This is a genomic window from Stappia stellulata (assembly GCF_020176715.1).
Lineage (GTDB): Bacteria > Pseudomonadota > Alphaproteobacteria > Rhizobiales > Stappiaceae > Stappia.
In genome coordinates, this window is sequence record NZ_JAIVMF010000004.1 from 57,041 (window position 1) to 113,580 (window position 56,540).

At 65.2% G+C, this 56,540-nt stretch carries 53 protein-coding genes (1 of these 53 cut by a window edge); 25 read left to right on the plus strand and 28 right to left on the minus strand.

Annotated features, from left to right (window positions below):
* Positions 1 to 230: 230 nt before the first annotated feature.
* Complete coding sequence (locus LC092_RS06670) at positions 231 to 686, plus strand: Dps family protein (RefSeq protein WP_224805671.1); 456 nt, start codon at positions 231 to 233, stop codon at positions 684 to 686.
* A gap of 154 nt (positions 687 to 840) precedes the next feature.
* Complete coding sequence (locus LC092_RS06675) at positions 841 to 1,056, plus strand: hypothetical protein (protein ID WP_224805672.1); 216 nt, start codon at positions 841 to 843, stop codon at positions 1,054 to 1,056.
* Positions 1,057 to 1,139: 83 nt separating this feature from the next.
* On the opposite strand, the gene LC092_RS06680 is transcribed toward LC092_RS06675, so the two are convergent.
* The gene (locus LC092_RS06680) at positions 1,140 to 2,942 is read right to left on the minus strand and encodes a sensor histidine kinase (protein ID WP_224805673.1); all 1,803 of its coding nucleotides are present in this window, start codon (positions 2,940 to 2,942) and stop codon (positions 1,140 to 1,142) included.
* Positions 2,943 to 3,123: 181 nt separating this feature from the next.
* Here LC092_RS06680 and LC092_RS06685 point away from each other — a divergent pair, with 181 nt between their 5' ends.
* The gene (locus LC092_RS06685; protein WP_224805674.1) at positions 3,124 to 3,321 is read left to right on the plus strand and encodes a CsbD family protein; all 198 of its coding nucleotides are present in this window, start codon (positions 3,124 to 3,126) and stop codon (positions 3,319 to 3,321) included.
* Between the two features lie 95 nt (positions 3,322 to 3,416).
* Here LC092_RS06685 and LC092_RS06690 read toward each other — a convergent pair whose 3' ends face one another.
* On the minus strand, positions 3,417 to 4,220 hold the full coding sequence (locus LC092_RS06690) for a response regulator (protein WP_224805928.1): 804 nt from the start codon (positions 4,218 to 4,220) through the stop codon (positions 3,417 to 3,419).
* Between the two features lie 177 nt (positions 4,221 to 4,397).
* Between LC092_RS06690 and LC092_RS06695 the strand changes: the two genes are divergently transcribed.
* From LC092_RS06695 to LC092_RS06705, 3 genes are read left to right on the plus strand one after another with little or no spacing between them, the layout of a single operon-like run.
* Positions 4,398 to 4,619 (plus strand): NepR family anti-sigma factor, encoded by a 222-nt coding sequence (locus LC092_RS06695; RefSeq protein WP_224805675.1) that lies wholly within the window; start codon positions 4,398 to 4,400, stop codon positions 4,617 to 4,619.
* Entirely contained in the window at positions 4,616 to 5,170 is a 555-nt protein-coding gene (locus tag LC092_RS06700; protein ID WP_224805676.1) for a sigma-70 family RNA polymerase sigma factor, read from the plus strand. The genes LC092_RS06695 and LC092_RS06700 overlap by 4 nt, the downstream gene beginning before the upstream one ends.
* A 55-nt stretch (positions 5,171 to 5,225) precedes the next feature.
* Positions 5,226 to 6,110 carry a formate/nitrite transporter family protein gene (locus LC092_RS06705; protein ID WP_224805677.1) on the plus strand — a complete coding sequence of 295 codons (885 nt, stop codon included), beginning with the start codon at positions 5,226 to 5,228 and terminating at the stop codon, positions 6,108 to 6,110.
* Between the two features lie 122 nt (positions 6,111 to 6,232).
* Here the strand turns inward: LC092_RS06705 and LC092_RS06710 are convergent, their stop codons facing one another.
* Entirely contained in the window at positions 6,233 to 6,403 is a 171-nt protein-coding gene (locus LC092_RS06710) for a DUF1328 domain-containing protein (RefSeq protein ID WP_224805678.1), read from the minus strand.
* Between the two features lie 174 nt (positions 6,404 to 6,577).
* On the opposite strand from LC092_RS06710, the gene LC092_RS06715 reads away from it, so the two are divergent.
* Complete coding sequence (locus tag LC092_RS06715; protein ID WP_224805679.1) at positions 6,578 to 6,763, plus strand: PLD nuclease N-terminal domain-containing protein; 186 nt, start codon at positions 6,578 to 6,580, stop codon at positions 6,761 to 6,763.
* Positions 6,764 to 7,178: 415 nt separating this feature from the next.
* Positions 7,179 to 8,018, plus strand: a complete 840-nt coding sequence (locus LC092_RS06720) for a PRC-barrel domain-containing protein (protein WP_224805680.1) — start codon at positions 7,179 to 7,181, stop codon at positions 8,016 to 8,018.
* Between the two features lie 823 nt (positions 8,019 to 8,841).
* Here LC092_RS06720 and LC092_RS06725 read toward each other — a convergent pair.
* From LC092_RS06725 to LC092_RS06760, 8 genes are all read right to left on the minus strand, one after another.
* Positions 8,842 to 9,333 carry a DUF992 domain-containing protein gene (locus LC092_RS06725; protein ID WP_224805681.1) on the minus strand — a complete coding sequence of 164 codons (492 nt, stop codon included), beginning with the start codon at positions 9,331 to 9,333 and terminating at the stop codon, positions 8,842 to 8,844.
* Positions 9,334 to 9,559: 226 nt separating this feature from the next.
* Positions 9,560 to 10,360: an aspartate/glutamate racemase family protein gene (locus tag LC092_RS06730; RefSeq protein ID WP_224805682.1), complete on the minus strand. Its 801-nt coding sequence runs from the start codon at positions 10,358 to 10,360 to the stop codon at positions 9,560 to 9,562.
* A gap of 16 nt (positions 10,361 to 10,376) precedes the next feature.
* Positions 10,377 to 11,897: a tripartite tricarboxylate transporter permease gene (locus LC092_RS06735; RefSeq protein WP_224805683.1), complete on the minus strand. Its 1,521-nt coding sequence runs from the start codon at positions 11,895 to 11,897 to the stop codon at positions 10,377 to 10,379.
* Between the two features lie 16 nt (positions 11,898 to 11,913).
* Entirely contained in the window at positions 11,914 to 12,372 is a 459-nt protein-coding gene (locus tag LC092_RS06740; protein ID WP_224805684.1) for a tripartite tricarboxylate transporter TctB family protein, read from the minus strand.
* Between the two features lie 71 nt (positions 12,373 to 12,443).
* Complete coding sequence (locus tag LC092_RS06745) at positions 12,444 to 13,415, minus strand: tripartite tricarboxylate transporter substrate binding protein (protein WP_224805685.1); 972 nt, start codon at positions 13,413 to 13,415, stop codon at positions 12,444 to 12,446.
* A gap of 209 nt (positions 13,416 to 13,624) precedes the next feature.
* The gene (locus LC092_RS06750; protein WP_224805686.1) at positions 13,625 to 15,631 is read right to left on the minus strand and encodes an NAD(P)-binding protein; all 2,007 of its coding nucleotides are present in this window, start codon (positions 15,629 to 15,631) and stop codon (positions 13,625 to 13,627) included.
* Positions 15,628 to 16,635, minus strand: coding sequence for a CobW family GTP-binding protein (locus LC092_RS06755; RefSeq protein ID WP_224805687.1), 1,008 nt, complete (start codon positions 16,633 to 16,635; stop codon positions 15,628 to 15,630). Before LC092_RS06755 ends, LC092_RS06750 begins: the two co-directional genes overlap by 4 nt.
* A gap of 41 nt (positions 16,636 to 16,676) precedes the next feature.
* Positions 16,677 to 18,035 carry a dihydroorotase gene (locus LC092_RS06760; RefSeq protein WP_224805688.1) on the minus strand — a complete coding sequence of 453 codons (1,359 nt, stop codon included), beginning with the start codon at positions 18,033 to 18,035 and terminating at the stop codon, positions 16,677 to 16,679.
* Between the two features lie 509 nt (positions 18,036 to 18,544).
* Between LC092_RS06760 and LC092_RS06765 the strand changes: the two genes are divergently transcribed.
* On the plus strand, positions 18,545 to 18,754 hold the full coding sequence (locus LC092_RS06765; protein ID WP_224805689.1) for a tautomerase family protein: 210 nt from the start codon (positions 18,545 to 18,547) through the stop codon (positions 18,752 to 18,754).
* Positions 18,755 to 18,999: 245 nt separating this feature from the next.
* Here the strand turns inward: LC092_RS06765 and LC092_RS06770 are convergent, their stop codons facing one another.
* From LC092_RS06770 to LC092_RS06785, 4 genes are all read right to left on the minus strand, one after another.
* Positions 19,000 to 19,722: an HAD family hydrolase gene (locus LC092_RS06770; RefSeq protein ID WP_224805690.1), complete on the minus strand. Its 723-nt coding sequence runs from the start codon at positions 19,720 to 19,722 to the stop codon at positions 19,000 to 19,002.
* 10 nt (positions 19,723 to 19,732) lie between these two features.
* Positions 19,733 to 21,427, minus strand: coding sequence for an ABC transporter permease subunit (locus tag LC092_RS06775; protein ID WP_224805691.1), 1,695 nt, complete (start codon positions 21,425 to 21,427; stop codon positions 19,733 to 19,735).
* Positions 21,424 to 22,458, minus strand: a complete 1,035-nt coding sequence (locus tag LC092_RS06780; protein WP_224805692.1) for an ABC transporter ATP-binding protein — start codon at positions 22,456 to 22,458, stop codon at positions 21,424 to 21,426. Before LC092_RS06780 ends, LC092_RS06775 begins: the two co-directional genes overlap by 4 nt.
* Before the next feature lie 181 nt (positions 22,459 to 22,639).
* Positions 22,640 to 23,641, minus strand: coding sequence for an ABC transporter substrate-binding protein (locus tag LC092_RS06785; RefSeq protein WP_224805693.1), 1,002 nt, complete (start codon positions 23,639 to 23,641; stop codon positions 22,640 to 22,642).
* Positions 23,642 to 23,843: 202 nt separating this feature from the next.
* Between LC092_RS06785 and LC092_RS06790 the strand changes: the two genes are divergently transcribed.
* Complete coding sequence (locus tag LC092_RS06790) at positions 23,844 to 24,617, plus strand: DeoR/GlpR family DNA-binding transcription regulator (protein WP_224805694.1); 774 nt, start codon at positions 23,844 to 23,846, stop codon at positions 24,615 to 24,617.
* 85 nt (positions 24,618 to 24,702) lie between these two features.
* Here the strand turns inward: LC092_RS06790 and hisD are convergent, their stop codons facing one another.
* Together hisD and LC092_RS21265 are read right to left on the minus strand one after the other, a co-directional pair.
* Positions 24,703 to 26,019: a histidinol dehydrogenase gene (hisD, locus tag LC092_RS06795; protein ID WP_224805695.1), complete on the minus strand. Its 1,317-nt coding sequence runs from the start codon at positions 26,017 to 26,019 to the stop codon at positions 24,703 to 24,705.
* A 164-nt stretch (positions 26,020 to 26,183) separates the two neighbouring features.
* Positions 26,184 to 26,729: a cupin domain-containing protein gene (locus LC092_RS21265; RefSeq protein WP_224805696.1), complete on the minus strand. Its 546-nt coding sequence runs from the start codon at positions 26,727 to 26,729 to the stop codon at positions 26,184 to 26,186.
* 349 nt (positions 26,730 to 27,078) lie between these two features.
* Here LC092_RS21265 and LC092_RS06805 point away from each other — a divergent pair, with 349 nt between their 5' ends.
* Positions 27,079 to 28,137 (plus strand): TRAP transporter substrate-binding protein, encoded by a 1,059-nt coding sequence (locus LC092_RS06805; RefSeq protein WP_224805697.1) that lies wholly within the window; start codon positions 27,079 to 27,081, stop codon positions 28,135 to 28,137.
* 218 nt (positions 28,138 to 28,355) lie between these two features.
* A complete protein-coding gene (locus LC092_RS06810) occupies positions 28,356 to 28,829 on the plus strand; it encodes a TRAP transporter small permease (RefSeq protein WP_224805698.1) in 474 nt (157 codons plus the stop codon).
* Here LC092_RS06810 and LC092_RS21345 read toward each other — a convergent pair.
* Positions 28,789 to 28,896 (minus strand): hypothetical protein, encoded by a 108-nt coding sequence (locus LC092_RS21345; RefSeq protein ID WP_412103533.1) that lies wholly within the window; start codon positions 28,894 to 28,896, stop codon positions 28,789 to 28,791. The two genes, LC092_RS06810 and LC092_RS21345, sit on opposite strands and share 41 nt — an antisense overlap.
* Here LC092_RS21345 and LC092_RS06815 point away from each other — a divergent pair.
* From LC092_RS06815 to hpaI, 9 genes are all read left to right on the plus strand, one after another.
* A complete protein-coding gene (locus tag LC092_RS06815) occupies positions 28,856 to 30,124 on the plus strand; it encodes a TRAP transporter large permease (protein WP_412103539.1) in 1,269 nt (422 codons plus the stop codon). The two genes, LC092_RS21345 and LC092_RS06815, sit on opposite strands and share 41 nt — an antisense overlap.
* A gap of 472 nt (positions 30,125 to 30,596) precedes the next feature.
* Complete coding sequence (prpB, locus tag LC092_RS06820) at positions 30,597 to 31,490, plus strand: methylisocitrate lyase (protein WP_224805700.1); 894 nt, start codon at positions 30,597 to 30,599, stop codon at positions 31,488 to 31,490.
* Between the two features lie 25 nt (positions 31,491 to 31,515).
* Complete coding sequence (locus LC092_RS06825; RefSeq protein WP_224805701.1) at positions 31,516 to 32,487, plus strand: Bug family tripartite tricarboxylate transporter substrate binding protein; 972 nt, start codon at positions 31,516 to 31,518, stop codon at positions 32,485 to 32,487.
* 68 nt (positions 32,488 to 32,555) lie between these two features.
* Positions 32,556 to 32,942, plus strand: coding sequence for a 5-carboxymethyl-2-hydroxymuconate Delta-isomerase (locus tag LC092_RS06830; protein ID WP_224805702.1), 387 nt, complete (start codon positions 32,556 to 32,558; stop codon positions 32,940 to 32,942).
* Between the two features lie 26 nt (positions 32,943 to 32,968).
* Positions 32,969 to 33,409 (plus strand): tripartite tricarboxylate transporter TctB family protein, encoded by a 441-nt coding sequence (locus LC092_RS06835; RefSeq protein WP_224805703.1) that lies wholly within the window; start codon positions 32,969 to 32,971, stop codon positions 33,407 to 33,409.
* Between the two features lie 2 nt (positions 33,410 to 33,411).
* Positions 33,412 to 34,902: a tripartite tricarboxylate transporter permease gene (locus tag LC092_RS06840; protein WP_224805704.1), complete on the plus strand. Its 1,491-nt coding sequence runs from the start codon at positions 33,412 to 33,414 to the stop codon at positions 34,900 to 34,902.
* Positions 34,903 to 34,984: 82 nt separating this feature from the next.
* Positions 34,985 to 35,860 (plus strand): fumarylacetoacetate hydrolase family protein, encoded by an 876-nt coding sequence (locus LC092_RS06845; RefSeq protein WP_224805705.1) that lies wholly within the window; start codon positions 34,985 to 34,987, stop codon positions 35,858 to 35,860.
* Positions 35,860 to 36,663, plus strand: coding sequence for a 2-oxo-hept-4-ene-1,7-dioate hydratase (gene hpaH / locus LC092_RS06850; protein WP_224805706.1), 804 nt, complete (start codon positions 35,860 to 35,862; stop codon positions 36,661 to 36,663). Before LC092_RS06845 ends, hpaH begins: the two co-directional genes overlap by 1 nt.
* A gap of 11 nt (positions 36,664 to 36,674) precedes the next feature.
* On the plus strand, positions 36,675 to 37,478 hold the full coding sequence (hpaI, locus tag LC092_RS06855) for a 4-hydroxy-2-oxoheptanedioate aldolase (protein WP_224805707.1): 804 nt from the start codon (positions 36,675 to 36,677) through the stop codon (positions 37,476 to 37,478).
* A 206-nt stretch (positions 37,479 to 37,684) separates the two neighbouring features.
* Here the strand turns inward: hpaI and LC092_RS06860 are convergent, their stop codons facing one another.
* Positions 37,685 to 38,458: an IclR family transcriptional regulator gene (locus LC092_RS06860; protein ID WP_224805708.1), complete on the minus strand. Its 774-nt coding sequence runs from the start codon at positions 38,456 to 38,458 to the stop codon at positions 37,685 to 37,687.
* A 326-nt stretch (positions 38,459 to 38,784) separates the two neighbouring features.
* Between LC092_RS06860 and LC092_RS06865 the strand changes: the two genes are divergently transcribed.
* Entirely contained in the window at positions 38,785 to 39,756 is a 972-nt protein-coding gene (locus LC092_RS06865; protein WP_318245909.1) for an NAD(P)H-binding protein, read from the plus strand.
* Positions 39,757 to 39,845: 89 nt separating this feature from the next.
* Here LC092_RS06865 and katG read toward each other — a convergent pair whose 3' ends face one another.
* The 6 genes from katG to LC092_RS06895 form a co-directional block, all read right to left on the minus strand.
* Positions 39,846 to 42,071, minus strand: a complete 2,226-nt coding sequence (gene katG, locus LC092_RS06870) for a catalase/peroxidase HPI (RefSeq protein WP_263627039.1) — start codon at positions 42,069 to 42,071, stop codon at positions 39,846 to 39,848.
* Positions 42,072 to 42,384: 313 nt separating this feature from the next.
* Positions 42,385 to 44,829: a GcvT family protein gene (locus tag LC092_RS06875; RefSeq protein WP_224805710.1), complete on the minus strand. Its 2,445-nt coding sequence runs from the start codon at positions 44,827 to 44,829 to the stop codon at positions 42,385 to 42,387.
* Positions 44,830 to 44,833: 4 nt separating this feature from the next.
* Positions 44,834 to 45,748: a choline/ethanolamine kinase family protein gene (locus LC092_RS06880; RefSeq protein WP_224805711.1), complete on the minus strand. Its 915-nt coding sequence runs from the start codon at positions 45,746 to 45,748 to the stop codon at positions 44,834 to 44,836.
* Positions 45,748 to 47,829 (minus strand): ABC transporter permease, encoded by a 2,082-nt coding sequence (locus LC092_RS06885; protein ID WP_224805712.1) that lies wholly within the window; start codon positions 47,827 to 47,829, stop codon positions 45,748 to 45,750. Before LC092_RS06885 ends, LC092_RS06880 begins: the two co-directional genes overlap by 1 nt.
* A gap of 2 nt (positions 47,830 to 47,831) precedes the next feature.
* Complete coding sequence (locus LC092_RS06890; protein ID WP_224805713.1) at positions 47,832 to 48,818, minus strand: quaternary amine ABC transporter ATP-binding protein; 987 nt, start codon at positions 48,816 to 48,818, stop codon at positions 47,832 to 47,834.
* Between the two features lie 210 nt (positions 48,819 to 49,028).
* Positions 49,029 to 49,991 (minus strand): ABC transporter substrate-binding protein, encoded by a 963-nt coding sequence (locus LC092_RS06895; protein WP_224805714.1) that lies wholly within the window; start codon positions 49,989 to 49,991, stop codon positions 49,029 to 49,031.
* A 240-nt stretch (positions 49,992 to 50,231) separates the two neighbouring features.
* Between LC092_RS06895 and LC092_RS06900 the strand changes: the two genes are divergently transcribed.
* Together LC092_RS06900 and LC092_RS06905 are read left to right on the plus strand one after the other, a co-directional pair.
* Entirely contained in the window at positions 50,232 to 51,005 is a 774-nt protein-coding gene (locus LC092_RS06900) for a DeoR/GlpR family DNA-binding transcription regulator (RefSeq protein WP_224805715.1), read from the plus strand.
* Positions 51,006 to 51,146: 141 nt separating this feature from the next.
* The gene (locus LC092_RS06905; protein WP_224805716.1) at positions 51,147 to 51,950 is read left to right on the plus strand and encodes an IclR family transcriptional regulator; all 804 of its coding nucleotides are present in this window, start codon (positions 51,147 to 51,149) and stop codon (positions 51,948 to 51,950) included.
* On the opposite strand, the gene LC092_RS06910 is transcribed toward LC092_RS06905, so the two are convergent.
* The 3 genes from LC092_RS06910 to LC092_RS06920 are packed head-to-tail and all read right to left on the minus strand — an operon-like array spanning position 51,904 to position 55,346.
* Entirely contained in the window at positions 51,904 to 52,866 is a 963-nt protein-coding gene (locus LC092_RS06910; RefSeq protein ID WP_224805717.1) for a DMT family transporter, read from the minus strand. The two genes, LC092_RS06905 and LC092_RS06910, sit on opposite strands and share 47 nt — an antisense overlap.
* Positions 52,863 to 54,563 carry an FAD-dependent oxidoreductase gene (locus LC092_RS06915; RefSeq protein WP_224805718.1) on the minus strand — a complete coding sequence of 567 codons (1,701 nt, stop codon included), beginning with the start codon at positions 54,561 to 54,563 and terminating at the stop codon, positions 52,863 to 52,865. The genes LC092_RS06910 and LC092_RS06915 overlap by 4 nt, the downstream gene beginning before the upstream one ends.
* Positions 54,564 to 54,593: 30 nt before the next feature.
* A complete protein-coding gene (locus LC092_RS06920) occupies positions 54,594 to 55,346 on the minus strand; it encodes an SDR family NAD(P)-dependent oxidoreductase (RefSeq protein ID WP_224805719.1) in 753 nt (250 codons plus the stop codon).
* A gap of 189 nt (positions 55,347 to 55,535) precedes the next feature.
* Between LC092_RS06920 and LC092_RS06925 the strand changes: the two genes are divergently transcribed.
* Positions 55,536 to 56,540 carry the 5' portion of a TRAP transporter substrate-binding protein gene (locus LC092_RS06925; protein WP_224805720.1) on the plus strand. Its footprint extends 27 nt past the window's final position, so 1,005 of the gene's 1,032 nt are visible here — the first part of the coding sequence; the start codon lies at positions 55,536 to 55,538; the stop codon falls past the right edge of the window.

Here is a 56,540-nt window from a genome sequence, read left to right on the forward strand (position 1 = left end):
TCGTCTTGCAAAGGATTTTCGTCGCTTTCGGCGGATGCGACCGGGCAGCGATAGCCGCGGATGTCCGGCCTGTGCTGGACACCCCGCTCGTCCGACCGGCCCGGTCCCGTCGCGCGATGCGAGACGTGATCCGGCAGGACGTTTCATTTTCAACGGATTTGCGATAGGGAGACACGATGTCTGGCGTTTTGAATATCGAACCCCCGAAGGCGGAACGGATCAGCACGGGCATGGCGAACGACGTCCGCGAACAGCTCGCGAAGCATTTGTCCGTCTTTCTGGCGGACACCTACCGGCTGACGGTCAAGTCCCATCTTTATCACTGGAATGTGGTCGGGCCGCTGTTCAAGTCGATCCACGATCTGACGGAACGGCATTACGAAAACCTGTTCGCCGCGACGGACGACCTTGCGGAGCGCATTCGCGCCCTCGGGCACCTGGCGCCGGTCAATCTTCACGACGGAAAGCTCGACCTCACGGTGGAGTTGCCCGGCGACGGGGTGCCCGATGCGCATGCGATGATCGCGGACCTGGTGACGCAGCACGAGGCGATGTCGGCGAGGATGCGCGACATGGCGACATACGCCGGCGACAATGGCGATGTCGTCACCGAGGATCTGTTGACGGAGCGGATCACTTTCCACGAAAAGGCCGCCTGGATGCTTCGCGCACTCATCACGGAGTGAGTGAGCAGGATCCGGGACACGGGATGCCTGCTGCATCCCGTGTCTTCGCCACCGAGCGCAAACCGGCTGCCTCTCGCCGTCAGCGATCTGCAGCCCGTTTGCACTCTTGTATCAACCCCGAGCTAGTCCTTCTCACACCAACCGAAGTGACGAGATGACCAATGTGCCACGGAAATATGCGGGATTCAGATCTGCCTTCAGCGTTTTGGAAGATCAATCCCTGACGGAGGCCCAAAAGCGCACCGCCTTGCTGTCCTGGCGGTCGGCAATGGAGCGGGCGATCGTGTCCTCGGCCGATGGCCGCAAGCGGCGCGACACTGTGCTGCAAGATATTGACGCCGCGCTGGCGATCCTGGACGGCGAGACCTGAGCCGTCGTCCGCACGGGCGGCGGCAAGCGGACCGTCAACGGTGCTGAGGGCGACTGTCGGCGGGCTCCGGGCCGATCCGACCGTCAACCCAGAAGATGCCGCGTCGGGAACTCGATCACGCAGCGAACGCCTGTGCTGGCGAATTCAATCTCCACGTGGCCGTCGAGCGCCGGCCCGACCAGACGTTCCAGCAAGATGCGACCGAAGCCGTCTCGCTTGGGCGCAACCACCGTCGGGCCTCCGGTTTCCGTCCATGTCAGGCGCACCTGCGAGCCCTCGATTTTCCAGGCGACGGTCAGTTTGCCATCCAGAACCGACAAGGCGCCGTATTTGGCCGCATTCGTCGTCAGTTCATGCAAGGCGAGACCGAGGTTCTGCGCCGCATCGGCGGAGATCGAGCGGGTCGGCCCGGTGACCTCGATCTGTGGGCTGCTCGGATCGATCGACTGGCCAAGATGCGCAATCACCAGGGCGTGCAGGTCGGCGCCATACCAGGACTGGGACACCAGCAGGTCGTGGCTCGCGGCCATGGCCTGGAGCCGTGCGGAAAAACTCTCGACGAAATCTTCCGTGGTGTCCGAGCGGGCCGCCGTCTGGCGCGCCATGGCCTGAATGACGGCCAGCAGGTTTTTCGACCGGTGCGTGAGTTCGCGCATCACCAGATGCATCTGCCGCTCGTTCTCGCGCTTGTGGGTCAGGTCGACGGCGGTCCCGATCACTCCGGTGATCGTGCCGTCGCGATGGCGCGCGGGATCGAGGGAAATGTTGTAGCTTTTCTGTCCGCCCTCCCAGTCCAGATCGACTTCCAGAACCGTGCTCTCGCCGGTCTCGATGACCCGTCGCTTTGCCGGGATGAGTTTCAGCCGGTCCTCCTCGGAAAACAGCGCGTCATCGTCTTTTCCAAGGAAAAAGTCTGCGGTTTTGCCGGCGGGCGGGTTGACGACATGGATGTAGGTCAGATTGCGGTCTTGTTCGAAGACGGTGATCAGCGAGCCGTCGAGCGCCTTCTCGAACCGCTCGTTGGCCTCGGCCAGCTTGCCGGCGAGCGAGGTCAGCCGGATTTCGTAGAGGTTCTTTTCCGTGGTGTCGATCGCGGTGCACAGCACGCCGTCGATCTCTCCGTCTGCATTGCGCGTCGGGTGGACCACGAGATCGAAATAGACTGTTCCGGCGTCCTCGCTTTCGAAGGCGATATCGGTCGATGCGGCCTCGCCGCTCTCGATCACCTGCTTTTTCAGGGGGATCAAATCATCCGCCACCTCGGGCGAGAAGGCATCCCGGTCCGTCTTGCCGATCAGGCGCGCGGGCTCGAGCCCGAAGCGCGGATTGTGGATCCACGTGTAGCGAAGATCCGTGTCCTGGGTGAAGACGGAGATGTTGGAACCGGTCAACGCCATCTCGAAGCGATCGTTGATCCGCTTGAGTTTCCTGCGGCTCTTGCCGACCTGGGTGTTCAGTTGCTGGTTTTCTTCCTGAAGGTGTTCGTTGGCGCGCTCCAGGGCCTGCAGCGGCGGAAGCGCCAGCAATTTCGGAAGCACCATCCATGTGGTCAGGGCCGCGATGATCGAGATCCCCGCCGTGCCGGCCTTGATCAGCCCCTGAGCCCCATAGGCGGGCCACCACAGGGTTGCGAGCGCGGCGAGATGTGTGAGGGCACAGGCCAGGATGAAGGTCACGAAGAGGTAGCCGATCCGGCGGGTGTTTCCCTGGATGTCCGGCCGCTTCCTCATAAAGACCAGCATGGCGATGGGGATCGTCACATAGGCGAGCGCGATCGCGGCATCGGAGATGGCGTGAAGCGCGACGAGATCCGGGCGCCACAGGAGACAGTAGCCATGCGGCATGAAGGACGCCGCGCCAAAGAGATACTGAAGAATGTCCGCCATCGGCGTCGGCTCCGTTTTCATCGCGAGGCAAGCATCCGCCGCACCCGCGATCTATTGCGTCGTTCAGAACATGCGGGCGCGGCCGCCAGGGGACATCGCATCGCCTCCCGGGCGGTTTTGCAGGAACCTTCCCCCGTCCCGAACGTTTGCCTCGTGACGACACCACAAGGAGGTATGTTCGATGAACTGGGACCAGATCGAAGGCAACTGGAAAGAATTCAAGGGCAAGGCGCAGGCCCAGTGGGGCAAGCTCACCGACGACGAGCTTGACCGGGTCGACGGACGGCGAACCGAACTCGTCGGGCTTCTGCAACAGAAATACGGGCAGACGCGCGAAGAGGTGGAACGCGACATCGACGCCTGGCTTTCCCGCAACTGAGACCCGGTTGTCACTCGTGACGAACGACCGACAAAGGCGGGGTTTTCCCGCCTTTGTCCGTTTCGGGGCAGGGCGCGGGGAAGCCCGGCCAAGGCTTACGCCGCCACGGCGTTCGATCCCTTGAAGAAGAGAGCCTGGCTGATACCTGCCTTTACCGTGTTGGGATTGAACGGCTTGGTGATCAGGAACGTGGGCTCCGGGCGTTCCCCGGTCAAAAGGCGTTCCGGGAAAGAGGTGATGAAAATCACCGGAACCGACATGTTGGCGAGGATGTCCTTCACCGCGTCGATCCCGGAGGATCCGTCGGCAAGTTGAATGTCCGCCAGCACCAGTCCGGGCGTATGCGACTTGGCCGCCGCAATGGCTTCGCTCGCGGTGCGCGCAACCTGCGTGACCGAATGGCCGAGGGATTCCACGATCTGCGTCAGATCCATCGAAATCAGCGGCTCGTCCTCGATGATAAGCACGTCGGTCTTGGTCTGCCGGTCGATCTCCTCGATCGCCTGCTTGATCAGCTTGCTGACCTCATCGGGGCTTTTGTCGATGATCCGGGCGGTTTCGGCAATGGAGAACCCCTCGAGCGTCGACAACAGCAGCGTCTGGCGGCTTTCCGGCGCCATCGTGGACAGCCGTTCCTGCGCGGTCTGCTCGAAAATCGACGCGGATCCGTCCGCATCGGCGGGCGGAATGACCGTGGCGTTCCAAAGCACGTGAAACAGGCGGTAAAGGCCGATTTTGACGCCACCGTCCCTGTCGATGATGGTGTGATCGCCTACCAGGGCCTGAAGACAGGCGCGCACATAAGCATCGCCACTTTTCTGGCTCCCAGCCAAGGCCCTCGCATACCTGCGCAGATACGGCAGAAGAGGAGCGATATCTTGGGAAAGGCTAGTCGACATGTAACGTATCCTCAGTGTGGCATCGGATGAGGCGGCGTTGACAACGCATCGCGATCCCGCCCCTTGAGTTGAAAATGTCGTGATCGAAAAAAAGTTCCACGCGCCCGGAACTTTTTTTCGCTCGCCGCGTTTGCGCCATAGATCGACCACAAAGCAACAAGAGTTCAGGAATTGGCAATGGCAGGAAAAACCCGCCCTGATCGGCTGGATCCCGACTTCGGCATCATCAAACCGGCGGCCGGGGCCCGACGGAAAGAAGACTGGATCGGCAACCAGCTCCGGAAGGTGTACGATGAAGCCCTGTCTGAAGAGATCCCCGCGGACATGATGGAACTGCTCGCCGCGCTCGATGACAGTGACGCGGAAAAGCCGGCCGCCGACGAGGAGGCCGCGGAATGAGTGCCGCGCAGTTCAAGAAGGACATCGTGGAGGCCATTCCGCGATTGCGTGCCTTTGCAAGGTCCATTAGCGGCGACCGGGATCGCGCCGACGATCTCGTTCAGGAAACGCTGTCGAAAGCGATCGCGAACCGGGACAAGTTCACCGAGGGCACCAATCTGACGGCCTGGCTGATCACCATCCTGCGCAACCATTTCTACTCCGTCGGCCGGAAGATGCAGCGCGAGGTCTCCGATTCCGACGGCGAGCATGCGGCGACGCTGGAATCGAAACCCCAGCAGACAGGTCATCTGGAACTCAAGGATTTCCTGAGCGCCTTGCAGGTTTTGCCGGATGACCAGCGTGAAGCGCTGATCCTGATCGGCGCCAGCGGGTTCTCCTATGAGGAGGCGGCCGAGATTCTCGGTGTGAAGGTGGGAACCGTGAAGAGCCGGGTCTCGCGCGCACGCCTGCGGCTGGAAGACCTGATGAACGGCAGGGAGGGGTTCGAGCGCTCCGAGGTCGCCGTGGCACAATCCTCCGCGATGCTCCAGGACGCCCTGTCCGTTTGAACTGCGTCGGAAACCGGACACCGCGTCGTGCGCGGTCTCCTGACAGGAGGGCAGCTTGCGCGAGACCCCGAACAAGCCCTCCGGCGCCAGGCCGGAAAACGAAAGCCATATCACCGAAGAGCGGCTCGAGCGCGAAGGCACGCGGCTCAGCGCCGATGACCTGTCGGAGGTCGGCGACAAGTTGCGGCTGCGTGCCGCGGTCGTTTACGAGATCATCCGTCAGGAAGGCGAGGAGGAACTGGCGCGTGCGCCGCGGAACCTGTGGTGGTCGGGCATCGCGGCCGGTCTGTCGATCGGGTTTTCCGTGCTGGGAGAGGCGGTGTTGCGCGCCTATCTTCCCGATCTCGGTTGGCGCCATCTGGTCGAAAACCTTGGCTACGGCCTGGGATTTGTCATCGTCATTCTCGCCCGGCAGCAGCTTTTTACCGAAAACACGCTGACCGCGGTCCTGCCGGCGATCAGCGCCGGCAAACGGCGGACCTATTGGCGGGTGCTGCGGTTGTGGGGGATCGTGCTGCTTGCGAATGTCGTCGGAACGGTCCTGTTCGGCAGTGCCCTTGCATCGGGACTGTTCCTCACGGACCCGGTGTTCGGCGCCGTGGAAGCGCTGTCGGCGCATCTGATGGAGATCGCGCCGCTTCAGATGTTTCTTCGCGGGATTGTCGCCGGCTGGATCGTCGCGACGCTGGTCTGGCTGCTGCCGAGCGCCGAGCAGTCGAAACTGGCGATCATCGTGCTCATGGCCTGGCTGATCGCGGTCCTCGACCTGACGCATGTCGTTGCCGGATCGGTCGAGGCGGTGTTTGCCTTCTGGACCGGCCATGCCGGCCTTGCCGATGTGGTCGGCGGCTTCTTCCTGCCGACGCTTGCGGGCAACATCATTGGCGGATCGGCACTGTTTGCATTGATCGCCTATGCGCAGGTAAGCGAGGAAATCTGAGCGACGGCCGGCTGCGGCCAGTGCCGGGCAAGCGATGCAGGCACTTATTCGCCAAATGCTGCAGATACAAAAAAGGGCGCTCCCGGCGCCCTTTTTCTGATTGTTCCGGTCCCGCTCGCGGCTCAGACGCCGCGTCCGCGGATAGCCTGTGCGACGGCGGAAATCAGGAACAGCGCGATCGCGACAAAGAAAACGATCTTGGCGAGTGACACGGCCGTTCCGGCAATTCCGCCGAACCCCAGAACCGCCGCGATCAGTGCGACGACCAGGAAGAAAATTGCCCAAGAAAACATGACGTCCTCCGATGTAATGAACACCTTTGATCAACATCCGAAACGCAAACTGGTTCCAGCTTCCCGAAAATAAAAATCCGAGAGACCAGAAAATAAGTTTTTGAGCGGTCGCGGCTTTTGGAACTTTTTGCTGCTTGATGCGTTTTCTTCATATCTGCCAAATGGAGATGCGACATGGAATATGGGATACTGGGTCTGATTGTTCTCATCTTGGATATCTATGCCGTGATCAAGATCCTGGGGAGCGGAGCGTCGACCGGCGCCAAGGTCCTCTGGACGCTGGGCATTCTGATTTTCCCGGTGATCGGGTTCATCGTCTGGTTCTTCGCGGGACCGCGCGGAAGCGGTCGAGCAATCTGACCCCTGAAATAGATATGCGCCAGGGGCGCAATTTGAGATTGATGACAGGCTTACCGAATTCCGCCTCCCGGACGCAGCGTGAGTTGCGGTCCGGGATTGGGGAGGTACGGCCTCGCGGCGGGCAACTCATTAAAAGGGCAAGGGTTTTGGCTCTCCGATGCCGGGTCGCGCTTGCGCTTGCCCGGTTTGACGCGGGAGGGCGCCGGCCGATCATCATCAGTCTGGATATGCGGCGGTTGGCGCATATTTTTCGGGAACCAAACTTATCCGGTTTTGTTTACAGAACGTAGTCACAGGTCGTGACGATTTTTCTCAAAGGAGGGCAGTAATGCTCCGTAATATTCTTGCTTCCACTGCGGTTGTTGCTTTGATTTCGACCGGCGCGATCGCAGAGACAGCCACCCCCAAGCCGAATATGTCCGGCCAGGAAACCAATGCATCGGGCATCTTCGAGTTGGAGACGAACACGCTTGCCCAGGAAGCTGCGAAGGGCTTTTTGGCCTCCAACATGATCGGCGAAGCCGTGATGACCGGTGAAGGCGAGAACGCCGAGGAAATCGGCGACATCAACGACATTCTGGTCGATCGCGACGGGTCGGTGAAGGTCGTGATCATCGGTGTGGGCGGCTTCATCGGGCTTGGCGAAAAGGAAGTTGCCGTCGAGTTCGACCGTCTGTCTTTCGTCTCCACCCAGGACGATCAGCTCAGGGTCGTGAGCGACGTGTCCAAGCAGGAGCTGGAAGCAGCACCCGGCTATGAGCGTCCGGACTACATTCCGAACTGGATGTCGACCTCGGCCGTTCGCGACGGCATGAATCAGGCGAAGGAGTCCGCCAAGGGAGCCTATGAAACCGTTCAGGACGAGGCGATCAAGCCTGTCCGCGAACAGATGGACAAGATGGCCAATTCCGACTGGACGGCGGAAAAGACCCAGATCGACGCCGCCACTGTCTCGACCGATGTTTTGATCGGGGCGACTGTCTACACCTCGGCCGATACCGACATCGGTGAAGTGTCCGAGGTTCTGCTCGGCAAGGACGGGACGGCAGAAGCCGTCGTGATCGATGTCGGCGGCTTCCTGGGCTTTGGCGAAAAGCCGGTTGCCGTGTCCTACGACAGCCTGAAGATGTATGAGAACGAGAACGGCAGCCTGCTGATCACCGCGACCTTCACCGATGAGCAGCTCAAGAATGCCAAGGCCTACACGCCGGCGGACTACAAGACCGATCCGGAAAGCGTTCTCCTGAAGAGCTAACCGCAAGGCCGACGTTCAAGAAAACGGACCCGCCCGTGGTCCGTTGACCTTCAGAAAACCCCTGGCACCCGCCGGGGGTTTTTCTGTGCGTGCCCCTTCATTGACACCCGCCACGACCCAGTTCCCTGTTTGCCAGGACGCGCGGCGCGCATCTCGCCGCGCCCATGCTGTATCACGGGCTCACCGGGACACATGGGCTGATGAGGCACGGGCCTCGCGCGGGGTTGGTGTCGCGTGGTCAGCCGCTCACCGGCTCGGCCCCGCAGTTGGTGCCTGTCCGCGAAGAGGGAGCCCCGTCGAAACAGGTCGGCCCGGGTTCCCGCGCGAGCCCGTGATACAGCATGGGCGAAGGGCCCGTTCGGTCCGGCGGGCTTCACTGCGAACCGTTGCGTTTCGACCGCTACGGCCCTGTCCGTGCGGGCGCGCGACAACAGGTTTTTGGGTATCCCTTGCGGGCAAGAATAGCGGCGCGAACCCGGCTCAAGGCGCATGTGAGCAGACGGACGGAAAGCTCGCACGCATCCGTCGCGACCGGTCCGCTCGCGGCGCCCGCTGCGGTCGGCGGGCAATGCGCACGGAAGTTTCCGGGGCAGTTTGCGGGATGCATGGGGCCAGATGGCCTGCAGGCACCGGCACGTCTCTCCGCGCCGCGGCCTCCGCTGTTGCACCGCTTGATCGCAGGCAGCAGGCGAGCGACGGGAGCGGCTGCTTGCCCGGCCGTGCAGTGTTGCACTGTCGGTGCCGAACGCAGAAAACCCCGCCGATAGATCGACGGGGTTTGTCTGCAGTGTGAAGGCCGGCGGACGCCGGCGAGTTTGCGCTATCAGTTGGTGGAGGACAGCGTCAGCTGGGTGACACCCAGGGTGATATTGGCGCCCGTCTGGCTTTCCAGGCTCAGCGGGTTCAGCGCGATGGACTTGTCGAAGCCGCCGACAAGGGCATTGGCCTTGACGCCGGCCCCCAGCGTCGCGCCGGCCGTGACGCCGCCGTAGGTCCCTTCCAGCACGCCTTTTTCCATGTCCGCGCTCGGCGCCAGGACACCCCAGACCAGCGTCGCATTGGAGGTGCTGCCGATGTCCAGGCCGTAGTCGTTGATCGTTCCGCTGTAGGTGGCGGCCTCGCCGGAGCCGGCCGGATCGAAGATGCAGCTCAGGGTCGCGCTCGAGCCGACGACAAAACTGGTTTCCTCGCCGACGGAGCAGGTCAGGGTGCCGATCTTGACGCCGGCGTTGGCGTTGGTGTCCTGCGCGATCGCGGAGGTCGCCAGAACTGCGGCGCCGGTCATGGCAAGAGCGTGTGTTGCAAGGCGTTTCATCAGTTGCTCCTCGGTTGACTTGGGAAAGGCTCTGGCGCTTCGGCCATGCCCTCGGTCGTCCGGTCCGCCGTCATCGCGGATGACGCGGGCGCGGTCTTGTCTCAACGGTTCAACCCGGCGGGAGTTCCGAAAAACATCGGCGAGCGGACCGGCTGCAGCACATGCCGTTCCGGACAGGGCGGGCGCCTGCGCTCTTTTTCATTCGCACCAGGGCAACCGGACGATGTCAGGGCGTCCAGTGCGGAAAAATGTCGGGACCGTAGAGCTCGTCGATCCGCGTGCGTTCCTGCGGGTCGGGGCGGGCATGGGAGAGGTGGCGGCTGGTGAATGTGCCGCCCTGGAGCCGGGCGAGGCCGACCGAGGCCTCGGCCATGGCGACCAGCCCGGCGATGCCGTTGAGGACGGGAGCGCCATTGCCGAAGCGGGTGACGCCGGCCTTGTCCATCAGCGCCATCACGACGCCGCCGGCCGGGACGACGACTTCCGCCGCACCCAGGTCGCGTTCCACCGCCTGCTCGATGGCCTGAAGCAGACGGGCGCGCGCATCGGCGTCGTCGAAGGCGTCGCCCATCGCGGTCAGGCGCGGCATGTCGAGCACGGCGATCCCGGCCAGCCGGGCGTCGAGCCGGTCGGCGCGCAGGCGTTTCTCCAGACGGGCCGCGTATTTCGCGTTCGGACAGATCAGGCCGTAGGACTGCCCCATGAAATGACTGAGGGATATGCTGGTCTCGCCAAGGCCGAGCACCGGGAAGGGGGCGATCTCGCGCGCCTCCTCCAGGCCGATATCGAAGAAATTGCCGATCACGAAGGCGTCCGCTCCTTCTGCGACCGCGCGGCGCAGGGTGTGCAGCACGTCGCCCTTGGCTTCATGGGCAAGGGCTGCGTGATATTCGGCGATGCCGCGCTTGGTCCCGTTGACGACGATCTCGGTCGCCGCCGACCGGGCGCGCTCGATCATGGCGCCAAGGTGCGCCGGATAGCCGCCCCAGGCGTCGAGCCGGCCGAGACTTTGATACCAGATGCGCATGAGTGTCTGTGCCCGCTCAGTCGGTTTCGCCGGGGGAGACCGGCGTCGAGGCGCGTTTCAGCCGTCGCCGCACGCCGGACATGAGCGGAAGCAGGAGAAACACGACCGCCAGCGTCAGGAAGCCGGCGGTGATCGGACGCTGGAGGAAGATCGTGAAATCGCCCTGCGACATTTCCAGCGACCGCCGCAGCCCGCCCTCCATCATCGGCCCCAGGATCAGCGTCATGATGATCGGGACGAGGGGGAAGTCGAGCTTGCGCATGATGTAGCCGATCAGGCCGAACACGGCGATCAGGCCGAGGTCGAACTGGCTGTTTGCCAGACTGTAGGCGCCGACAATCGTGAACCCGAGGATGACCGGGAACAGGAAGCTGTAGGGAATGCGCAGGATCGAGACCCACATCGGAATGAACGGCAGGTTCAGGACGAGAAGAATGACGTTGCCGACATACATCGATGCAATCAGCGTCCAGACGAGATCGCTTTGTTCCTCGAACATCAGCGGGCCGGGAACGATGCCGTTCATCATCAGCGCGCCCATCAGGATCGCGACAACGCCGGAGCCGGGAATGCCCAGGGTCAGCAGCGGGAGCAGGGCGCCGTTTGCGGCCGCATTGTTGGCGCTTTCGGGTCCGGCCACGCCCTCGATCATCCCTGTGCCGAAGCGCTCCGGCGTGCGCGACAGGCGTTTTTCGGTGACATAGGACATGAAGGCGGCCGGGATCGTTCCCATGCCGGGGATGATGCCGATCAGGAAGCCGAGCACTGTGCCGCGCGCGATGGCCGGTGCGGAGCGGCGGGCATCGTCGCGGGTAATCCGCAGCTTGCTGACCACGGCCTCGCGGAAGCTGTTCGTCGGGTCCTCGAGGTTCTTGAGGATCTCGCCGACGCCGAAAAGCCCGATGATCACCGGAATGAAGGCGACGCCGTCGAGCAGGTGCATCTGCCCGAAGGTCAGCCGCGGCAGACCCATGACCGGGTCCGTCCCCACCATCGCCAGGATGAGGCCGAAGACGGTGGTGATCAGGCCGCGGAGGATCGAGCTGCTCCCGAGGGTGACGACGAGGACGAGACTGAGCACGATCAGCGCGAAGAACTCCGGAGGTCCGAAGTTCAGGGCAAGCGAGGTGAGGGGAAGGGCGATCATGGCCAACAGGCCCACGGTGACCGTTCCGCCGACGAAGGAGGCGATCGCGGCGATCGCCAGCGCCGTGCCGGCCCGGCCCTGCTTGGCCATCATGTGGCCTTCGACCGCCGTCATCGCCGCGCCGCCGGTGCCGGGGGTGTTGAACAGCACCGCGGTGATCGTGTCGCCGTACTGGCAGCCGTAGTAGATCGCCGCCAGCATCACGATCGCGGCCGTCGGGTCCATTGCCGCGGTGATCGGCAAGAGGATCGCGATCGCCGCCGACGGGCCAAGCCCGGGCAACATGCCGACCAGCGTTCCCAGAAAGCAGCCGGCAAACGCGAAAACGAGGTTTTCCAGCCGAAGGGCATTGCCGAACCCGGACAGGAGCAGACTGAGGTTTTCCGACATTGTGGAGGGGTGTCCGTCACAGGCCGAAGGCGCCGGATGGAAGCGGCACGTTCAGCAGGCCCTTGAAGAAGAAGTGGTAGGCGAAGGTCAGCATGAGCGCGAGCGCGGCGCTCAGCAACAGCCGGTGCCGGCCCAGCACGGCGAACATCACGAAGAAGAAGAGCGCCATCATGGGCCGGAAGCCCAGGTCCTCGATGAACACGGCGATCGCCATCAGCGCGACCAGAACGGTGCCGATGCGGGCATAGGCGAGCGGATCGGCGACGAAGCCGATTTCCGGCAGGGTGTCGGCCTTGAAGATCGCCTGATAGAGCAGGCCCAGCGAAAGAAGCGCCAGGATCGCGGCCAGGATGGCGGGAAAAAATCCCGCCCCCGGACCCAGCACCGTATAGAACCGCATGCTCACGGCCTGCTGGCCGACGACCCCGGCGACCAGCAGGAGCACAATCGCCGTGATCGTGTATGTGGGATGCATGTGCCGCATTGGTGTCCCCCCGAAGCCGGCCCTGTGCGTTGAGCGTGTCAGCGGTCCCGGGACCGCTCGCGTCATTGCTGCGCGCTGCGGGCGAGTTCGATGAGCCGCGCCTGACGCTTTTCGAAGGCGGCCCAATAGGCCTCGAGTTCATCCGCGGCCATGAAGTTCGATTCCAGCGACAGGGCGGTCAGCCGGTCCTGGAACTCCGGCTTGGCAATCACCGTCTTGATGGCGTTCGAGAGGATCTCGACCGTCTCCGCTTTCATTCCAGCCGGGCCGATGACCGCGAAGGACGAGGGCGCGGCGACGTCGATCTGCTGGTCGCGCAGGGTCGGCAGGTCGGGAAGAAAGGCGGTGCGGCGCTCGCCGAAGAAGCCGATGGCGCGCATCTTGCCGGCCTTGATGTGGGGGATAGTGGTCTGTGTGCCGTTGATTGCCACATCCACGTCGCCCGCGAGGAGGGCGGCAACCAGCGGCGCCGCGCCATTGAAGTGGACGAAAGCGAATTGCACGCCGGCGATGTCTTCCAGCGCGATGCCGGGCAGATGCCCGTTGCTCATCAGGCCGACCGTGCCCATCCGGATCGTGCGCGGCTTCTTGCGGGCCGCCTCGACGAGGTCGTTGACGCTCTTGTACGGGCTGTCCGCCTGCACCGCGAGAAGGTTGGCGCCGGAGATATAGTGGGCGATCGGGGTGAAGCTGGAGCGGTCATAGGGGGCCTGCCGTGCCTCGTCCACATAGGTCATCACCAGCGAGGGCAACGAGGCGAGCGACAATGTATGGCCGTCGGGCTCGGCCTGCGACAGCGCCGTGCTGCCGATCTGGGTGGTGGCGCCGGGCCGGTTGACGACCTCGAAGGAAACGCCGAGTTCCGGCTCCAGGAATTCCGCGAGGGTGCGGGCGCTGACGTCGGTGGTGCCGCCCGGCGAGAACGGCACGATGATCGTGATCGGCTTGTCGGCGTCCGGAAAGGCTGCGGCCGTCGCCGGCGCGAAGGACCACAGAGCCGCCGCAAGTGCGAGCCCCTTGAAAAAATTGCGCATGGTGTCTCCTCCCAAATGCGTGACGACGAAGTCGGTTATGACAAGTGTCCGCAGGGCCAAGTGTGACAAAGTGTCGACACTAGAGTCAACCAATTTGAATTATCAGCAAAATAAATTCGTTTTTCGCGAAATATACGCGAATTTTCGAGGGTTATTCGTCAAGAATTTGAAATTCTGTCGACACTTTTGATGGAGGCGATGGCGAGCGACTAGAGCGCCATGCCGGTTGCGTGTCCGTCGCCGGTGGCCGACAGAAGGTCGCCGGGCGTCCTGCAGTCTCCAACAAGATGGAGCTCTATTCCCGCTTGCCGCAGCGGCCCTGCCAGGGCGTCGTTCGGCGCTTTCGGTGTGGCATAGGCCAGAAACGCGATGTCCTCGATGACGCCGGTGCGCCCGGAATAGACATTCGCATACTCCAGCCGGGCGTCCTCGATCGCATCGCTCCACAGCGGTTCGGCAAGCGTCACGATGTCGATCGGCTTGTGCGCCAGGCGCCTCAGGATTCCCTGCCGGGCCACGATCCAGAGCTCCGAGGCGACCGCGTCGCGCGGGGTGACCAGGACGACCCGGTCGAAAATCTCCGCCAGCGCTTCCACTGCGGCATAGACGCCGTCGGACTGGTCCATGTCGTGGATCACGGCGGTGCCCGGTTGCCGGCCCGGATGCCGCAGGACGTCTTCCATGGCGCGGTGGAGATCCGGCACCAGCTCCTCCGCTCGCATCTGCGGCGGGATCCAGTCGGGCGCGATGGCGGTGGCGCCGGTGGCGAGAACGACGGCGTGCGGGTCAAGGGCGAGGATATCGCCGGCATTGGCGGCAACGCCGAGTTCGATCCTTGCGCCCGCGCGCAGGGCGGCGGTGTGCTGATAGTCATAGATGCTGGTGATGGTGTCGCCGCCTGGAAGCCGCGCCCGCAACCTGGCTTTCCCGCCGACCTCCGCGCCCGATCCAAAGACCGTGACGTCATGTCCGCGCGCGGCCGCGAGCCATGCGGCCTCCATGCCGGCAATGCCCGCGCCGACCACCACGACGCGCTTGCTTCGTGGCGCCGGCTTCGGCCTGAAGTCCACCTCGTCGGGCGCGGCGACGCGCGGATTGTTCACACAGCTCAAGGCGCGCTGGAGCAGCGTGCCATAGCCCCAGCAGGTGTTGCAGGACAGGCAGTAGCGGATTTCCTCCGTGCGCCCGGCGGCCGCCTTGTCGAGCCATGCGGGATCGGCCAGAAGCGCCCGGCCGACGGCAACCAGGTCGGCCTCTCCGGCGGCGAGCAGGCCCTCGGCTTCCGCGGGATCGGTGACACGGCCAAGCGCCATGGTCGGCACACCCTTGCAGCTCTTGCCCAGTTGGCGGTGCAATTCGCGATAGGGCACCGGCGGTCCGTAGCGGTCGGGCAGGTGCATTTCCAGCGAGCGCGCGTGCGAGCCTTGCGTGAAGCACATGTAGCTTGCAAGGCCCGTGGCGCCCAGCCAACCGGCGATGGCGGCGGCCTCCTGCATGCCGATGCTGCCCGCGACGCCGTCGTCGCCCGGCAGTTTCAGGCCGAGGATGAAATCCGCGCCGCAGGCCGTGCGAATGGCTGTCATCAGCTCGCTCAAGAGCCGCGTGCGTCCCTCCAGGTCTCCGCCATAACCGTCCTCGCGCCGGTTCGAGTGCGGCGACAGGAACTGGTGGAACAGATGGCCGTGCCCGGCCGAGATCTCGACGCCGGCGAAACCGTAGTCCTGCAGCCGTGCCGCGCCTTGCGCGAAATCGTCAATCATCGCGCCGATTTCCGAGGCGCTCAGCGCATGCGGAACGCTCCAGCTCAGGTCGTCCGGCAGGACGGAGGGCCCGATCGGTTGCCCGATGCGGGCGCGCACGTGGCGTCCGCGCCCGGGATGCTGCACCTGCGCCAGCAGAAGACTGTCATGCGCCGTGATTGCATCCACCCAGCGGCGAAATCCGTCGGCATTTGCCGGATCGCCGACCTGCACCTTGGGCTGGTCCGCTTGCGAGGGCAGCATGGCCAGCGGTTCCGAAACGATCATCGCCGCGCCGCCAGCGGCCCGGTTCGCATAATAGCGGATCAGCCGGTCGGTGATCAGGCCCTTCGCCTGCATCCGGGTTGTCATCGAGGCGTGAACAAGCCGGTTGCGCAGCGTTTTCCCGGCGAGTTGAAACGGGCTTTGCAGGATCGGATAGGCGATCCCGTCGTGGGATCCGGTCACGTCGCTCATGGGGTGTCTCCGGTCAGCAGGGCCACGCTGTCGGCGAGAGCCGCCCGGTCGGCGTTGCGTGCGATCAGCACCATCGTGTCGACGAGGGCCGGATCGACGGGCCAGGTGACGGGGCGGGGCGGATCGAACAGCAGGCGCACGCCCTGGATGGTGCGGATGCCGCCGTCGTCGAAGGTCACGAACCCCTTGGTGCGCAGCAGTTGCTCGTTGAACCGCGTTTGCAGATGCGACACCCAGGACGCATAGCCCGGCCAGCTCACGGGGGCGGGAACGGGCACGGCGCAGGCGACATAGCCATGTGCCTGAACGTGGGCATGAAGATGCGCGGCCGGATCGTGATCGGCGGACCTACATCCGGTGGCGGCCATCGGCAGCGCCTGCGGGCCGGCCAGCCCTGCTGTCAGCACGCAGCTTGCCTCGATTGCGCCGGAGACGGCCGTCAGCCGGTCGCAGCGCGGATTGATCGCTTGTGCGGCTGCCAGTGTCTGTGCCAGCGCCTCCGGCGCTGCGATGTCGCTCTTGGTCACGATCACCCGGTCGGCCATGGCGATCTGCAGCCTGGCTTCCTCGAACTCCGCCAGCTGGGCGGCGCCGTGAAGGCCGTCGAGCGTGGTCAGGATGGCGGCGAGATGGACGAAGCGGGAGACGAAAGTTCCGCCGGCAAGGGCGGTTGCGATCGGCCCCGGATCGGCAAGGCCCGTGGTCTCGACGACGACGCGGGCAAAGCGCGGGATCTCTCCGCGCTCGGCCTTGTAGTAAAGCGCCTCGAGCGTCTCCTCCAGCGATGTCGTCAACGTGCAGCAGATGCAGCCTGAATCGAGCAGGACCGTATTGCCTTCGTCTCCCTGGCTGACCAGGGCATGGTCCAGTCCGACCTCGCCGAACTCGTTGACGATAACGGCGGTGTCGGCAAAGCCCGGATGGCGGATCAGGCGCGACAGCAGCGTCGACTTGCCGCTGCCCAGAAAGCCGGTGAGAATAAACAGGGGAATGGATGTCGTCATCGTCCGCGTTTTCTCCTGGCTTGGCTGGGGGAGGACCGGTTTCAACCGCGGGCGAGGTATCGGCCCGACGGGGTGTCCCGCACGTCTTCGGCGATGGAGCCGTCGCGGGCGATCAGGCGGCCGCGCAGGAAGGTCATGACCGGCCACCCTCTCAGGGTGCGGCCCTCGAAGGGGGAGTAGTCGGCAAAGCTTTCCAGCCTGGCCGGGTCGACCTGCCGCTCCAGGTCGGGGTCGACCACCACCAGGTCCGCGTCCCGGCCGACGGCGATCTGCCCCTTGGCGGACAGGCCGTAGAGGCGCGCCGGATTGGCCGAGGTCAGGGCGGCGATCCGCTCGATCGGGACGCCGCGCGCATGGTGGCCCTCGTGGATCAGCAGCGGCAACAAGGTGGCGACGCCGGGCAGGCCCATGGTCGCGGACCAGATTTCCGTCTTGGTCTCGCGCTTGCGGGCGACGTGATCGGTGCCGATCGTCGTCACCGTGCCGTCCATCACGCCGTCCCACAGGGCATCGACATCGTCCTGGCTGCGCACCGGCGGGTTCACCTTGGCCAGCGGGCCGACCTCGGCGTCGCAGGTCAGCGAAAGATAGTGCGGACAGGTCTCGACGCTCATCGGCACGCGCGAGCGGCGGCGATGGCGGCGGGCTTCCTCCAGCGCCTCGCGGCTCGACAGATGCACCACATTGACCGGGCATCCGGTCTTGTCGGCGAAATAGCCGACCTTGTGCACGTTCTCCGCTTCCAGGAAGTCGGGGCTTTGCGCGTCCCAGGCGGCAAGGTCGGCGCGGCCCGCACGGCGGAGCGGATCGCGCAGCACGGGGATTACCTCGACGTTCTCGCAGTGCACGCCGAGCACGCCGCCCGGCACCTTCAGGGTCTCCAGCATGGCGTGGTAGAGCAGCCCGTCGTCGATCTCGGTGAAGCCCTTGGAAAGCCCGGCCTGGCCCTTGTACTGGAGGTAGAGCTTGTAGGAGGTGATCCCGAAGGCTTTCGCGCATTCGACCAGCGTCTCGACATGCAGGCGGTGGGTGATCCCGAGATGGAAGCCGACGTCGATGCAGCTTTGTCCAAGCGCCAGATCGCGCTCTCCCGGCAGCGCGTCGCGCGGGTCGGCGGAGCGATGAAACGACAAGACGCTGGTCACGCCGCCAAGCGCCGCGGAGCGGGCCTCGGTGAGAAAATCGGTCTCCAGGGAGCCGTAGCCGAAGTGAACATGCGGGTCGACCAGTCCCGGCATCAGCCACAGGCCGCCGCAGTCCACCGTTTCCGCCGCCGGGAGGGTCGCGTCCGGCGCGAGAATTGCCGCGATGCGGCCGTCCTTCACCCCCACGGCTCCCGGCGTCACGCCGACATCCGGGAGAACCAGGCGGGCATTGTGCAGGAGCAGGTCGAGGGTCATGAAAGGGCTCTTGGTGTCTTGCGAACCGGAGGCGGTCCGTCGTCCGGGGCCGGGCCCGCCCGCGCGGACGGGCGTCGGGGGCAGGGATCACGGCGATCAGGCTACCCTCAATTGTGTTGACACTTTTGAAGAGCTGTCAAGCGACTTGGCACAACCGGGTGTCCCGTCTTCTCTCCGTGTGCGCCTCCGGGCTCCGGCGCGGGAGGCGGGGCAACGTGTTGCCTTCCCGCGATCGAAGCTTCCGAAATTCTATCAATTTGTTGATATAAATAACTTATTTTCCTACGCGCCATACTGTCTGCGATGGGGGATGTCAGGTTTCTTCAGGTGGGAGCCTTCGAGCGTCTTGTCTGCGGGTGTCGGTGCCGCAGGGGCCGCGTTTCGTTCGATCCGTTTAAGTGTTGACAGTTTAGTGCCGGCGACGCAGGCTGGCCGCGCAAATGTTGATGAAGTCTGGGGCCGCGCCCCTGCGGGTGCGGAGTCCCGGCAATCCTTGGGAGGAAAAGACCATGCCAATCGTGACCGTTGCGATCCCCGAAGGGGTCTATACGCGCGAGCAGAAGGACACGCTGATCGGCGAACTGACCGATGCGATCGTGCGGGTCGGAGGCGAGAAGCAGCGCGCGATCACACGGGTGATGATCCAGGACTATCCGGAAGGAAACTGGGGATCGGGCGGCAAGACCTTTGTCCGCACGCCGCCCACCGGCGGCGACTGACGGCGACTGACGGCGCCGCCTGACGCAAGGCGGATTTGGGTTCCTGGCCTCGAGCGACGGTCCGCGACGGGGCCTTGTGCGACGGGCCGCGCGTGTCCGCCGCGCTGATGCCCTTTTTTCCGAGACCCGCTGTCACGCCGGCAAGACCCACAGCGCGCCGGCGCCAGCGCCGCGCCCGCTTGATCCCCTTCTCTTTTCAAGCGGGCGCGGACATCGGGGGGGGCGCCCCGCATCCGTCACGTCGGTCAGGAGTTGGCGGTTGCCGCCGCAAGCGCCTCCGGCAGATCGGCGATGCTTTCCAGGCAAAGATCGGCATGTGGGGCAAGCTCCTCGCGCGTGCCCGTGCCGGTGAGCACGGCAACGCGCAGGCCCGCTCGCGCCGCGCGGGCCATCTCCAGGTCGTGCAGGTTGTCGCCGACCATGGCGATCTGCGCGGCCGGGACGCCGGTCTGGTCGCTGAAGGCGGTGAGCATGCCGGGGCCGGGCTTGTAGCCGAAGCCGGAATCATAGCCGGCAATGAAGGCAAACCGCTCGCTCAGCCCGACGGTTGCGACGAAGCGGGCGATGGCGCCCTTGCTGTCGGAACTGGCGATCCCGAGCAGGAATCCCCGCCGGGCAAGCCCGCCGACGGTTTCCGCAAGCCGCGGCACGGCAACGGCCCGCGCGGCGTTTTCGGTGAAGCGCCGGTCCAGTTCCGCAATCAGCTCTCCGAGTGGGAGAGACACGCCTGCTGCCCGCCACGCCTCGGCGATCTCGGCGGTGTTGCCGGCGGCATAGAGGCTGCCCGAACGGGTCTTTTCCGTCAGCGGATCGAAGCCCGCCACCGTCATCAGCCTTTCGGCAAATTCGGGATCGCCGCCGGCGGCCCAGCTCGCCGTGCTGCGGTTGACCGGGGCCCAGCTCTTGTCGAAGTCGAGCAAGGTGCCGTCCTTGTCGAACAGGACGGCACGGATGTGCGGAAATGCCATGAATGCGGACCTAGCGGATGAGCGTGACCGATTTCGCGCCGGCAAGCCACAGCACCAGCCGTACGATCAGGAGACAGGCGATCACGATTGCCATGATGCACATGGAAAAGGCCGCGGCCTGGTTGACGGCGCCGCGATCGGCGAGCTGAAGCACGGAGACGGCGGCGACCTGCGTTTCCGGCGTGATCAGGAAGATCACCGCCGATAGCGACACCATGGCGCGCATGAAGAAGAACACGCCCACGCCCAGAAGTGTGGGCCACAACAGCGGCAGGGTCACCTTGAAGAACGTCCTCACCACGCCGCCGCCGAGCATCGTCGAGGCTTCGTCGAAGGAGCTGCTGATCTGCTTGAGGCTGGTGGAGGCGATCAGGAACGCCTGGGCGTGGTTGTAATAGACATAGAGGAAGATGATCAGCGCCAGCGTGCCGTACATCATGTTGAGCGGGTTGGCCGGGTTGTTGAAGGCGAGCACATAGCCAAGCCCGAGCACCATGCCGGGGATCGAGCTCGGCAGGATCGCCAGGAAGGACAGCGGCCCGCTGAGCGGTGTCCGGAACTTCTGCACGACAATCGCCGAAACGGTGGCGATGGTGACGCCGAGACCGGCGGTCGCCAGCGCGACATAGACGGAATTCCACAAGGGCTCCGTGCCGTTCTGCACGTCGAAGGCATAATGCTTGAGCGAAAAGGCCATGTTGTAGGGCCACAGTTTCACGAAGCTTGCGGTCGCGACAATGCCGGGGATGGCCAGGAAGACGATCATGACCGCATAGCAGTAGCCGCTTAGGACGAGGTCGCGCATGCGGTTCGCGCGGGTCGTCAGCGGGACGGACTTGTCGGTCATTTGCGCCTGCTGGCGGCTCGAAATGCGCTTTTCCAGCAGCTTGGAGACGATGGCCGGCGCCAGCAGCACGACGCCGATCACCGCACCGAGCGCGAACTGCCCCTGTCCGATCACCTTGTTGTAGATCTCGGTCGCCAGCACGCTGAAGTTTCCGCCGATGACGATGGCGTTGCCGAAGTCCGTCACCGACAGGGAGAAGGTGACGAAGACCGCGGCCGCGATGCCGTAGCGGGTGGCCGGCAGCGTGACCGTGCGAAAGATCCGCCCGGGACGCGCGCCGAGCATCGTGGCGCTTTCGTAGACGCGGGCATCGGCAACTGCGAGCGCGGCCGACAGGATCAGGAAGGCATAGGGAAACGTGTAGAGCGTGTTGGCGAGCGCAACGCCCCAGAAGCCGTAGATGTCGAGATCGAAGCCGAGAAATCGGTTGAAGGCGCCGTTGCGCCCCAGAAGCAGCAGCAGGCCCTGCGCCTGCACCAGCGAGGGCGCGAACAGCGGCATCATCACCACAATGCGCAGGAGCGGCTTCAGCGGAACGTTCGAGCGCTGCAGCGCATAGGCGTAGAGATAGGCCAGGCCGACGGCGAGCGTGGAGGAGAGCAGGGACACCGTCAGCGAATTGACCAGAAGGTCCCAGAAACGCGGGTCCGCGAAGGTCGCGGTGAAATTGCCAAGGCCCGGTCCGGCTTGCGTGTCGAGGCTGCGCAACAGGATCGCCGCGACGGGCATGACGAGAAAGACCAGCATCAGGCCGGCCATGATCGCGGACAGGAGCAGGGCGATGCCCCGGTCGCTGGTCAGGGCCGGCAGGGAGCGTCTTTCGCCGCGTCGCGCCGCCGTTCGTGCCGCGCCGCTCATGCCAGGTCCTTCAGGTCGCCGGCGGCAATGCCGAGGCGCAGTTTCCGGCCGGGCTCCAGGCCGTCGGCCGGGCCATGGGCCTCGAAGACCACCGGCTGGTCGGGGGCGGCCTCGAGACGGGCGTGCAGCACCGTCATGTTGCCGAGGAAGGTCGCCTTCTCGATGGTCGCCGCAAAGACGTTGTCGGCCTCTTGTCCGTCGTCAAGGACCTTGATCGCCTCGGGCCGGACGCCGAGCGTGCTGCTTTCCAGCGGCTGCGAGGTGCGCAGGCGCACGGTGCCGAGATGCGGGTCGGTTTGCGGGTCTTGAACCGTGAAGGTGTTGATCGAGCCGATGAATTCGGCGACGAAGCGGGTGCGCGGACGGTCGTAAAGCGCACGTGCGCTGCCGGCCTGTTCGACCTTGCCGCCGTTGAGGACGACGATCTGGTCGGCCATCTCGAGCGCTTCGTTCTGGTCGTGGGTCACCATGATCGTGGTGATGCCGAGCCGCTGCTGGATCGCGCGGATTTCCTGGCGCAATTCCTCGCGCACCTTGGCATCAAGCGCCGACAGCGGCTCGTCGAGCAGGAGCAGCGAGGGGTGGGGCGCAAGGGCGCGGGCGATGGCGATGCGCTGCTGCTGTCCGCCCGACATCTGGGCCGGAAGCTTGTCGCGCTGGTCGTCCAGATGGACGAGGTCCAGCATCTCGGCGACGCGGCGGCGCGTGTCCGGCTTCGACCATCTGCGGCACTCGAGACCATAGGCGACGTTCTGGGCGGCGGTCAGATTGGGAAACAGCGAATAGGACTGGAAGACGACGCCGAAATTGCGGTCGCGGGCAGGGGTGCGGGAGAGGTCCGCATCGCCGAGCAGGATCTGGCCGGCGTCCGCTTCCTCCAGGCCGGCGATCACCCGCAGCAGCGTGGTCTTGCCGCAGCCGGACGGGCCGAGGAAGCAGGTCAGGCTGCCCTCCGGCACATCGAGCGAGACGTCGGAAAGCGCGGTGGTCGAGCCGAAATTCTTGGTCAGGCCGGTGACACGAATGTCCATCTTGGTCCTCAGGCTTTCAGGCACCGCCGGGGCGGCCCGCGCGTTGTCACATTGTCGCCGGGCGCCCGGAAGCGGGCAGGCAAGGCGGCATCCGCCGAAAGGGCGGATGCCGGATCGTCTTGGCAGGCGGTCCGGCCGGACGGGACCGGACCGCCGAGCGGGCTTGCAGGTTATGCCGGCCTCAGCGCTCGAATTTTTCCTGCCAGGTCGCGATGATGTCCTTGCGATCCTCGGCGGCGGCCTTGAAGTCGGTCGGATGCAGCACGCTGTTGGTGTCCTGCGGCAGGCCGGCATCGAGGAAGCGCTGCGGCATGGTTCCGCCCGGAATGGTCACGATGGCCTTCCACTCGAGGTAGGCATCGGCGGCCGTCTTGGTGACGGTCCAGTCGAGGAAGCGCTTGGCGGCCTCCTTGTTGTTCGACGTGGCGACCAGCGCATTGGCCTCCAGTTCGTTTCCGGAGCCTTCGGCCGGGGTCACCATCGAGATCGGATAGCCTTCCTCGATGTTCTTGATGGCGCGCATGTCATAGGAGGCGCCGACCGCGAATTCGCCCGCCGATGCGGCATGGCACGGCTTGGAGCCGGACTTGATGTATTGGGCGACGTTCTTGTCGAGCTTTTCCAGGAAGGCCCAGCCCTCGTCCTCGCCCATCATCTGTAGTAGCGAACTGACCTGGATGTAGCCGGTGCCGGAGCTTGCCGGGTTCGGCATCACGATCTCGCCCTTGTACTTCGGGTCGAGGAGATCCTTCCAGGAGGTCGGCTTTTCCAGGCCGAGCTTTTCCAGCCGCTCGTCGTTGACGCAGAAGGCGGCCATGTAGCCGGTGACGGCGAACCACTTGTCGTCCGCCGCGCGGAACTCCTTCGGCACGGCGTCGATGCCCTTCGGGCGGTAGGCCTCGAGCGTTTCCTCGATCTGCGGCGTCACGATGGTCGAGGCGGCGAAGCCCCAGATCACGTCGTGCTGCGGATTGGCCTTCTCGGCGATGATGCGCGCGGCAAGCTCGCCCGTCGACAGGCGCAACATGTTCACCTCGAGGTCGGGCATGTCCTTTTTGGCCAACTCGAGGAACCTGGCGGCTTCGTCCTCCTCATAGGAGGTGTAAACCGTGATCTCGTCCGCTGCGGCCGGCACCGAAAGGAGCAGGGCGACGAGGGCGGTGATGCAGAGTTTCGAATCCATCCGTGATGATCCTCGTTTTGGGGGTGGGCGATGCGCTCTCTCAAGCTGCCTCAGGAAAACCATATTGTAATCCAATTTACAATATTATGTTAGAAAAATTACATTTTACCGCTATTCCGTCTTCGATTGTGGCTTCGCCGCGGGCGCGGCGCTAAGAACCGGAGGCGGCCCATTGGCGACGGATGGCCGGAGTGGAGGCAGGGTGATCGAGATTCCGAAGAAGCAAAAGCGCCAGCAGCGCCTCGTCGAGCGCATCGAGGCACAGGGATACGCGACATTGGCGGATCTGGCGAGAGAGCTCGCTGTTTCGGAACAGACCGTGCGGCGGGACATTTCGGAACTGGACGCCGCCGGAAAAGTTCGCCGTGCCCACGGCGGGGCCGCGATCCAGGGCAATATCGACCGCTCGGTCTATGCGCAGCGTCGCCGGCAGCGCGCGGCGGAAAAGCAGCTGATTGCGCGGCAGGTCGCGGATCTGGTGGAGGACGGGTCGTCCGTCTTTCTCGACACCGGCACCACCTGCGAGGCGATCGCCTCGGCGCTGACGGCACGTCGGCACCTCAAGGTCGTGACCTACAGCCTTCGCTCGGCCCTGCGGTTCAGCGAGAGGGACGACTTCGTGGTTGCCGTTCCGGCGGGCTTCGTTCGCCATGTCGATGGCGCGGTGGTCGGCGGACAGGACACAGGGTTTCTGGACCAGTTCCTGTTCGACTACGCCATCCTGTCGGTGAGCGGCATGGATGCCGCCGGCAATATCTGCGACGACGACCAGTTCGAGGTGCGCTTCGCCAGCATGGCGATGCAACGCGCCAAGACGATCCTGCTGGCGCTCGATTCAAGCAAGTTCGGCAAGGGCGGGCTGGTGCGCCTGTGCCATGTCGGCGCCGTGGACTATGTGATCAGCGACACCGCGCCGGAGGCCGCGATCGCGGAGATGCTGGCCGCCCATGACGTGAAGCTTGTCACCTGCGAATAAACTGCGTCCGCGCCGTGGGAGCGTGACGCCGGACGGGAGTGCTCCCGCCCGGCGATGTCGCTGGGAGCCTGCGTTGGGCTCCGGCTCAGTTCGTCGGGATGCGGGAGCCGAGGCCGGCAAGGACCAGACGGTGGTCGGCCGCGCGGGCATGGGCTTCCATGCCCTCGTAAAGGCTCTGGCGCACGGCATGCGGAGCGACTTCGGCCACGGCCGTCTGGCTCAGGCGCTGATGGGTGCAGACCTTCACGAAGGCGCCGACCCACAGCCCGCCGGTGTAGCGGCCGGCACCGGCCGTCGGCAGCGTGTGGTTCGTGCCGCAGCACTTGTCGGAATAGACCACGGAGGCGTTGGGTCCGATGAAGAGCGAGCCGTAGTTGCGCAGCTTCGCGGCAACGGCGTCCATGTCCGCGGTGATGACCTCCAGGTGCTCCGGTGCGACCAGATCGGAATAGGCGATCATCGCGTCGACGTCGTTGCACAGAACGATCTCGCCGAACCGCTCCCAGGCTTCCGCGGCAACGGCGCTGGTCTTCAGCTCGCCCAGAATGCGCGCGACTTCCTTTTCGACTGCCTCTGCAAGATCGCGGCTCGTCGTGATCAGGCCGACGCGGGCGCGCACGTCATGTTCGGCCTGCGCGAGAAGGTCGATGGCAACCATTTCGGCGGAGGCGGTCTCGTCGGCGATGACGAAGACCTCGCTCGGGCCGGCGAGCTGGTCGATGCCGACCGGACCGAAGACCTGGCGCTTTGCTTCGTTCACATAGGCGTTGCCCGGGCCGACGATCTTGTCGACGCGCGGAACGCTCTCGGTGCCATAGGCCATGGCGGCGATGGCCTGCGCGCCGCCGATGCGGAAGATCCGGTCCGCGCCGGACAGGTGGCAGCCGGCGATCATCGCTTCATGGGCGCTCGGCGGAAGACAGGCGATGACCTCGTCGCAGCCGGCGACCTTGGCGGGAACGATGGTCATGATCGGGGCCGACATCAGCGGATAGCGGCCGCCGGGTACATAGGCGCCGATGCGCTGGATCGGGATGACGCGATGGCCGAGCGTCAGCCCGGGCAGGGTCTCGACCTCGAGCGGCAGCATGGTGGCGAGCTGCTTTTCGGCGAAGTTGCGCACCTGCGCGATGGCAAACAGCGTGTCCTCGCGCATGGCCGGGTCGAGATTGTCGACCGCCTTGCGGATTTTCTCGGCGGAGACCTCGACGGCGTCGACGTCGACCTTGTCGAACTTGGCGCTGTAGGCGCGCACGGCGGCGTCGCCGTCCTTGCGGACATCGGCGAGGATCTGTTTGACCGTGCCCTCGATGGCGTCGTTTTCGGCCAGGATGCTTTCCTGGGGTTTGCGGAAATAGGCGGCACCCAGGATGGACGTCGCGCGCTCGTCGTGGTTGGACATGGAGCACCCTTTTTGAATGGACAATGTCCAAGCGCTTAGGGCCGCACGACCGAGGGTGTCAATTATCTCGGATAGTTGGTGAATATTCTCACCAAATTCCGATCCTCCGCCCACTGGACGGCCAGCAGGGCGTTGCCTGCGCAAGGCGCCCGGGCGGGCCGGCGTCAGTATGTCGGGGGCGTGATCGCACTCACGATTTCCGCCGGCTCGTCGCCGACGTTTCGAAACCGGTGTTCCTCTCGGCTGTCGAAGTAATAGGCATCGCCCGGCCCCAGGACCTGCGTCTTGGTTCCGGCACGGACCTCGATCCGCCCCGAGACGATGTAGCCGGCTTCCTGGCCTTCATGCGACAGCTGGCCGCCGGTATCCGCGCCGATCTGGTAGGTTTCCTTCAGGAACTGAAGGGTCCGGTTCGGGTGGTTCATGCCGATCAACTTGTAGGAAATTCCACGGACATTTCCGATCTCGGGCAGCTCGTCCGCCCGGTAGAACGGGCTGTGGCTGCCCAGTTGCACGCCGTGCAGGAAGCCGACGAGGGTGCTGCCCAGGGCGTCGAGGATCGCTTGCAGCGTATTGAGGGACGGGCTGACTTTCTCGCGCTCGATGAGCGAGATCGTCGAATGCGACACGCCCGAACGCAGCGACAGCTCGCGGATCGTCAGTTGCCGCCGACGTCTCAGATCCCTGATCTTGTTTCCGATCCTGGCCACATTCCGCCTCCGCCGTTTGACCCGGCCTGTTAATCACGATTTGCAAGCAGGCACCAGAGCGACACCCTCTCAGCTTGTGTTTCGGCGGGCGATACCACCGAGGCTGGTTGCCGGTGTTGAGTATTGTAGACACCCGCCGCAGACCACCTGTCTGGCCGCTGTTCGACCTGCTAGCAGTGGTCGCGTAGCCGGTGTGCCGACGGGGAGGTCGGTCTCGAACAACGGGGCTTTTGGATCTTTTGTGCATCGCGTTGCGCAGGTCCCGACGCACTGGCGAGGCCGCAAACGTGCGGCCGCGAAACTTTCGGAAGTCCGACAGGGGTTCCGACGACAGGGAGCAATTTCCATCATGATGTTCGCAGGATCTATCCAGGCTTTGAAGCCGATGAAAATGGTGACGAAGGGCGCGCTTGCCCTGGCGTGCTCCGTGGCGCTCAGCTTCGGTGCGGCCGCGCAGTCGGTATCGCTCCAGATCGGAACCATCGAGTCGCCGAGCGGTGCGAACTCGCACGGCTGGCAGGCCTTCGAGCAGTATGTCGAAGCTGCGTCCGCCGGCGACATCTCCGTCGAGCTGTTTCACTCCGGTCAGCTTGGCGACACCGAGAAGCTGCTGGAAGGCGCAAAGCTCGGCATCAACAAGATGGTTCAGGGCGACGAGACGCTGACCGGCGCCTACGACCCGATGCTTGCATGGTTCACGCCCTACCTCTTCTCCGACGAATTCGTCATGAAGGAGTTCTTCGAGAGCGCGACCTTTGCCGAGCTCAACGAGATCATGGCCCGTGATCTTGGTGTGCGCGTGCTCGCGGCCGCCCCTTACGGCTTCTACAATTTCATCAACAAGACGCGCCCCATCGACAAGCTGGAAGACCTCGACGGCCTGAAGCTCCGCACCCTGCCGAGCAGCCAGCTCACCATCAAGGCCTGGGAAGCGCTGGGCGCATCCGCGACGCCGGTGTCCTGGGGCGAGATCTACACGTCGATCAGCACCGGCGTTATCGACGGCCTGGGCCATACGCTCGGCATCATGGTCGACCAGAAGTACTATGAGGTCGCCAAGAACGTGACGCTCGACAACAGCATCGGCGTGGTCAATTTCTACCTCATCAACGAGCGCTTCTGGCAGTCGCTCAGCGAAGAGCAGCGCAAGGTTCTGAAGCGCGGCGCCGAAATCGGTGCGGCGGCCGAGTTCGGCATCGCCAGCTATCGCAACCGGGTCGATGCGCTGCAGGTGCTGGCCGACAACGGTGTCAACGTCCGCCCGATCAGTGAGGCCGAACGCGCCCGGCTGCGCGATGCGGCCCAGGCCGCGGTCGTTCCCTGGATGAAGGAAATGATCGGCGCCGAGGTGGTGGAGAAGGTCTTCGCCGAGGTCGAGGCGATCGAGCAGCGTCTTTACGCCAACTGAGCAAAGGGCCTTCAGGCCCAGGGGCGCCGGATCCCGTCCGGCGCCCTTCTCTTTCGCGCGCGCCAAACCCGGCCGTTTCGCGATTGCGGGGCCTCGGGCTTCGCGCTAGAGCGGCCACAGTTCCGACGGGACGTGCGTCAGGCGCGGTGCAGGCAGGAAGGGCGGTTCCGGTCCCGGCCCGTCCCGCGGGATCCATCATCGAAAGGCAGGTACCGGTCATGACGCGTTTGCTGGCCCTGATCGATCGCTCGATCCAATTGTTCATCGCGGCCTGCATCGGCACGATCATGGTCGTCATCTCGCTGCAGGTGGTCATGCGCGTGACCGTGGGCGCACTGCCCTGGCCGGAGGAGCTGAGCGTCATCCTCATGCTCTGGGGATTGTTGCTGGCGGCCGCCTATACGCTGAACGAGCGCGGTCATGTCGGCATCCAGATCTTCGTCGACATGCTCGGTCCGCGCCGGGGCGCGATCATCAGCGCGCTGATGCATCTCGCCATCATCGTGTTCTGCGCCGCTGTCATCTGGGGTGCCTATGACAAGGTCGCGTCGGTCTGGAACCTGAAGACTGGGTCGCTGCGTATCTCGCGCGCCGTGCCGCAACTCGCCATTCCGGTCAGCGCCGGGGCCTTCATTCTCGTCTGCCTGCGTCTCATCGCCGAAGACATCGCGATCTGGAGGCGCCCGTCATGATCCTCATCGTTCTTCTTGCAAGTTTCCTGGTGTTCCTGCTGTTGGGGATGCCCGTGGCTTTCGCCATTGGGGCCGCCAGCCTTGCCGCCATCGTCGTCAGCGGCGAAAGCCTCGTTCTGCTGCCCCACTTCATGTACATCGGCATGGAATCCTACGTGCTGGTCTCCGTGCCGCTGTTCGTCCTTGCCGGCGAATTGATGCTGCGCGGCGGAATGACCCGCTCGCTGACGGATTTCGCCGACATGCTGGTCGGCCGCCTGCGTGGCGGCATGGGGCATACCAATATCGCCGGCAGCGTGTTCTTCGCCGGGATCACGGGATCCGCCTCCGCCGACACGACGGCGCTTGGATCCGTGCTGATCCCGGCCATGGCCGAGAAGGGCTACGACCGCGCCTATGCGACGGCCGTCACGATTGCCTCTTCCGTCATTGGTCCGATCATCCCGCCGAGCCTGACTTTCGTCATCTATGCGATGGCCGTCGGCGGCGACGTCTCCATCGGGCAGCTCTTCGTTGCAGGAATCGTCCCGGGCATCCTCGTGGCACTGGCCCTGATGGGCATGAATTCCTGGATCAGCCGCAAGCGGGGCTACGAGAAGCGCAGCAAGCGGTTCACCTGGCCGGAGATCTGGCACATCACCGTTCGCAGTCTTGTTGTTCTGGTCATGCCGGCGATCATCGTGCTTGGCGTGCTCAGCGGCGATTTCACGGCGACGGAAGCCGCAGCGGTCGCCTCCGTCTATGCGCTCGGCGTGTGTCTTCTGTTCACCCGCACGTTGAGCCTCACGGACCTGCCGTCGATCTTCTTCGATTCCGCCAAGGTCAGCTCGATCATGATCCTGCTGCTTGCGACCAGCAGCATCCTGTCCTACGTGCTGACCACCCAGGGCGTGCCGCGTTACCTCGCCGAGTTCTTCAACGCGGTCACCGACAACAAGTATGTGTTCCTGTTGCTTTTGAACGTGATCCTGCTGGCCATCGGAACCGTTCTCGACCTCTTCCCGGCGATCATCATCTTCGGACCGATCTTCGCCCAGATTGCCGAGGGATACGGGGTCGACCCCGTCCATTTCGCCGTTGTTTTCTGCGTCAATCTGCTGCTGGGGCTGAACACGCCGCCGGTCGGCTCCGGGCTCTTCATCGGCGCGGCCGTCGGGCGGGTGAAGCTTGAGGCGCTGATCCGGGAAGTGCGGCCCTTCATCCTGATGGAGTTCGTCGTGCTGCTGGTTCTCACCTATGTACCGGCGCTGACCACGGACCTTCCCGCCGTGCTGATGTCCTTTTTCCCCGGCTGAATGCCACGGGCGATGGTTTCGCGACCGCCCGTGACCTGAACTTCTGCGCATCGCTCAACGACTGCCGCAGGAATCGCCCGCGGCCGGACCGCACCGGCGTCCTGCCGACGCCATGGCCACGCCCGCCATGCACCCCGGCGGATGCCCGCGATCCGCGCGGCGCCGGGCGAGCCGACCGAGACCCACCGGCCGCGCCGGCGCAACGTCGTTTCTTCGAAAAAACCCCGGAAATACCGGACCTTATCGGCGTCATCCTACGCCGGCGGGCGCGGCAAATTGCGCGTCGATGTCCGCGTGGGCGCCAATGGTCGCGACCATATTATGGTCATTTGCAGTGACACTCTCTCCATGGTTTCGCGATGTGATGAATTTGATCTGTGGTTGCTTGACAGGCGAATAAAACAAAATATGGTCATATACACTGAATACGAGACAAAGTGACCATATTATGGTCATTACGAAAGGATTACGAATGACCGCATCGCAGCTTTCCGCCGGAGCGAAGTTCCGCAAGGCGCTGGCCGAAGAGAACCCCTTGCAGGTGATGGGCTCCATCAACGCCTATACCGCGATGATGGCCGAGCGCACCGGCTACAAGGCGCTGTATCTCGCCGGCGCCGGCGTCGCCAACGCCTCCTACGGCCTGCCGGACCTCGGCATCACCACCATGACCGACGTCCTGACCGATCTGCGCCGCGTCACGGATGCGACGAGCCTACCGGTTCTGGTCGATGTCGACACCGGTTTCGGCGGTGCCTTCTCGATCGCCCGCCTGGTGCGCGGCCTGATCAAGGACGGTGCCGGCGCCATGCACATGGAAGACCAGGTCTCGCTCAAGCGCTGCGGCCATCGCCCGGGCAAGGAAATCGTGTCCAAGCAGGAAATGGTGGATCGCATCAAGGCGGCTGTTGATGCGAAGACCGATTCGGACTTCTTCATTGTCGCACGGACCGATGCGCTTGCGATCGAAGGGCTCGACGGGGCGATCGACCGGGCCTGCGCCTATGTGGAAGCCGGCGCAGACATGATCTTCGCGGAGGCTTGCACCGAGCTGTCGCAGTACAAGGCATTCGTCGATGCGCTCGACACGCCCTATCCGGTGCTGGCCAACATCACCGAGTTCTCCAAGACGCCGAATTTCACGCTTGAGGAGCTGCGTGGCGTCGGCGTTTCGGCCGCGCTCTATCCGCTGTCCGCGGCGCGCGCGATGAATGCGGCCGCTCTCAAGGTCTACAAGCACATCCGCAAGGAAGGCTCGGCCAAGGGCATCCTCGACATCATGCAGGACCGCGAGGAGCTCTATGACTACCTGAACTACCACAGCTACGAGAGGAAGATCGACGAACTGTTCAAGACGCAAAAGTAAACACGAGACGTCTAGGGAGAGAGAGATGTTTACCAAACGAGCAATTCTTGCAGGTTTCGCCAGCGTCTTCGCGCTGGCGGCCCTTCCGGCAGCGCAGGCCGCCGACGACTTTCCGGCAGAACCGATCCGCCTAATCGTGCCCTATTCCCCAGGAGGGGGAACGGACGTCACGGCGCGGATCGTCGCCGAGGCGGTGTCCGAAACCATCGGTCAGCCGGTGGTGGTGGAAAACCGTCCCGGCGCGTCGGGCACGGTCGGTACCCTGCTTGCCGCGCGCGAGAAGGCGGACGGATACACGCTGTTGTTCGGCATCCAGGCGACGATGGCGCTCAATCCGTCCCTGTTCAAGGCGGCCACCTACAAGCCGAAGGAGGACTTCGACGGCGTCGCGCTGATCTCGGAATCGCCCTATGTGATCACGGTTCCGGGTGCCTCCGACATCAACACCTACGAGGAGTTTGCCAAGGCGGCGACCGATCGTATGACGATGGCGAATGGCGGCAGCGCCGCGCTGCTTGCGTCCCGGCTGCTCGCCCGGGACGCGGATCTGAAGTTCTCCAACATCCCGTATTCCGGTTCGGGTGCTGCGATCTCCGACATTCTGGCCGGGCGCGTCGATGCGCTCATCAGCAGCCCGGTGTCGGTGCTTCCGCACATCGAAAGCGGTGCGCTGAAGCCGATCCTGGCGACCAGTGCGGACCGTTATCATGCGCTGCCGCAGACCCCGACCGCGGATGAACTGGGCTTTGAGAGCTTCAAGGTCGTCGGCTGGTACAGCATCGTCGCTCCCAAGGGCGTTCCCCAGGATCGTCTCGAGAAACTGAATGCGGCCTTCAACAAGGCGGTCGCCGATCCCAAGACCAGCCAGCGCCTGTCCGAGATCGGCGTGACGCCGTCCGGCCTGGCGCTCGGCCGGCAGGCCGTCACCGACTACATCGCCAAGGAATACGACCTGTGGACGGCGGAAATCGCCGACGCCGGTCTGGAAGCGAAGTAGGTCCAGGCCCGAAAACAGGGCGGAGGCCGACTGCGCCTCCGCCCCTTTCGAACAGAAATGGAGCAGTCATGCCGCACGCATGGATCGAATATTCAAAGAACATCGCCGACGACGCGGAGGTTCAGGGCTTCGGCAGATGCGTCCATGACGCAATGATGGAAACCGGCATCTTTCCGCTGGCCGGCGTCCGGATCCGCATCAACCGGATCGACGATTGCATCGTGGCGGACGGAAAGCCGGAGAACGCCTTCGTGCATCTTGCCATCCGCATCGGCGAAGGGCGTGACATGGAGACGAAGCAGGCGGCGGCCGACCTGATCTTCGAGCGCATCGCGGAGCATCTCAAACCGCTCGCCGACCGCACTCCGCTGGCGGTCGCCTTCGAGATGCAGGAGATCCCCGGACCGTTCAGCTACAAGATGAACAATCTGCACCGGCATCTCGCCGCCAAATAAGGCCGCCGCGGCGGTTGGGAGGACACATGAAGACCTTGAGGGACGCAGGTGGAGGCCTGCTGATCGCAACCATTGGCCTGCTCTTCCTGCTGGGAGCCGGGGACATGGCGCTTGGCGATCTGCGCAACATGGGGCCGGGCATGCTCCCGACCGCGCTGAGCGTCGTCGCCATCGGTGCCGGACTGGCGATCGCGGTGATCGAGGTCCTGCGCGGTTCGGGCGGCGCCATCGGCTTCGATTTCCGGGCGCTGGTCTGCGTCGCCGTGGCCATCGCGCTCTATGCGGTGATGCTGGAGGCGGCCGGTGTGGTCCTCACCACGATTGTTGCGGTCTTCGTGCTGGCCCTTGCCCGGCCGCAGCTGCGCGCGGCCGAAACGCTGGTGGTCGGCATCGCCCTGTCGGTGTTCGCCTGGGCCGTCTTCGTCAAGGGGCTCGGCATGCCCCTGTCCTTCCTGCCGGATTTTTGATCATGACCGATTTCCTCTCCGGTTTCGCGACGGCGCTTCAGCCGGTCAACCTGCTCTATTGTTTCGCTGGGGTCATCCTCGGCAATATCGTCGGCGTGCTGCCGGGCATCGGGGCGATTGCCGCGATCTCCATCCTGCTGCCGCTGACCTTCAGCCTCGATCCGACGACGGCCGTGATCATGCTGGCCGGCGTCTACTACGGCGCGGAATACGGCGGGTCGATCGCCTCCATCCTATTGAACCTGCCCGGCACGGCCTCCAATGCCATCACCACGCTCGACGGCTATCCGCTGGCACGGCGCGGAGAGGCCGGCCTTGCCCTGCTGACCGCGCAGATCTCCTCGTTTTCCGGCGGAACGCTCGGCATCGTCGCGATGGTGGTGTTCTCGCCGCTGATCGTCAGCTTCTCGCTCTCCTTCGGACCGGCGGAGTATTTCGCGACCCTGCTGCTCGGGCTTGTGGCGGGCGCCTCGGCGATTGGCGCGGGACCCTTGAAGGGCATCGCGATGGTCGCGGTCGGCATGCTGTTCGGCACCGTCGGTCTCGATCTCAACAGCGGTTATGCCCGCTTCGACCTCGGCATCCCCAATCTGCTCGACGGCTTGAGCATCGTGGCGGTCGCCATGGGACTGTTCGGCATTCCCGAGGTGATCGCCAACATCAGCGCCTCGCAATCCCAGGAAAAGCCCATCGCGGTCAACGCCCGGGCGATGTATTCCGCCTTCCGGCGGCTTGGCACCATCGTTCCCTCCGTCCTGCGCGGCGCGTCGGTCGGCGGCCTCCTCGGTCCGCTTCCGGGGGCCGGTCCGACGATCTCCTCCTTCCTCGCCTATTCGCTGGAGCGCTCGACCACCCGCAATCCGGAAGAATTCGGAACCGGACGGATCAATGGCGTCGCCGCGCCCGAGGCCGCCAACAACGCCGCCGCGCAGACCGCCTTCATCCCGACGATGACGCTCGGCATTCCGGGAACGCCGACGATGGCGATCATTCTCGGCGCCTTGATGATCCACGGCATTTCGCCGGGGCCGCAGCTGGTCGTCGATCACCCGGACCTCTTCTGGGGGCTGGTGGCGAGTTTCTGGATCGGCAACGTCTTCCTCCTGATGCTGAACATTCCGCTGATCGGCGTCTGGGCCAGGCTCGTCGCGGTTCCCCGGCGGTTCTTCTTTCCGGTGATCGTCGCGCTTGTCTGCATCGGGGTGTTCGGCGTGTCGAATTCCACCTTCGACATCTGGATGGTGCTCCTGATGGGCGTGCTCGGCTATGTGCTGCGCTGCTTCGGCTTTCCCCCGGCGCCCTTGCTGATCGGCTTCGTGCTGGGGCCGATGGTGGAGGAATACCTGCGCCGCGCGCTGATGATCTCGGCCGGGGACTACAGCTATCTGTTCAGCTCGACGACGAGCATCGTCATCCACTGCCTGACGGCCGGCCTGTTGCTCTGGTCGATCCTGCGCGGCTTCCGCAAGAAAGCGCCGCAGCCCGCCGGCTGAGGGTTTTCCTTCCCAAACTCCGCCGAGCCGGCGCCTGCGCGCGCCGGAACGGCACCCCCTTGCAAAAAATCGGAGACGAGACATGTCTGACTACGGTCGCCTTGCAACCTTCACGGCGGATGGCAAAACACGCTTCGGTCTGGTCACCGACGCCGGCGTCGTCGACCTGACGGCCTCCGGGCGGGGCGCCTGGGCCGACCTGCAGCAGGTGGTCTGCGACGGCGACCTGCGCCGCGCCGTGGATGCGGCCGCCGGCCAGCCGGTCGACTTCGCCCTGTCGGAAATCCGCTACGAAATCCCGATCCAAGCGCCGCAGAAGATCATCTGCGTCGGCGTGAACTATCCCGACCGAAACGCGGAGTACAAGGACGACAAGGCCGCTCCGCCCAATCCTTCGCTTTTCATCCGCTTCCCCGGGTCCTTCACCGGTCACGGCCAGCCGCTGGTGCGTCCGCGCGAGTCCGAGCAGCTCGACTACGAGGGCGAGATCGCGCTGGTGATCGGCAAGGCCGGACGCCGGATCGCGGAAGCCGACGCGCTGTCGCATATCGCCGCCGTCACGCTCTGCAACGAAGGCACGATCCGCGACTGGGTGCGTCACGCCAAGTTCAACGTCACCCAGGGCAAGAATTTCGACGCATCGGGGGGCATGGGGCCGTGGATCGTTCCCTTCGTCGACGAGGCGCAAATCGCCGATATCGCCCTGTCGACACGGGTCAACGGCGAGCTGCGCCAGCAAGATCGCACCGGCCGCATGATCTTCAGCTTCCGCAAGCTGCTCAACTACATCTCCACCTTCACCACCCTGCAGCCCGGCGATGTCATCGTCACCGGCACGCCGACGGGGGCGGGTGCGCGCTTCAATCCGCCGATCTGGCTGAAGCCCGGGGACGAGATCGTGGTCGAGGCCGAAGGCATCGGCCAGCTGCGCAATGGCGTCGTGGCGGAGGAGGCGTGATGCTTGCCGAAACCGATATCGCGGCACTCGCCGGCGAACTGGATGCGGCGGAACGCTCCCGCATCCAGATCCCGCTGATTTCCGGCCGCTTTCCCGACGCCGACATGGGTGATGCCTATCGCATTCAGGAGCGCTGGGTGTCGCTCAAGGAAGCGGCCGGGCGCCGGCGGATCGGCTGGAAGATCGGCCTGACGTCGCGCGCCATGCAGGCGGCACTCCAGATCGACACGCCCGATTCCGGGATCCTGTTCGACGACATGGCATTTCAGGACGGCGACACGATTCCCGAGGATCGCTTCATCCAGCCGCGCATCGAGGCGGAGATCGCCTTCGTGCTCAAGGCGCCGCTGCAGGGCGCGACCGTCGGCATCACCGATGTGCTGAACGCCACGGACTACATTCTTCCGGCGCTGGAGATCCTGGACACCCGCGTGCAGCGGAAGGACCCCGAGACCGGACAGATGCGCAACGTCATCGACACCATCGCCGACAATGCCGCCAACGCCGGCATCGTCACCGGCGGTCGGCCGATGCGTCCGCTCGACATGGACATGCGCTGGATCGGCGCCTGCGTGTCGCGCAACGGCGTTGTCGAGGAAACCGGCCTCGGTGCCGGCGTCCTCAACCATCCGGCCATGGGGATCGTCTGGCTGGTCCGGCGTCTCGATACGCTCGGCATGGGGCTGGAGGCCGGCGAGGTGGTCTTGTCGGGCTCCTTCATCCGCCCGGTGGAAACCGCGCATGGCGACACGATCACCGCCGATTTCGGCGCGGCCGGAACTGTCAGTATCTATTTTCGTTGAGGGAGGTCGCGATGCCGGCTCCAAGAAATCCGTTCAAGGCCCGTCTCATCGCGGGCGACCCGCAGATCGGCCTGTGGATGGGTCTTGCCAACGCCTATACGGCGGAGATCTGTGCGGGGGCCGGCTTCGACTGGCTGGTGATCGACGGCGAACATGCGCCCAACGACCTGCAGCGCATGGTCGGTCAGCTTCAGGCGCTCTCCGCCCATCCGGTCGCGCCGGTGGTGCGTGCGCCGATCGGCGAGACCTGGATCCTGAAGCAGTTGCTCGATATCGGTGCCCAGACCGTTCTGGTGCCGATGGTGGAGAGTGCGGAACAGGCGACGGAGCTGGTGCAGGCGGTGCGCTATCCGCCGCACGGCAAGCGCGGCGTCGGTGCCGCACTCGCCCGCAGCTCCGCCTTCAACCGGATCGGCGATTATCTCACCACGGCGGACGCGGAAATCTGCCTCATCGTCCAGGTGGAATCGCAAAAGGCGCTTAAGGCCCTGCCGGAGATTGCCGCCGTCGAGGGGGTGGACGCGGTCTTCATCGGCCCGGCCGACCTTGCCGCCGACATGGGCTATCTCGGCAATCCCGGTGCCCCGGCCGTCAAGCAGGCCGTGCGCGATGCCATTGTCGCCATCAGGGCCTGCGGCAAGCCGGCGGGCCTTCTCACCGCCGATCAGGCGTTTGCACGCGAGTGCCTGTCGCTTGGGGCAAGCTTCGTGGCGGTCGGCACGGATGTGACGCTGTTTTCCTCCGCGACCTCGGCGCTCGCAAAGGCGTTTTCCGACCGTCCGGCGGAGCAGGGCGGACCGTCGGGCGGATATTGAGCGAATGAGGGGCGGTAAGATGAGCAATGCGGCTGCCGTTCGGGAACGGCTTGCGGATCCCGGAGTGTTGGAAACCCGGGCCTTGATTGGCGGTGCGTGGGTCGAGACGGAGCGCTTGGTCGATGTCGCGAACCTGGCGAACAACGGGATGGTCGCTTGACCGCGGGGTCGGCGGAAGAGCGCTCGCCCGGCCGGGGGTACGCTGTTCAGCCGGTGTGTTGGGGACGCAGCCGGCTCAGCTTTTCCCGGATGGTGGCGACTTCCTCGCCGAGCGCTGCGACCACGCACTCCAGATGCTCGCCCTGCATCCGGTCGCGGATGGTGGAGACGCTGAGCGAGGCGAACGGCTTGCCCGTGCTGTCGTGCAGGGCCATGGCGATGGTCCTCGTTCCCAGTCCCGAGACATCGCGCGCCACATAGCCGCGCCCGCGCGCCTCGTCGACCAGACGCGCCGCGACCTCCGTGTCGCCGCCGAGCGCGGCGATGCGCTCGGCATTGCGCTGCAGCAGGGCCTCGGCCTCGGCCGGATCCATCTCCGACAGGACGGCAATGCCGCCGGCGCCGATGCCGATCGGCCGTTGCACGCCGACATCCAGGATGAAGGCCTTGACCGGAAAGCTGCCGGACTCGCGCGCGATGCAGACGATGTCGTCCGACACCACCCGGTTGAGAAAGACCGTGTCGCCGGTGTCCTCGACCAGCCGGTTGAGGCTCGGCTGGTAGATTTCGCGAAAATCGAAGGACGGCAGCACCAGCAGCGCCAGCTCGTAGACCTTGGGCCCGAGGAAATAGAGCTTGTTCGAGGCGTCCTGCTCGACGAAGCCATGTTCCGCCAGCGCCATCAGCAACCGCCTCGCCGTCGGCCGGGTCAATTGGGTGGCCGCAAGAAGATCGGCGAAGGCGACCCCGTCCCGGCTGTTCTTCGAGACGATGTCGAGAAGCCCTACCGCCCGGTCGAAGCTCTGGGTGCCTTCGGCCATGTGATTGCTTTCTCTCTCTTGGTCCCGGCGCCGGCAGGACCGCAGGCAAAATGCCCCGGATGACAAGTGTTTCTTACACGATTCTCGCTAGTTACGTCTTCCTGCAATTGCAGAAAATCGACGCTTCGCGGCGCAATCCGCCCCCTGCGGCGGGGCCGTTTCAAGCGTCGGCCAACCGGTCTTGGGGCGCGCGTCTGCAATCGACCCCCTCCCCATCGGGCGTCCGTTTCGTCTAAACTCCGATGCATGACAGACCCCGGGGGCTCATGAGCGATCCATCGCCAGTTGCGTCACGACCCGCGCCGACGGCCGCGCCGCGTGTCCTGTTGCTCGGCGCGACGGGCACCATCGGGCGGGCGACGGCGCGGGCGCTGGTTGAGAGCGGGGCCGAGGTGGTGTGTCCGGTGCGACCGCGGCCCGGTCGCGATACGGCCGCCGCTGCGGCCGATCTCGAAGCGGCGCTCGGCGGGGCCAGGGTGCGGTTCGCCAGCGTGACCGACCGGGAATTGCTCGTCCGCGACGGGCTTTGCGGCGAGCGCTTTGATGCGGTGGTCTCCTGTCTTGCCTCGCGCAGTGGCGCGCCGAGGGATGCCTGGGCCGTCGACCACCGGGCAAATCTCATTGCGCTGGAGGCGGCGCGGGAGGTAGGCGCCAAGGTGTTCGTTCTGCTGTCGGCGATCTGCGTGCAGAAGCCGCTGCTGGCGTTCCAGCAGGCGAAACTTGCGTTCGAAACGGAGCTGATGGCCTCCGGTCTCACCTATGCGATCGTCCGGCCGACGGCCTTCTTCAAGTCGCTGTCGGGTCAGATCGAGAGGGTGAGGCAGGGAAAGCCGTTTCTGGTCTTCGGCGACGGCGAACTGACGGCTTGCAAGCCGATCAGCGACGACGACCTCGGGCGCTTCATCGCCGCCTGCGTCTTTGACGAGAGCCGTCACAACCAGGTGCTGCCGATTGGCGGTCCGGGCCCCGCGATCACGCCGAAACAGCAGGGCGAGGCGCTGTTTCGCCTGCTCGGGCGAAGCCCGAAGTTCAAGTACGTCCCGGTCGCCCTGCTGGACGGGATCATCGGCGGGCTCGCGCTTGCCGGGCGTCTCAGCCCGAAGCTTGCCGAAAAGGCCGAACTTGCGCGGATCGGCCGCTACTACGCGACCCAGTCCATGCTGGTCCTCGATCCGGCGACCGGAAGATATGATGCGGATGCAACACCCTCGACCGGCAGCGACACGCTGTTTGCCTATTACGAGCGGGTGTTGACCGGCAAGGCCACCGTGGAGCGGGGCGCGCATTCGGTTTTTTGAACCGCCATGAAAAAACGGCGGCCCGGATGTCCGGGCCGCCGTCTGTGTCTGGTTCAAACCGTTCGCCCGATCTGTCGGGCGCGCCGGCATCAGGCGAGATCGAAGCGATCCGCGTTCATCACCTTGGTCCAGGCCTTGACGAAGTCCTTGACGAACTTCTCCTTGGCGTCGTCCTGGGCGTAGACTTCCGCATAGGCGCGCAGCTGCGAGTTCGACCCGAAGATCAGGTCGGCCCGCGTTCCGGTCCATTTGACCTCGCCGGTCTTGCGGTCACGGCCTTCGAAGATCCCGTCCTTGGCCGCCTTCCACTCCGTCGACATGTCGATCAGGTTGACGAAGAAGTCGTTGGTGAGCTGGCCCGGACGGTCGGTGAAGACGCCGTGCTTGGTCCCCTTGTAGTTGGCACCTAGCGCCCGCATGCCGCCGACAAGCACGGTCATTTCCGGCGCCGTCAGCGTCAGGAGCTGTGCCTTGTCAACCAGAAGCTCCTCGGTCGAGACCGTGTAGTTGGTCTTCTGGTAGTTGCGGAAGCCGTCGGCCATCGGCTCGAGCACGTCGAAGGACTCCACGTCGGTCTGCTCGTCGGTGGCGTCGGTGCGACCCGGCGCGAAGGGAACCTCGATGGCGTGACCGGCATCCCTGGCGGCCTTTTCCACCGCGGCCGTTCCGCCCAGCACGATCAGGTCGGCGAGAGAGACCTTCTTGCCGCCGGACGCGCCTGCGTTGAAGTCGGCCTGGATGCCCTCAAGCACCGTCAGCACCTTGGCAAGCTGCTCCGGCTCGTTGGACTCCCAGTCCTTCTGCGGGGCAAGACGGATGCGCGCGCCATTGGCGCCGCCGCGCTTGTCCGATCCGCGGAAGGTGGCGGCCGACGTCCAGGCGGTGGCGACCAGCTCGGCGGTCGACAGGCCGGAGGCGAGCAGCTTCGCCTTGAGATCGGCGATGTCCTTGGCATCGATCAGCGGATGGTCGACGGCCGGCACCGGGTCCTGCCAGATCAGCTCTTCCTTCGGCACTTCCGGTCCGAGGTAGCGGGTGATCGGGCCCATGTCGCGGTGGGTCAGCTTGAACCACGCGCGGGCGAAGGCATCGGCGAATTCTTCCGGGTTTGCGTGGAAGTGGCGCGAGATCTTCTCGTAGGCCGGGTCCATGCGCATCGCCATGTCGGCGGTCGACATGATGATCGGAACCTTCTTGGACGGATCTTCCGGATCCGGCGCCATGTCCTCTTCCTGAAGGTCCTTCGGCGTCCACTGCCAGGCACCGGCCGGGCTCTTGGTCAGCTCCCAGTCGTATTTGAACAGGACGTCGAAGTAGCCATTGTCCCACTGGATCGGGTTGGAGGTCCAGGCGCCTTCAAGGCCGCTGGTGATGGTGTCGCGGCCCTTGCCGCTCTTGTAGCTTGAAAGCCAGCCGAAGCCCTGGGCCTCGATCGGCGCGCCTTCCGGTTCCGCGCCGACGTTGGCGACATCGCCCGCGCCATGGGTCTTGCCGAAGGTGTGGCCGCCGGCGGTCAGCGCCACGGTCTCATAGTCGTTCATCGCCATGCGCGCGAAGGTCTCGCGGATGTCGCGGGCCGAGGCGAGCGGGTCGGGCTGTCCGTCCGGGCCTTCCGGGTTGACGTAGATCAGGCCCATCTGCACGGCGGCCAGCGGGTTTTCCAGATCGCGGTCGCCGGAATAGCGGCTCTGCTCGTGGTCGCTGGTGGCGAGCCACTCGTTCTCCGAGCCCCAGTAGATGTCTTCTTCCGGCTCCCAGATGTCGGCGCGACCGCCGCCGAAGCCGAAGGTCTTGCCGCCCATCGATTCAATGGCGACGTTGCCGGCGAGAATCATCAGGTCGGCCCAGGACAGCTTGTTGCCGTACTTCTGCTTGATCGGCCACAGCAGGCGGCGGGCCTTGTCGAGGTTGCCGTTGTCGGGCCAGCTGTTGAGCGGGGCGAAGCGCTGCGTGCCGGTAGCGCCGCCGCCGCGGCCGTCGGCCGTGCGATAGGTGCCGGCGCTGTGCCAGGCCATGCGGATGAAGAGACCGCCGTAATGGCCGTAGTCCGCCGGCCACCAGTCCTGGCTGTCTGTCATCAGCGCATGGAGGTCCTTCTTCACCGCATCATAGTTGAGCGACTTGAAGGCTTTCGCATAGTCGAAGTCCTCGCCGAGCGGGTCGGTCGGGGCTGCGTTCTGGTGCAGGATCTTCAGGTTGAGCTGGTTCGGCCACCAGTCCCGGTTCGACGGCACGCCGAATGTCGAGGCGATGGGCGTTCCATGCATCACGGGACATTTGCCGGTGCCGGTCTTGTCGTCGGTAATCGCGTCCATAATCCCTCTCCGATCGTAACGATTCTTAGCCCCTGACCCGGCGTCGGTGGACGCGGCGAGGCAAAATCAAGATGGTCCCGCATCCCTTCCGGCGGTCGCGCGTCCCGATCGCGACGGGGCCGGCGGAGCCGGTCGTCATGCGATGCGGGTCGTGTCCAGCGACACGCCGCCGGTGGATGAGATGTGGGATCTCCGGCGCGTTTGGCCACCCCCAAACGCCACGCTCTTAACCTAGCAAGCGTGACCGATCAGGTGAACATGCGTTTTCTGACAAGTCGATAAGAAGAGATTATCGAAATTACCTCACCCGCTGTCAGGCCTTCACGCGCTCGTTCTTCGGATCGTAGAGCGGTTCCAGGTGCAGAGTGGCCTTCACCCGTTCGTTGGCGACGACCAGCTCGTAATCCCCCTCGGCGAGATAGTCGTCGTTCACCCCGTCGGCGTTTCTCACGTAGCCGTAGCCGATGGGCCGGCGCAGCGTGTAGCCGAAGCCGCCGCTGGTCAGATAGCCGGCGAATTCCCCGTTGCGCAAAATCGTCTCGCGGCCAAGCAGGACGACGTTCGGGTCCTCGACCGTGAAGGCGGCGAGTTTCTTCTTCAGCGGCGAATTGGCGGCGCGTTCGGCCGCCGCGCGGCCGGTGAAGGCAAGGCCCGACTTCAGTTTCACCGCCCAGCCGAGACCGGCCTCATAGGGACTGTCATTGGCGGTGATGTCGGATCCCCAGGCGCGATAGCCCTTTTCCAGCCTAAGCGAGTCGATGGCGCGGTAGCCGGCGAGACGGATGTCATGGGCCTTGCCGACGCGCATCAAGGTGTCGAAGACCTCGCCGGTCTTTTCGATCGGAATGTGCAACTCCCAGCCCAATTCGCCGACATAGGTGACACGCAGCGCGCGGACCGGGCAGCCGGCGATGGTGATCTCGCGCACATGGCCGAAGCGGAAGGCCTCGTTGCTCACATCATCGTCGGGCGCAGCTTCCGCCAGCACCAGACGCGCGTTCGGACCCATCAGCGACAGCGTGCCGTAGTCCTCGGTGACATCGCGCAGCGTCGCGTCGACACCCTCCGGCAGGTGATCGGCGATCCAGGCGCCGTCATGGGTGCGAAACCCGGTGCCGGTGACGATGTAGAACAGATCCTGGGCGAGCCGGGCGACGGTGAGGTCGCATTCGATGCCGCCGCGCGAATTGAGGAGCTGAGTATAGGTCAAGCGCCCGGCCGGCTTGCCGACCTTGTTGGCGCAGATCGCCTCCAGCGCATCGGCCGCGCCGGCGCCGGAAAGCTCGAACTTGGCGAAGGACGACTGGTCGAACAGCCCGACGCTTTCGCGCACGGCCCTGTGTTCCTCGCCGACGGCGTCGAACCAGTTCTGCCGGCCCATGGAATAGATGTCGCGCGGCTCGTCGCCCGGCCGGGCGAACCAGTTGGGCCGTTCCCATCCGAGCTTGGAGCCGAAGACGGCGCCGCGCGCCTTGAGCCTCTCGTAGAGCGGGGAGACGATGCGCGGCCGGCCGCTTTCGTATTCCTCATGGGGAAAGCCGATGGTGTAGTGCTTGCCGTAGGCTTCCAGCGTGCGCTCGCACACCCAGTCGCGGTCGCGGTGCAGGCCGGAGAAGCGGCGGATGTCGACACTCCACAGGTCGAGCGGCGCCTCGCCGGTCATCGCCCATTCCGCCAGCACCCAGCCGGCGCCGCCGCCCGACGCAATTCCGAAGGCGTTGAAGCCGGCGCCGACGAACATGTTGTCGCATTCCGGGGCCGCGCCCAGGATGAAATTGCCGTCGGGGGTGAAGCTCTCCGGCCCGTTGATCATCTGCTTGACGCCGCTGGTCTCCAGCGCCGGAACCCGGTGCACGGCGTTGACCAGATGCTGCTCGAAGTGGTCCCAGTCGTCGTCGAAGAGCTGGAACTGGAAGTCGTTCGGCACGTCGCCCGTGGTCCAGGCGATGGGGTCCGGCTCGTATCCGCCAAGGGCAAGGCCGCCGACCTCTTCCTTGAAATAGGTGCGCCGGTCCGGATCGCGCACGGTCGGCGTCTGCGAGGTGATGCCCTCAATCGGTTCGGTGATGACGAACTGATGCTTGACCGGCTGAAGCGGCACATTGATGCCGGCCATCGCACCGACCTGCCGCGCCCACTGGCCGGCGCAGTTGATGACGAGATCGCAGGTCACCGGACCCGCTGTCGTCTCGACGCGGGTGATGCGCTTGCCGTCCATGGCGAAGCCGGTGACGCCGACGCCCTCGACGATGCGCGCGCCATGAATGCGCGCGCCCTTGGCGAGCGACTGGGTGATGTCGGAGGGGCTGGCCTGTCCGTCGGTCGGCAGGAAGCTCGCGCCGACCAGATCGTCGACATTCATCAGCGGCCACATCGCCTTGACCTCGGCGGGCGACAGGAGCGCCATCTCCATGCCGAAGCTGCGCGCGGTGGTGGCCAGCCGCTTGTATTCGGTCCAGCGGTCCTCGTTGCAGGCAAGGCGCAGGCAGCCGGTCATCTTCCAGCCGGTCTCAAGTCCTGTCTCGGCATCGAGCCGCTTGTAGAGGTCGACGGAATATTTCAGCACCTGGGTGATCGAGGCGGAGGAGCGCAACTGGCCAACGAGGCCGGCGGCATGCCAGGTCGAGCCGCTGGTGAGCTGGCCCTGTTCCAGGAGCAGCACGTCGGCCTTGTGGTCGCGGGCCAGGTGATAGGCGGTTGAACAGCCGATGATACCGCCGCCGATGACGACGACCTGGGCGTGCGAGGGAAGCGACATGAGTTCAGACCTTCTCGAAGCGGGACTGGTAATCGTCAAGGGCGGCCTCGTAGGCCGCCAGCGTTTCGGCCGTATAGGCGGCGTAATCGACGCCGGGGGCCGTGAGGTGAAGTTCGGAGACTAGGCTCCACATGGTCTCGCGCAGGAGCGAGGCGACCTGCATCGCCGCATAGGCCCGCTGCATCGCGGCATCCGGCGCGTGGCCCAGATAGGCGCTCATCAGTTCGGCGGAGTCTGCCTCCGACAGGCCGGCGTTGGAGGCAACGCCGGCGAGATCGAACATCGCGGTGCCGAAGCCCGCGTATTCGAAATCGATCAGCCAGAGCCTGTCGCCGTCGTCGATGAAATTGGCCGGCAGCAGGTCGTGATGGCCGAAGACGACGGGCATGGCGACCTGCGCGCGTTCCATCGCCTCGGCGACCTTGAGAAAACCGGGCAGGCGGTCGGTCATGCGCGAGCGGCCCGCCTCCAGCGTGCGGGCGTAGTCGCGAATGACGTGAAACACCCAGAAAAAGAAGCCGGCGCCTGAGATCTCCTTGGGCATCTCCTCATGGAAGCGGCGCATCAGGTGAGCAATGCGGATCCGGTCGCGGCGCACGTCCTCGGCCGTATAGGTGTGGCCCTCGATGAAGCGGGTCACCATGACGCCGGGTTCGGCATGGACCAGCTCCGGCGCGAAGCCGCGCGCAACCGCCGCGCGGGTCACCATGGTCTCGCGGGCGCGCTCGACATGGTGAAACGGGAAGTCGCGCCCGAGCCGCACCACATGGGCGCCGCGGGCATCGCGCACCAGAACGCTTTCGTTCGACAGGCCGCCCGACAGGGGCTCCATCTCCGGCGTGCCGTGCCATACGGGGAGGGCCGCGACCCGGCGTTCGGTCTCCGGCGAGAGGGTCGGCTGCGGCGGGGTGTGGGTCATCAACGGATCTCCTCAGCCGTTGCAAGGCCAAGGCGGACGCGCAGCCGCGCGGCGCCGGCCGAAATCAGCCGGTCGGCGATGATCGCGATGAAGGCGACCGCGAGACCAGCGACGAGACCGCGGCCGGTGTCCGCCTTGGTGAGGGCGATATAGACCTCCTGGCCGAGGTCGCGGGTGCCGACGAGGGCCGTGATCACCAGCATCGACAGCGCCAGCATGATGGTCTGGTTCAGCCCGAGCAGGATCTCGGGCAGGGCGAGCTTGAGCCGCACTTTCGTCAAGAGCTGCCACGGCGTCGCGCCGGCGGCGATGCCGGCCTCAACCAGATGCGGGTCGACGCGGCGCAGGCCGTAGGCGGTGTAGCGGATCGCCGGTGCGACGGCATAGGCGACCACCGCAATCATCGCGGTGAAATCGCCGACGCGAAACAGCATGACGGCGGGCATCAGATAGACGAAGGAGGGCAGCGTCTGCAGCGTGTCGATCACGAGTTCGACCGCTTTCCAGAGCCGCTCGCGCCCGGCGGCCAGAATGCCGACCGGAACCCCGATGAGGCAGGCGATGGCAACCGAAATGCCGCAGAGATAGACGGTGATCATCGCCTTTTCCCATTGGCCGGTCAGTGCGATCAGCGCGGACAGCGCCGCTGCGGTCAGCGCCAGACGCCAGCCGCCGAGCCGGAAGCCGGCGAGCGCCAGCAGCCCGACGACGCCGATCCACGGCAGGCCGATGAGGAAGCGCTTGAAGGGGATCAGGAGGTTGAGCAGCAGGGCGTTCTTCACCGCCTCCAGCTGGTCGAAGAAATGCACGTTGATCCAGCCGACGATGTCGCTGCCGATCGTGCCGGAGGAAATCTGCAGCGCCTCCGGATAGGCCTGGAAGGGGGCGGAGACGAGCCCGGCCAGCGTGCTGACAACGATCAGCGCCACGCCCGAGACCAGATAGGGGTGGCGCCTCGCGATGGAGCGATCCCGTTCCTCCGCGCTTTCATGGTGCGGATGGCGGGCGGCGAAGGCCTGGCTCAGCCGGTCGAGCGCGATGGCGAGCGCGACGATGGCAAGGCCGGCCTCGAAGCCCGCCCCGATGTCGAGCCGGCGCAGGGCCGCGAGCACCTCGAAGCCGAGGCCGCCGGCGCCGATCATCGAGGCGATGATCACCATGTTGAGCGACAGCATGATCACCTGGTTGACGCCGACCATCAGCCCCGGCATGGCGCTGGGCACGAGGATGCGCCAGGTCATCTGCCGCTTCGAGCAGCCGGTCATGCGGCCGAGCTCATGCGCCTCTTCCGGCACCGCGCGCAGCGCCAGCAGCGAGATGCGGGTCATCGGCGGCAGGGCATAGACGATGGTGGCGATGATCGCCGAGCTTGGCCCGAAGCCGAAGAGGAACAGGATCGGCACCAGATAGGCGAAGACCGGCACGGTCTGCATCAGGTCGAGCATCGGTCGCAGCGCCGTCTCGACCGCCCGCCAGCGGAAGGCGGCAAGGCCGAGCAGCAGGCCGCCGAGGATGCCGATGGGCACGGCGATCAGGATCGAGGCCAGCGTCACCATCGCCGCGCTCCACTGTCCGAAGACGGCGAGGAAGGCGAAGCAGCCGCCGACCAGCGCGGCAAGCCGGCGTCCGCCGGCATAGTGGCCGATCAGCATCGCCACGCCGATCACCGCGATCCAGGAGAGCGGCGGCAGGAGTTGCGTCGCCGAGGAACCGCGCCCGTCGAGAATGCCGGTGGACAAAAGGCCGAGGATGAAGCGATAGGGCGCCTCGATCGCGCCGGCGATGAAGCGGGTCAGATCCGTGAAAGTGAAAAGGCCGAAGCTCGCCTCGTCGAGCAGCCAGCGCATGGCATCCGATATCCAGCGCTGCGCCGGGATGCGCCAGTTGCGCGGCACCTCGAAGGCCCAGTCGGCGACGGGCTTGCCGAATTGCCACAGGAGGATGAAGGCGGTGAGCGCAACGCCCCAGACCACTCGCGCGGGCCAGCGGTTTTCGGGTGTCGAGGCCGGCAGCGACGCGCCAGCCGGCGGGGCTGTATCGGTTGCGGACGTCTCGGTCTGGATCGCGAGCGGTGCGGTCATCGTCACCCCAGCATCAGGACGTTTATGACCGCGTCGCGGGTGAGGCGGCCGACGGGGGTACCGTCCGCGCCGAGGACGCTCACCGCTGCGACCCTGTCCGAAAACAGCCCGGCCGCCTGCGACACGGTCGCTGTTGCGGTGATCGTCGGGGCGCCGTCGCCGGCGGGTGCGCCGGCCTCCATCACGGAGGCGACGCGCACGACCTTGGCGCGGGTGACGTTCCTCGTGAACTCCGCGACATAGTCGGTCGCCGGGTTCATCACCAGATCTTCCGGCGTGCCGAGTTGCACGACGGCGCCGTCCTTCATGATGGCGATGCGGTCGGCGAGGCGGATCGCCTCGTCGAAATCATGGGTGATGAAGACGATGGTCTTCTTCAGGACGGACTGGAGCCGCATGAACTCGTCCTGCATTTCCTGACGGATCAGCGGATCGAGGGCGGAAAACGGCTCGTCCAGGAACCACAGCTCCGGCTCCACGGCGAGCGAACGCGCGATGCCGACCCGCTGCTGCTGGCCGCCGGACAATTCGCGCGGGAAGAAGGCCTCGCGCCCGCCCAGCCCGACAAGCTCGATCATCTTGCGGGCGCGGTCCTCGCGCGCGGCGCGGCCGATTCCCTGAACCTCGAGCGGGAAGGCGACATTGCCGAGCACGCTCAGGTGCGGCAGCAGCGCGAAATGCTGGAACACCATGCCCATGCTGTGCCGGCGGATCTCGATCATCCGCCGGTCGCTGGCGGCGAGCAGGTTCTCGCCGTTGAACAGGATCTCGCCGGCGGTCGGTTCGACGAGGCGCGACAGGCAGCGCACCAGCGTCGATTTTCCCGACCCAGACAGGCCCATGATGACGAAGATCTCGCCCTCGCGCACGGCAAGATTTACGTCGCGCACCGCGCCGACGAGGCCGGCCGCGGCAAGTCTCGCGCTATCGGCAGCGCCGGGCTGGCCAACGGAATAGGTCCCGGCGCCGCTGCCGAACAGTTTCCACACGCCCCGGCATTCAAGCTTCGCCGGGGCCGCGTTGGTTGCAGCCTGAGACAAGGGAGGCGAGGGGGTGGCGGAAGCTTGCAAGGTCGAACCATCCGGTTGGAAGCGGGCGCGCCTGTCGGACCCGGAGCGCAAAAGGCGCAGACGAAAGAGAAAAAAGCGGCTGCCGCCAAAGGGGACAGGGCGGCGGCAGCCAGTCGGGCAAGAGATCGACTATTTGATCCAGGCGGACCAGCGCGCTTCGTTCTCGTCTATCCAGTTGGCGACCACGTTTTCGACGGTCTCCCCGTCCAGATCGACCCGGGTGATCAGCGCGCCCATTTCGTCGTTGTCGATGGAGAAGGCGGAAATCGCCTTGTGGGCGCCGGGCCAGGTGTCCTTGACGCCGGACCAGGCGACCTTCCAGATCGGGCCGCGCGGCTTGCCGCAGTCATAGGCCATGTCCGGATTGGTGCCCCAGGCTGGATCCTCGTAGCAGGCCTTTTCATAGGCCGGGAACTCTACCCATTCGCCGTCGTATTTCAGCGGCGCCCAATGGGGGGCATAGACCCACAGGAGCACCGGCGCCTTGCGCTGGTAGGCGGATTCCAGTTCGGCGAAAAGGGCCGCGTCCGTACCTGCGTGAACCACCTCGAATGGCAGTTCGAGCGCCTCGACGCGTTCGTCGTCATAGCCGCCCCAGGTCACCGGCGCGCCGAGATAGCGGCCCTTGGGAAGGGTTTCGGCGGTGCCGAAGGCTTCCGCGCAGGCCTCGCTTTTCAGCGCTTCCCAGTTGGGCAGACCCGGGCAGATCTCCTTCATGTAGGAGGGGTACCACCACTCCTCGATGGCAAACATGCCGCTGTCGCCGAGGTTCTCGACCTTTCCGGTCGCTGTTGCTTCGTCGAGCGCGTCGCGGCCGGTGGTTTCCCAGATTTCCATGGCGACATGCAGGTCGCCGGTCTTCAGCCCGGCGAACTGGGCGATGTAGTCCGCCTGGACATATTCGATGTTGTAACCGGCCTTCTTCAGGACCTCGCCCATGATGCGGGTCGAAAGCAGCTGTCCGGTCCAGTCGTGCAGCGTCAGGCGAATGGGATCGTCGTTTTCCGCTGCAATCGCGGGCGTTCCCGAAAGCGCGGTGGCGACAAGCAGTGTCGACAGCAGCGCGGCGGCAGGGCGGCGGGCAAAGGTCATGGCGGGTCCCCCTTGAAATGACCGTCTGGAAGGCGGTGCCCGTCCCTGCGGCCTTCTGGCGTGGCCTTCTTGCGGGATCTTTCAGCAACCGACACCGGATCGTCGCATTCGTTTCATTTCGCTGTCAATTATTTTGAGGTAATTTTTTGGCTTTAAATGCTTTGAATGTGGTTATTATGTTGTTTATCTCCTTAAAAGCCACAAATCGGGCATGGAAACCAAATCGCTGTCGAGGCCGTCATGAGCTTTGGAAAACGTCAGATGAAGATCCTGGAGCGGGCGCGGCAGGCGGGCAGCGCGCGTATCGGCGATCTCGCGGTCGAGCTTGGCGTGTCGCTGGAAACCATCCGCCGAGACATTCGTCCGCTGGTGGAGGCGGGGGACCTGCTGAAGTCGCACGGGTTCGTCAGCCTGGCACGTCAGGACGCGGAGGCGCCCTTCGAACGGCGCATGCGCGAGAATCTTCCGGCCAAACAGGCGATCGCGCGCCATGTCGCCGCTGGCATCGAGGACGGCGACAGCGTGATGATGGACACCGGCACGACGACGAGCGTGCTGGCGCGCGAGCTGCGCGGCAAGGCCGGGCTCACGGTCGTCACCAATTCCTCCGACGTCGCCCGGACGCTTGCGACCGTCAACGGTAACCGGGTCTATATGGCCGGCGGCGAGTTGCACGGCGACAATGGCGGAGCTTTCGGGCGCTCGGCCATCGAGTTCATCACCTCCTTCCGGGTGCGCCATGTGATCATCTCGATCTCCGCCGTCGATCCGGTCGGCGGGCTGATGGACTACCAGCTGGCGGAAGCCGATTTCGCCCGCACGGCGCTCAGGTGCGGCGAGACCTCCAGCGTCATCACCGACCACACGAAGTTCGACCGTCGGGCGCTGGTGCGTGTCGCCGGCTTTTCCGAGATCGACCGGATCGTCACCGACGCGCCGCCGCCTCCGGCCATTGCCGAGCGGCTGCAGGAAGCCGGCACCCGGCTTGAGATCGCGTCGGCGCTGCCGATTTAGGCAAGGCATTTGTTGCCAGTGGGTTGAAGGTCTTTTCCGGGACCTGAAAAAGCCTCCCTCACTCGACCGCGGGACAAATTATGGCTATGAAACCGGTCATTGCGGTTCCATAATTCTATTTTATTTGTGAGGGAGTTGCGGGTGGGGCAGGAAGCCACGACAAAGCCGCGTGCGCCACGTGGCGTGCAGTCGATCGAAACCGGCGGCGCCATACTCATGGCCCTGGCGCAGGCCGGCGGTCCGCTGAAGTTGCGCGACCTTGCCGAAACGCTCGGCATGGCGGCGGCGCAGCTGCATCCCTATCTCGTCAGCTTTCGCAATATCAACATGGTGGAGCAGACGGAGACCGGCCAGTATCAGCTCGGCCCCTTCGCGCTGCGGCTCGGCCTGACGCGGCTGCGCAACCAGAACGCCTACCGGGAGACGATCCGCCGCGTTCCCGATCTCGCCGACGAGCTCGGGCTGATGGTCGCGATCAGCGTCTGGGGTCTGCACGGGCCGACGATCGTCTATATCGCGGAATCGACGGCGCGCATTCACTCTAACGTCGCGGTCGGCGGCACCTTCATGATGACGGCGACGGCAACCGGCAAGGTGTTTTCCGCCTTCCAGCCGCTGTCCACCACCGAGCCGCTGGTGCGCGCGGAACTCTCCGGCGCGCAGCCGCCGCTCTATACGATACCCGCCGTTGACGAGGAGGCCTATCGCGCCGATGTGCGTGATGCCGCGAAGGTCGGCTATTCGATCACAAGGGACGCACCGATCCCGGGCGTCAGCGCCATTGCCGCGCCGGTGTTCGACCACACCGGCACGATCCAGCTGGCGGTGACCATCATCGGCCCCACCAACTACATCGACCTATCGCGCGACGGCGCGACGCTCGACCGGCTGATCACCTTCACGAAGGCGCTGTCCAGCGATCTCGGCCATATCGAAGACGCCTGACGAGCGCGGCGAAGCCGTCGAGCGACAGGATCAGGCCGAAGGCAGCGATACCGACGCCGAGCAACTGGACCGCATTCGGCCAGATGCCGGCGTAGGGGATGGCGATGAGCACGGCGAGCGGCGGCACGATTGCCGGGAACAGGCCGGCGAGGCCGGGACCGAGCCGGGCGATGGAGGCGGCATAGACGACGATGGCGACAGAGCCGCCGAGAAACCCCTGGTAAAACAGCTGCTCGGCCCATTGCGCGGCAGTGGCGCTCGCGGGCGTGACCGCGATCAGATAGACCGGCAGGCAGACCAGCGTCGTCAGCACCGAGATCGTGCCGATGGCCTCGATCGCCGGGATCCGCCAGCGCCCGACGAGATAGGTGAACAGCCCCCAGAGCGTCCCCGATCCGAGGAAGCACAGGTCGCCGACGAGGGTCGCGACATCGGGGTCCTTCGACGGCGGCTGTTCGAGCGCGATGGCGATGAGGCCGGCGATCAGCACGGCGATGCCGACCTTGCGGTGGCGCGGCAGCCGCGCCCCGTCGAACACAACCGGCAGCAGGTTGGCGATGATCATCGTCATGCCGGGAGAGATCACCACCGCATGGGCGAGCGGGGCGATGCCGTAGCCGGTGTTGATCAGGAAGGCGAAGGGCGGGCCGATGGCAACGCTGAGGAGCAGGAGCCGCGGCAGCGTCATGCCGGCCGAGATCCGTCCGTGCCGCAGGAGCAGCACGGGCAGAAGCAGGGCGCCCGCGCCGGCGTAGCGCAGGATCCCCAGATCGGCGCTGGAGAAGCCATCGGCGCGGCCGATGTCGACGCCGATGTTGTAGATTGCCCAGATGAGTGCCGCGGCAAGGCCGAGGAGAACGCCTTCGACAAGGCGCCTCCCCGGGGTTTGCGCCACGGCGGGCGTCGCGTCACTCACGAATTGGCGCCGGACATATGCCTTGCGGCGATATAGCCGAAGGTGATCGCCGGGCCGAGCGTGATGCCGCCGCCGGGATAATTGCCCCCCATGATGGAGAGCGCGTCGTTGCCGGCCGCATAGAGCCCGCCGATCGGCTGGCCGTCTTCGCCAAGCACGCGGGCGTTTTCATCGCAGCGCAGCCCGGCGAAGGTGCCAAGGTCGCCGATCACCAGCTTCACCGCATAGAACGGACCCTTTTCCACCGGCGCGACGCAGGGGTTGGGGCCGTGCTCGGGATCGCCGAGCGAGCGGTTGTAGGACGTCGAGCCCTTGTGGAACTCCGGATCCTCGCCCTTGCGCGCATGTTCGTTGAAGGTCGCGACGGTGCGTTCCAGCTGGGCGCCATCAACGCCGATCTGTTCGGCAAGTTCGCTCAGCGTGCGGCCCTCGAACAGATAGCCGGAGCGGATGTGGCCCCGATAAGGCACCGGCGACGGCTTGACGAAGCCGAGGCCATAGGTGCGCAGCGTCTTGTGGTCGGCGATGAAATAGGCGCAGATCTCCCCGCCTTCCTTGGTGCAGGCCTTCATCATCGCCTGGCAGAAGTCGTGATAGGAATCCGCCTCGTTGACGAAACGCTTGCCGGAGCGCGTCACCGCGATGACGCCGGGCTTGGAGCGATCGACGAAATGCGGGAAGACGCCGAGCGTGCCGTCGCGCTTGGGCGGGCGCGACACCGGCACCCAGGCGGCGTCGTTCGGCAGGCCGTCCTTGATCGCGGCGCCGGCGGCCGAGCCGAGGCGCAGGCCGTCGCCGGTGTTGCCCGGAGGCGCCGGCGAGACGTGCTCGTGGCCGCTCGGGGCATGCGGGAACAATTCCTTGCGCCGCACCGCGTCCTGCGGAAAACCACCGGCGGCCAGCACCACGCCCTTGCGCGCCTCGATCTCGACGCGACCCTCGGCCGTGTCGACGATGGCGCCGGTCACCTTGCCGGTCTCGTCGCGCAGCAGTTCCTTGACCGCGGCGCGCGTCCAGATCGGCACGTTCTTGTCGAAGCAGGACTTGGCAAGGCGGGCGACCAGCGCGTTGCCGTTCATCAGCCGCATCGGCCGGCCGTAGAAGGCCATGTCGCGCAGGAACTTGAGGAAGAGCTTCGCGACATAGAACGCCGAGATCGGCGACTTGGTGACCTTGAAGAAATGCAGCAGCTCCTTGCCCGAGCCGATCATCATGCCGAGGAAGGTGATTTCGGCGAGCGGCGGGCGCAGGCGCTTGATCTCGTCCTTGATCTCGCGCCCGTCGAAGGGACGGGCGACGATCGAGCGTCCGCCCGGCATGCCGCCCGGCGCGTCCGGATGATAGTCGGCGAAGGTCGGACCGAGGTCGAACTGCAGCGCGGTGTTCTGCTCGAAGAACTCCACCGCCTTCGGGCCGGCCTCCAGAAAGGCGTCGACGCGCGCGGCATCGAAGTGCTCGCCGGCTTCATGCTCGAGATAGCGGCGGGCCTTTTCGGGGCTGTCCTCCACGCCGGCGCGCTTGGCCGGCGCGTTGCAGGGGATCCACATCCAGCCACCGGAGCGCGCGCTGGTGCCGCCGAAGACGGGTTCCTTCTCGACGACCAGAACATCGAGGCGCCGGTGGGCCGCGGAGACCGCGCTGGCCAGTCCGCCCGCGCCCGATCCAACGACCAGAACATCGCAAATGTGCTTTTTCATCTCATGTTTCCTTCAGGCAAGAACGGGGAGCTAGGCCGCGAGATAGCCGCCATCGACGGGCAGGATGGCGCCCGTGACGTAGCTCGACATGTCGGAGGCGAGGAACAGGACCGGGCCGACGAGTTCCTCCGGCTGGCCGGTGCGCGCCATTGGCGTATGGGCCATGAAGCGGGCGATTGCCGCCTCGTTGGCGCGGGTCGTGGTGGTCATCGGCGTGTCGATCACGCCCGGCGCGATGGCGTTGACGCGCACGCCCCTGGGGGCGAATTCATGGGCGAGCGCCTTGGTGAACTGGGCGATGGCGCCCTTGCTGGCGACATAGGCGGCGATGCCCGGCCCGGCGGTCTGCGACATGATCGAGGCCACGTTGACGATTCGTCCGGCGGTGGCCTCGAGCTGGCTTGCAAAGGCCAGCACCATGTTGCGGGTGCCGTCGACATTGACGCGGAAGGTCGCGTCCCAGCCCTCCGCGAACCCGGGATCGTCCAACGGCTGGCGGCGGATGATGCCGGCGTTGTTGACCAGGATGGAGGCTGCGCCCAGCTCGCCTTCGACGCGGGCCGCGAAGGCTCCGGCCGCGGCATGGTCGGAGACGTCGCAAATGTCCGCCAATGCCTTTCCGCCGGCTGCGCGAATCGCTTCTGCCGTGTCTTCGGCCCGTTCCCGGTCGACATCGCAGAGCGCCACACGGGCGCCGGCGCAGGCCAGACCAAGGGCGATCGCGCGGCCGTTTCCCTGGCCTGCGCCGGTCACGACCGCGACCGAACCGCTCACACCAATCATCGCGTCCTCCACAAATTAGTATATTGCTAATCCGTTTGATTATAGATAATACTCGGACAGGGCAAGCGGCTGATTGGGAAAGCCGGGCGGCCCGCCACGTCGCCGTATCGAAGCGGATGGCGCGCGAAATGCGTTGAGAAACCGGCGCAGAGAATGCGTTCGAAACGGACGCCAGAAAGGGAGGACTTCATGAAAGCTCGGCTTATGTCCGCAGCACTTGCGGCAACGATGCTCACCGCGGCCCCGGCCGTCGCCGACAGCTACGACCTGCAAAGCGTGTTCGGCCTTCAGGTGCCGTCAATTGGCCCGAGCCCGGTCAAATGGGCGGAGCGCGTGAAGCTCATGACCAATGGCGAGATCGACATCAAGGTGCATGGCGCCGGCGATTTCGTGCCGCCCTTCGAGGTGTTCGGCGCGGTCAGCACCGGCGCGATCCCGATGGGCTTCGACTGGATCGGCTATTGGGCAAGCACCATTCCGGTCGCCAACCTGATCGGCTCCATGCCGTTCGGCCCGACGCCGGAAGTCGCCAACGCATGGATGTTCGAAGGCGGCGGCCTCGAGATCATCCAGAAGGCCTACGACCCGCATGGCGTGAAGGTGATCCCCTGCCACCTGGTGGTGCCGGAAGCGGGCGGCTGGTTCAACAAGGACATCGAGACGGTCGAGGACTTCAAGGGCCTCAACATGCGCATCGCCGGCCTCGGCGGCAAGGCGCTGGCCCGTCTCGGCGCCAACACCCAGCTGGTTCCGGCCGGCGAGATCTTCGTGTCGCTGGAAACCGGCCGCATCGACGCGACCGAGTTTTCCGCGCCGCAGCTCGACCTCGGCTTCGGCTTCCAGAAGGTTGCCAAGAACTACTACTTCCCGGGCTGGCACCAGCCGTCGAGCTGGGATTCCATCATCATCAACATGGATGTGTGGAACGGCTTTTCCGAAGACCAGCAGACCATCATGGTCGAGGCCTGCCGCGCCAACATCGCCTATAACCTTGGCGACCAGATCCACCAGCAGGCCGAGGCGATCGCCGCGATCCGCGAGGCCGGCGTCGAGATCAAGCGCTTCCCCGATCCGGTGCTCGCCGAACTGCGGGCGGCGTCGCGCGCGGTGATGGACGAGGAAGCGGAGAAGGATCCGATCTTCAAAGAAGCCTATGAATCGCTTAACGCCTACGTCGAGCGGGTCGGCGAATGG

Bases quoted from the DNA above. Each gene is read 5' to 3' on its own strand.
- LC092_RS06840 (WP_224805704.1), top strand. From the start codon at position 33,412: ATGACCGATTTCCTCTCCGGTTTCGCGACGGCGCTTCAGCCGGTCAAC.
- LC092_RS06700 (WP_224805676.1), top strand. From the start codon at position 4,616: ATGAGTGCCGCGCAGTTCAAGAAGGACATCGTGGAGGCCATTCCGCGA.
- LC092_RS06670 (WP_224805671.1), top strand. From the start codon at position 231: ATGGCGAACGACGTCCGCGAACAGCTCGCGAAGCATTTGTCCGTCTTT.
- LC092_RS06835 (WP_224805703.1), top strand. From the start codon at position 32,969: ATGAAGACCTTGAGGGACGCAGGTGGAGGCCTGCTGATCGCAACCATT.
- prpB (WP_224805700.1), top strand. From the start codon at position 30,597: ATGACCGCATCGCAGCTTTCCGCCGGAGCGAAGTTCCGCAAGGCGCTG.
- LC092_RS06750 (WP_224805686.1), bottom strand. From the start codon at position 15,631: ATGAGCGACGTGACCGGATCCCACGACGGGATCGCCTATCCGATCCTG.
- LC092_RS06830 (WP_224805702.1), top strand. From the start codon at position 32,556: ATGCCGCACGCATGGATCGAATATTCAAAGAACATCGCCGACGACGCG.
- LC092_RS06885 (WP_224805712.1), bottom strand. From the start codon at position 47,829: ATGACCGCACCGCTCGCGATCCAGACCGAGACGTCCGCAACCGATACA.
- LC092_RS06900 (WP_224805715.1), top strand. From the start codon at position 50,232: ATGAGCTTTGGAAAACGTCAGATGAAGATCCTGGAGCGGGCGCGGCAG.
- katG (WP_263627039.1), bottom strand. From the start codon at position 42,071: ATGGACGCGATTACCGACGACAAGACCGGCACCGGCAAATGTCCCGTG.
- LC092_RS06695 (WP_224805675.1), top strand. From the start codon at position 4,398: ATGGCAGGAAAAACCCGCCCTGATCGGCTGGATCCCGACTTCGGCATC.
- LC092_RS06675 (WP_224805672.1), top strand. From the start codon at position 841: ATGACCAATGTGCCACGGAAATATGCGGGATTCAGATCTGCCTTCAGC.
- LC092_RS06755 (WP_224805687.1), bottom strand. From the start codon at position 16,635: ATGACGACATCCATTCCCCTGTTTATTCTCACCGGCTTTCTGGGCAGC.
- LC092_RS06710 (WP_224805678.1), bottom strand. From the start codon at position 6,403: ATGTTTTCTTGGGCAATTTTCTTCCTGGTCGTCGCACTGATCGCGGCG.
- LC092_RS06825 (WP_224805701.1), top strand. From the start codon at position 31,516: ATGTTTACCAAACGAGCAATTCTTGCAGGTTTCGCCAGCGTCTTCGCG.
- LC092_RS06685 (WP_224805674.1), top strand. From the start codon at position 3,124: ATGAACTGGGACCAGATCGAAGGCAACTGGAAAGAATTCAAGGGCAAG.
- LC092_RS06680 (WP_224805673.1), bottom strand. From the start codon at position 2,942: ATGGCGGACATTCTTCAGTATCTCTTTGGCGCGGCGTCCTTCATGCCG.
- LC092_RS06805 (WP_224805697.1), top strand. From the start codon at position 27,079: ATGATGTTCGCAGGATCTATCCAGGCTTTGAAGCCGATGAAAATGGTG.
- LC092_RS06810 (WP_224805698.1), top strand. From the start codon at position 28,356: ATGACGCGTTTGCTGGCCCTGATCGATCGCTCGATCCAATTGTTCATC.
- LC092_RS06715 (WP_224805679.1), top strand. From the start codon at position 6,578: ATGGAATATGGGATACTGGGTCTGATTGTTCTCATCTTGGATATCTAT.
- LC092_RS06780 (WP_224805692.1), bottom strand. From the start codon at position 22,458: ATGGACATTCGTGTCACCGGCCTGACCAAGAATTTCGGCTCGACCACC.
- LC092_RS21345 (WP_412103533.1), bottom strand. From the start codon at position 28,896: ATGGCGAAAGCCACGGGCATCCCCAACAGCAGGAACACCAGGAAACTT.
- LC092_RS06760 (WP_224805688.1), bottom strand. From the start codon at position 18,035: ATGACCCTCGACCTGCTCCTGCACAATGCCCGCCTGGTTCTCCCGGAT.
- LC092_RS06745 (WP_224805685.1), bottom strand. From the start codon at position 13,415: ATGCGCAATTTTTTCAAGGGGCTCGCACTTGCGGCGGCTCTGTGGTCC.
- LC092_RS06775 (WP_224805691.1), bottom strand. From the start codon at position 21,427: ATGAGCGGCGCGGCACGAACGGCGGCGCGACGCGGCGAAAGACGCTCC.
- LC092_RS06725 (WP_224805681.1), bottom strand. From the start codon at position 9,333: ATGAAACGCCTTGCAACACACGCTCTTGCCATGACCGGCGCCGCAGTT.
- LC092_RS06920 (WP_224805719.1), bottom strand. From the start codon at position 55,346: ATGATTGGTGTGAGCGGTTCGGTCGCGGTCGTGACCGGCGCAGGCCAG.
- LC092_RS06845 (WP_224805705.1), top strand. From the start codon at position 34,985: ATGTCTGACTACGGTCGCCTTGCAACCTTCACGGCGGATGGCAAAACA.
- hisD (WP_224805695.1), bottom strand. From the start codon at position 26,019: ATGTCCAACCACGACGAGCGCGCGACGTCCATCCTGGGTGCCGCCTAT.
- hpaH (WP_224805706.1), top strand. From the start codon at position 35,860: ATGCTTGCCGAAACCGATATCGCGGCACTCGCCGGCGAACTGGATGCG.
- LC092_RS06730 (WP_224805682.1), bottom strand. From the start codon at position 10,360: ATGCGCATCTGGTATCAAAGTCTCGGCCGGCTCGACGCCTGGGGCGGC.
- LC092_RS06765 (WP_224805689.1), top strand. From the start codon at position 18,545: ATGCCAATCGTGACCGTTGCGATCCCCGAAGGGGTCTATACGCGCGAG.
- hpaI (WP_224805707.1), top strand. From the start codon at position 36,675: ATGCCGGCTCCAAGAAATCCGTTCAAGGCCCGTCTCATCGCGGGCGAC.
- LC092_RS06895 (WP_224805714.1), bottom strand. From the start codon at position 49,991: ATGACCTTTGCCCGCCGCCCTGCCGCCGCGCTGCTGTCGACACTGCTT.
- LC092_RS06720 (WP_224805680.1), top strand. From the start codon at position 7,179: ATGTCCGGCCAGGAAACCAATGCATCGGGCATCTTCGAGTTGGAGACG.
- LC092_RS06690 (WP_224805928.1), bottom strand. From the start codon at position 4,220: ATGTCGACTAGCCTTTCCCAAGATATCGCTCCTCTTCTGCCGTATCTG.
- LC092_RS06915 (WP_224805718.1), bottom strand. From the start codon at position 54,563: ATGAAAAAGCACATTTGCGATGTTCTGGTCGTTGGATCGGGCGCGGGC.
- LC092_RS06875 (WP_224805710.1), bottom strand. From the start codon at position 44,829: ATGTCGCTTCCCTCGCACGCCCAGGTCGTCGTCATCGGCGGCGGTATC.
- LC092_RS06785 (WP_224805693.1), bottom strand. From the start codon at position 23,641: ATGGATTCGAAACTCTGCATCACCGCCCTCGTCGCCCTGCTCCTTTCG.
- LC092_RS06735 (WP_224805683.1), bottom strand. From the start codon at position 11,897: ATGTCGGAAAACCTCAGTCTGCTCCTGTCCGGGTTCGGCAATGCCCTT.
- LC092_RS06880 (WP_224805711.1), bottom strand. From the start codon at position 45,748: ATGACCCACACCCCGCCGCAGCCGACCCTCTCGCCGGAGACCGAACGC.
- LC092_RS06860 (WP_224805708.1), bottom strand. From the start codon at position 38,458: ATGGCCGAAGGCACCCAGAGCTTCGACCGGGCGGTAGGGCTTCTCGAC.
- LC092_RS06770 (WP_224805690.1), bottom strand. From the start codon at position 19,722: ATGGCATTTCCGCACATCCGTGCCGTCCTGTTCGACAAGGACGGCACC.
- LC092_RS06740 (WP_224805684.1), bottom strand. From the start codon at position 12,372: ATGCATCCCACATACACGATCACGGCGATTGTGCTCCTGCTGGTCGCC.